The sequence below is a fragment of the Pseudomonas sp. genome, assembly GCF_035512415.1.
Taxonomy (GTDB): domain Bacteria; phylum Pseudomonadota; class Gammaproteobacteria; order Pseudomonadales; family Pseudomonadaceae; genus Aquipseudomonas.
Map to the genome: position 1 here is coordinate 1 of NZ_DATKDZ010000047.1, position 57,671 is coordinate 57,671.

Sequence of the window (57,671 nt, forward strand, 5' to 3'; positions counted from 1 at the left end):
TGGTGGATGAGGCGGTGCAGATCTACAACATGGAACGGCCCCACATGGCCCTGAAAAACAAAACGCCCGATGCTGTGCATCGGGCGTTTTGAGGTCTGTCGAGCTATCTGGAAAGGTGTAAACCTATTTCAGGACTAGACAGCGTGTTTTATTGCAAGTGGACCTTAGTTGCGCGCCTGTTCCCAGGATTTGAGCAGTTCGTTGTAGTTGATGGTTTCGCCTTTAGGCTTCTCGTTAGCCAGTTTCGGCTTGGGTGCCCCCGGCTGATCCAGCCAGTATTGCGGGTCTTTCGCCTCATTCAGCTTGGGACCGCACTCGCCGAGTACACCGGAACGCTCCAGACGCCCGAGCATGGTGTCCTGAGCTGCCGCCAGGCCATCCAGCGCCTCTTGCGGGGTTTTGTCGCCACTGGCCGCTTCAGCAATAAACTGCCACCACAGCTGGGCCAGACGCGGGTAGTCCGGCACGTTGGTGCCGGTGGGCGTCCACTGCACCCGTGCCGGGCTGCGGTAGAACTCCACCAGACCGCCGAGCTTCGGCGCGGCGTCGGTCATGGCCTGCGAGTTGATATCCGACTCGCGAATCGGCGTCAGGCCAACCAGGGTCTTCTTCAGCGACACGGTCTTGGATGTAACGAACTGGGCGTACAGCCAGGCCGCCAGGCGCTGCTTGTCCGGGGTGGACTTGAGGAAGGTCCAGGAACCGGCGTCCTGATAACCCAGCTTCATGCCCTCCTCCCAGTACGGGCCCTTGGGCGACGGTGCCATGCGCCACTTCGGTGTGCCGTCTTCATTAACCACCGGCAGGCCCGGCTTGGTCATGTCTGCGGTAAAGGCGGTGTACCAGAATATCTGCTGAGCGATGCTGCCCTGAGCCGGCACCGGGCCGGATTCGGAGAAGGTCATGCCCTGAGCTTCCGGCGGCGCGTATTGGCGCATCCAGTCGACGTACTTGGTGGTGGCATAGACCGCCGCCGGGCCATTGGTGTCGCCGCCGCGGGCAACGCTGGAACCCACTGGGCGGCAACCGTCGACGCGAATGCCCCACTCGTCCACCGGCAGGCCGTTGGGCAGGCCCTTGTCGCCACCGCCCGCCATGGAGAACCAGGCATCGGTGAAGCGCCAGCCCAGGGACGGGTCTTTCTTGCCGTAGTCCATATGGCCATAGACGCGCTGACCGTCGATTTCCTTGACCTTCTCGGAGAAGAATTCGGCGATGTCTTCATAGGCCGACCAGTTGACCGGCACGCCCAGCTCGTAACCGTAGATTTCCTTGAACTTGGCCTTCAGCTCCGGACGTTCGAACCAGTCGGCGCGGAACCAGTAAAGGTTGGCGAACTGCTGGTCGGGCAGCTGATAGAGCTTGCCGTCCGGTCCAGTGGTAAAGGACAGGCCGATAAAGTCGTCCAAGTCCAGGGTCGGCGAGGTGAAGTCCTTGCCGTCGCCAGCCATCATGTCGGTCAGCGACACAGCCTTGCCGTAACGAAAGTGGGTGCCGATCAGGTCAGAGTCGTTGATATAGCCGTCGTAGATGTTTTTGTCCGACTGCATCTGAGTCTGCAGTTTCTCCACCACATCGCCTTCCTGCATCAGGTCATGCTTGAGCTTGATCCCGGTGATTTCGCTGAAGGCTTTGGCCAGTACCTTGGACTCGTATTCGTGGGTGGCGATGGTTTCCGAGGCAACGCTGATACTCATGCCACGGAAGGGTTCTGCAGCCTTGATAAACCACTGCAGCTCGGCGAGTTGTTGCTCGGCGGTCAGGGTCGAGGGGCTGAACTCGTCGGCAATCCACTTCTTGGCGGCCTCCTCGTAGGCATCGGCCCAGGCTGCGCCGCTTAATCCAGACAATGTCAGCAGGGCAGCCAACGCCATGCTATGTCGCGTTTTGTTGTTATTGTCGAACATAGAGACCTCCATCTCAGGGTTTGGGATGAGGCAAGCGGGTCTTGGTCGCGCCCAACCAGCGGGCGCGCCCAGGGCAGCCCGGCTTAACCCCAACGCATCACTGCAAACAGCCAGAACAGGGACAGCGACGTGGCTATCCAGATACTCCAATCGGTCGTGCCCACCACCAGCAGGTGCAGGTAAGCGCTTCCCAGCAGACCGATAAACAACCGATCACCACGGGTGGTGCTGATCGGCAAGAAGCCTTTGCGCTCGACACAGGGCGAACGCAGTTCCCACACCGTCATGCCCGCGAGAATCGCGGCGATGCCGCCGAAAAACAGCGCAGTGGGCAGAGTCCAGGCCATCCAATCCATCGTTTTTCTCCTTATACCCGGCCCAGGGCAAAGCCCTTGGCCACGTGGTTGCGGACAAACCAGATCACCAGCATGCCCGGCAGGATGGTCAACACCCCCGCCGCCGCCAGCACACCCCAGTCGATACCCGAGGCCGAGACGGTGCGCGTCATCACCGCGGCGATGGGCTTGGCGTCCACCGAGGTCAGGGTGCGCGCCAGGAGCAGCTCGACCCAGGAAAACATAAAGCAGAAGAACGCCGTGACGCCGATGCCCGAACCGATCAGCGGGATAAAGATCTTCACGAAGAATTTCGGAAAGCTGTAGCCGTCGATATAGGCCGTTTCGTCGATTTCCTTCGGCACCCCGGACATAAAGCCTTCGAGAATCCACACCGCCAGCGGCACGTTGAACAGGCAGTGGGCCAGGGCCACGGCGATATGGGTGTCGAACAGGCCGATAGACGAATACAGCTGGAAGAACGGCAGCAGAAACACCGCTGGCGGAGCCATGCGGTTGGTCAGCAACCAGAAGAACAGGTGCTTGTCGCCGAGAAAGCGGTAGCGCGAGAAGGCGTAAGCCGCCGGCAGCGCCACGCTCAGGGAGATCACCGTATTGAGGCTGACGTAGTACAGCGAGTTGAGGTAGCCCTCGTACCAGCTGGGGTCGGTGAAGATCACCTTGTAGTTGGCCAGGGTGAAGTCATGGGGCCAGAGGCTCAGGCCGCCGAGGATTTCGCTGTTGCTCTTGAACGACATGTTCAGCAGCCAGTAGATCGGCACCAGCAGGAACAGGATATAGAGCCCCAGCACCACTTGTTTGCGTAGGTTCATGGTCGGCCTCAGCGGTTCTTATCGTTGTGGGTCATGGCGGTGTAGAACAGCCAGGACACCAGCAGGATGATCAGGAAATACACCAGGGAGAACGCCGCCGCCGGGCCCAGGTCGAACTGGCCGATGGCCATCTGAGTCAGGGTCTGACTGAGGAAGGTGGTGGCGTTACCCGGCCCGCCGCCGGTCAGCACAAAGGGTTCGGTGTAGATCATGAAGCTGTCCATAAAGCGCAGCATCACCGCGATCAGCAGCACGCTTTTCAGCTTGGGCAGCTGAATATGGCGGAACACCGCCCAGCTTGACGCACGGTCGATACGCGCCGCCTGGTAATACACGTCGGGAATTGCCCGCAGCCCGGAATAACACAGCAGCGCCACCAGTGAGGTCCAGTGCCAGACGTCCATGATCAGCACCGTGACCCAGGCGTCGCTGGTGTTGGAGGCGTAGTTGTAGCTGATACCCAGGCTGTTCAGGCTCCAGCCGAGCAAACCGATGTCGGCGCGGCCGAAGATCTGCCAGATGGTGCCCACCACGTTCCATGGGATCAGCAGCGGAATCGCCAGCACGATCAGCACCAGCGAAGCCATGCGCCCCTTGGTCGGCATGCACAGGGCGATGGCGATGCCTAAGGGAATCTCGATCAGCAGCACGCAGCCGGAGAAGATGAACTGGCGCAGCAGCGAATCATGCAGGCGGGTGTCCTGCAGCACCTGTTTGTACCAGTCGACACCGACGAAATAGCGCGTGGAGTGGTCGAAGATGTCCTGCACCGAGTAGTTGACCACCGTCATCATCGGCACGATGGCGCTGAACGCCACCAGCAGAAACACCGGCAGCACCAGCCACCAGGCCTTGTTGTTCTGCACCTTCATGGCTGCACCTCCAGCGCTTGGGTCTCGACCAGAAAGTCGTCGGCGTAGAGCATCAGCCACTGTGCCGGAAAGCTCAGGTAGACGCGCTGCTGCGGCACCGGCTGGTCCTCCTGCAGGCGCACCTTAAGCAGCTGGCCATCGAGTTTCAGGCTGAGAATCTTGTAGGTACCCAGATCCTCCAGGTGCACCACCTCGCCGCACAGGGCGTCGTCGTTGGGGCCGTCCCAGATATGCACGAACTCCGGCCGGATGCCGACTTTCAGGCTTTGCCCGCCCAGTTCGGCAATTCGCCGATTAAGCGCCGGCGACAGCGGCAGCACGGTGTTATTGAAGCGCACCCCATCCGCGCAGGGCTGCACGTCGATCAGGTTCATCCCCGGGCTGCCAATAAAGTAGCCGACGAAGGTGTGGCTGGGCCGCTCGAACAGTTCGCGCGGGGTGCCAAACTGGACGATCTGGCCGCCGTACATCACCGCGATCTTGTCGGCGAAGGTCGAGGCCTCCAGTTGGTCGTGGGTGACGTAGACCATGGTGATATTGAACTGCTCGTGGATCTGCTTGAGCTTGCGCCGCAGCTTCCATTTCAGGTGCGGGTCGATCACCGTCAGCGGCTCGTCGAAGAGGATCGCCGACACGTCATCACGCACCAGGCCACGGCCCATGGAGACCTTCTGCTTCTCGTCGGCGGTCAGGTTGCGCGCCCGCTTGTGCAGCAGCGGGTGCAGTTCCAGCACCTCGGCGATTTCGTTGACCTTGGCCAGAACCTTCGCTTCGTTCATGCCCTGGTTGCGCAGCGGAAAGGCCAGGTTGTCGAACACCGTCATGGTGTCGTAGACCACCGGAAACTGGAAAACCTGGGCGATATTGCGCTGCTCCGGGTGCAGCTGGTTGACCACCTTGCCGTCGAACTGCACCTCGCCATGGGAGGGGCTAAGCAGCCCGGAGATAATGTTCAACAGGGTCGACTTGCCGCAGCCGGACGGCCCCAGCAGCGCATAGGCACCGCCCTGCTGCCAGACGTGGTTCATCTCGCGGATGGCGTAATCGGCCGGGTCCTTGGGGTCGCGGCTGTAGCTGTGGGCCAGGTTGTGCAGACGGATCTCGGCCATCAGGCGGTCCTCCCTAAACGGCGGCTGGGGGCCTGAATCAGCTGCCCGTCGGCAGCGAAGACAAACAGCTTGTGGGTGGGGATATAGATGAGGATCGGCGTATCCACGTCGTACTCATGCACCCCGGGCAGGTGCAGCACCAGCACGAACTGCTCGTTGCGCACATGCAGAAAGGTTTCCGAGCCGCTGATTTCGGCCAGTTCGACGGTCACCGCCAGTTCCAGATCATCATCGTTGGAGGGCACCAGGCCGATATGGCTGGGGCGCACGCCGAAGCGGTATTCGCCCTCGGCGATGTCTTGCAGATCCGGGTTGAGGGGGAAATGCACGGTATCGGCGAAACTCACTTCGGTACCGCTGATGCGCCCCGGCATCAGGTTGATCGCCGGCTCCGAGAACAGCTCGGCGGCCAGCACCTGCTGCGGGCGGTGATAGACCTCGGCGGTCTTGCCGCTCTGCACCACCCGACCTTCGTGCAGGATGGTGGTGGTACCGCCCAGGGCCAGGGCCTCATTGGGTTCGGTGGTGGCGTAGATGGCGATGGTATGGCGGGCTTCGAACAGCTCGCGCATCTCCTGGCGCAGCTCTTCGCGCAGCTTGTAGTCGAGGTTGACCAGGGGCTCGTCGAACAGAATCAGCGAGGCATCCTTGACCAGGGCGCGAGCCATGGCCGTGCGCTGCTGCTGGCCGCCGGACAGCTCCAGCGGATGACGCTGGAGCAAGGCCTCGATGCGCAGCATCTTCGCCGTGGCGTGCACCTTGTCGAGAATCTCGGCCTTGCTCACCCCGGCCTGACGCAGCGGCGAGGCGATGTTCTCGAACACCGTCAGGGTCGGGTAATTGATGAACTGCTGGTAAACCATCGACACGTTGCGCTGGCGCACCGAGACATCGGTCATATCCGCGCCATTCATCAGGATGCGCCCGCTGCTGGGTTTGTCCAGTCCGGCCATCAAGCGCATCAGGCTGGTCTTGCCGGACAGAGTGCGGCCCAGCAACACGTTGAAGGAACCGGGTTCGAAGCTCAGGCAGGCATCGTCGATATGCAGCTGGTTATCGACGATCCGCGTGACATGCTCCAGGGTAAGTGACATGGGCCGTCCTTTTTCTTGTTATCTCCATCTAACAAGGCGAGTTCCGTGCCAAACCCTGAAATAAAACTTCAAGCCATTGATTTACAAGAAACTAATGCAGAAGCCTGAATCCCCACGGCAGATTATTTGAACAACGTTGAACAGTGCACAGTGAACACTTGAACAGTCGCGGCGTTGACATTGAACAGTCATAAGCGACACTGAGTCGACTTCGGCGCAGACCGAAACCCATAACAACAAGAACCACCCCGAGGCCCTTGTGATGGCTGAAGCTACTGCTGCCCTGCCCCACGACCGCATCATCCAGGACTCCTGGTCGCGCTGCCGCGACTTCGGCCTGACCCATCAGAGCACGCCCATTTTCAGCCGGCCCAGCCCCGGCGAGGTGTCGGCCCTGCTCGACAGCCAGCATGCCCTGGTGCAGACCACCCATAAGGAAGTGCTGCCCTACTACGGCAATATCCTGGCCAATTCCAACTGCCTGATCATGCTCGCCGACCATCAGGGCCAGGTGCTGCAGTCCTGGGGCGACCAGCGCTTTATCGAACCCAGCCGCGCCCCCGGTTTCGTCGCCGGGGCCAGCTGGCTGGAACGCTACACCGGCACCAACGCCATCGGCACCGCCCTGAGCTGCGGCCAGGCGGTGCATATCCAGCACGACGAACACTTCCTCAAGGCCAACCGCTTTATGACCGGCTCGGCCTCGCCGATCTTCGACGAGCAGCGGCAGATGATCGCGGTGCTGGATGTCTCCAGCGACAGCTACCTGCCGCCGGCCCACACCCTGGGCATGGTCAAGATGATGAGCCAGTCGGTGGAGAACCGGCTGATTCTCAACCTGTTCCAGCAGCGCTACTTTCAGCTCAGCTTCAACACCAGCCTGGACAACCTCGACAGCCCCTGGGCCGGGCTCCTGATCTTCGACGACCAGGGCCAGGTGGTATCGGCCAACCGCCGCGCCGACAGCCTGCTGGGCGTGGGCCTGGCCCGAGTGAATATCGAGAGCCTGTTCGATGTGCCGCTGCGCCAGCTGCTCAACCAGCCCGAAGGTCAGCCGTTCAACCTGCGCGCCGGCGGCCGTTTTCGCTTCCACGCCCAGGTCAAACGCCCACAGCAGCCCGCCCCCATCCAGGCCCGCGATTTCCGCCCAGCCGCCGAAGCTGAGCCGCTGCCCCAGGGCAACGGTTTTACCCTGGCCTCGATCAACCTCGGCGACCCGCGAGTGGACAAGGCCGTACGCCAAGCCGAACGCCTGCTGGAAAAGGACATCCCGATTCTGGTACACGGCGAAACCGGGGTAGGCAAAGAGGTGTTCGTCAAGGCCCTGCACCAATCCAGCTCGCGCGCCAAACAGGCGCTGATCGCGGTCAACTGCGCGGCTATCCCCGCCGAACTGGTGGAGTCCGAACTGTTCGGCTACGAGAAAGGTGCCTTTACCGGGGCCAGCCAGAAAGGCAGCATCGGCCTGATCCGCAAGGCCCATAAAGGCACCCTGTTTCTCGATGAAGTCGGCGATATGCCCCTGCGCGTACAGGCGCGCCTGCTGCGTGTGCTGCAGGAGCGCTGCGTACAGCCCCTGGGCAGCAGCGAACTGTACCCGGTGGATATCCGCCTGGTATCCGCCACCAATCGTCCGCTGCGCCAGGATGTGGAAGCCGGGTTATTTCGCCAGGACCTGTACTACCGCATCAGCGGTCTCAACCTGGAACTGCCGCCGCTGCGCCAGCGCACGGACAAGGCCGCCCTGGTCCAGCGTATCTGGGACTATCACCGCGAACCACAACAATGGGCCGGGCTAAGCCCAGAAGTCATGGCCCTGTTCAAGCGCCACCCCTGGCCGGGCAACCTGCGCCAGTTAAGCAGCGTGCTGCAGATCGCCCTGGCCATGGCTGACGAACAGCCGATCCGCCCTGAGCATCTGCCGGATGATTTCTTTGCCGATCTGCAGGAAAAGGATGAGGGAGAAACAGCGAGTGAACAGCCAGTGATATCGGTGGTCGCTGACAATGACCTGGCCCGCCAACTGCACGCCTGCGGCGGCAATATTTCGCACCTGGCCAAGCGTCTGGGGCTGAGCCGCAATACCCTTTATAAGCGGTTAAGGGAGCAAGGCCTGAGGCTGTAGCGGGTAGCCCATCGTTACCATGAGGCCGGCGGCACCGGCCTTTCGAGGGTTTTGACCCGGTTGCGGCCCTGGTTCTTGGCGCAATAGAGGCCCTGGTCAGCCAGCTGGATCAGCAACTGCGGGGACTCGCCGGGCAGCGGCACCAGGGTCGCCCCGCCGAGACTCAAGGTCATGAGGGAGCCGTGGGTGGGATAACTGTGGGTAATCCGCCGCGCCAGCATGGCTTCACGAATCTTCTCGGCTACTACCCGCGCCCCGGCGGCCGGGGTGCTAGGCAGCAGCATGACAAATTCATCGCCACCGTAGCGGGCGGCCATATCGGCCGGCCGGGTGCAGTTCTCGCGCAGGGAATTGGCCACCTGGCACAGCAGATCGTCACCAGCCAGGTGGCCCAGCTCGTCGTTGTAAGCCTTGAAAGAGTCGACATCGATAAATAGCAGCGATATCTGCGCCTGTTCGCGCTGAGCACGCAGCCACTCCACGGCGAGGAACTCATCGAAATGCCGGCGATTGGACAGGCCAGTCAGGCCGTCGGCGTTCATCAGGCGCTGCAGCACCAGGTTGGTGTCCATCAGGTGCTGCTGGCTCTCGCGCAGCGCCCGGTAGGCCTCGTCGCGCTGCAACAGGGTCAGGTAGGAACGCGAGTGATAGCGGATCCGCGCAACCAGTTCGATGGCATCCGGCAGCTTGACCAGGTAATCGTTGGCACCGGCAGAAAAGGCGGCGCTCTTGACCCCGGGGTCGTCCTTGGTCGACAGGACGATAATGGGAATATCGCGAGTCGCCGGGTTGGCGCGGTACTGGCTGACCAACGTCAGGCCATCCACCCCGGGCATGACCAGATCCTGCAGGATCACCGTGGGCCTGATCTGCACGGCCTGAGCGATGGCCTTTTGCGGATCGGCACAGAAGTGAAAATCGATGTTCTCCTGGTCGGCCAGGCTGCGCCGCACGGCTTCGCCTATCATCGCCTGGTCATCGACCAGAAGGACCATGGCGGCGTTTTCATCGACTTTCAGCACGGATTTATCAAGTGAAACGCTCATACGTGAAGCTCCCAATGACCGTTGGCTGTACGACCTTCATCGCTCAGGCAAAAAGCTCAGCAAGCGCGGCGCAATCTCCTGCAAGGGCCGAATTTCGACAGCGGCGTCGAGTTCCGCGGCCGCCTTGGGCATGCCGTAAACGGCGCTGCTCTGTTGATCCTGCGCGATGGTCAAAAAGCCCCGCTCGCGCATTTGTTTAAGCCCCGCAGCACCGTCACGGCCCATACCGGTCAGCAGCACGCCGACCGCCTGACCATGCCAGTGCGCGGCCACGCTCTCGAAGAACAGATCGATAGACGGTCGATAAGCAGAATAGCCGCTGGGCTCGGCCGTGTAGGCCAGCTGACCACTTGCCAACAGCCGCAGGTGCTGGTCGGTGCCTGCCAACAGTGCCGTGCCCCGCTGTGGCGGCTCGCCATCGCGCGCCAGGCGCACGGGCACGCCGGAAACCTGGGCCAGCCAATCGGCCATGCCGGCGGCAAACACCTTATCGACATGCTGAACCAGCACGATGGCCGCGGGGAAACCGTCCGGAATACCGTGCAGCAGCTCCGCCAGCGCCGCCGGACCACCCGCCGAGGCACCGATGGCGACCAGTTGCTGCGCCGCGACGCCGCTGGTTTGACTTGGCGCGGCGTAACGGGCCTGCTTATCGGCATGGCCGATCAGCCAGCCGATATTCTGAATCTTGCGTAACAGCGATGCGCCGGCCTCGCCGCCCAGGGTCGGGGTGTTGACCACATCCAGCGCGCCGTGGCCCATGGCATCGAAGACCTGGCGCAGGTTCTGCTTGCTGTCGCCGGTCACCAGCAAAATCGCACAGGGACTCTGCGCCATGATTCGACGGGTCGCCTCAACGCCATCCATCACCGGCATAACCAAATCCATCAACAGCAGATCCGGCGTCTGCGCCGCGCAGCGTCGTACCGCCTCGGCACCATCGCCGGCAACCCAGACGATCTGGTGTTCGGGGGCGAAGGCCAGCGCCCGGCGCAGCGCCTCCACGGCCATCGGCATATCGTTGACGATGGCGATCTTCATAACGACCTGCCGATCAGCATCGCCACCGCGTCGAGCAACTCTTCGTCGTGGAAACTGGCTTTGCCCAGGTAGTAATCGGCACCGGCCTCCAGGCCGCGCCGGCGGTCTTCTTCGCGGTCCTTGTAGGACACCACCATCACCGGCAGCGACTGCATCCGGTGATCGCGACGCAGCAAGGTCACCAGCTCAATACCGTCCATACGCGGCATGTCGATATCGGTAATCAACAGGTCGAAAGACTCGGCGCGCAGCGCATTCCAGCCGTCCATGCCATCCACCGCGACCGCCACCTCGTAGCCACTGTTGAGCAACAGCTTACGCTGCAGCTCGCGCACGGTGAGCGAATCGTCGACCACCAGCACGCGCTTGCGCGCCACACCCGGTTCCTGCCCGCTGCGGTCGATGCGCTCCAGGCGACCGTTGCTGCGCAGACGCTCCAGCGAGCGCTGCAAATCCTCGACATTGAGGATCAGCACCGGCGCACCATCGTCGAGTACGGCACCGGCGAGGACGTTTTGCACATTGCCCAGGCGCGCATCGAGCGGCAGGACCACCAGGGTGCGTTCGCCGATAATGCGCTCGACGGCAATTCCGTAAAGGGCCTCGCCCACACCGACCAGCACCACCGGGATCGTGGCCCGCGCTGTTCGCTCGACAGGCCGCTGGAGCAATTGACCGGCCGCCACCAGGCCGACCGAACGGCCCTCGTAGGTGAAATGTTGCTGCCCTTCCAGCTGCACAATGGCGGCCGGTTCCAGTTCGCACATGCGCTCGATATGGGCCAAGGGAAAGGCATAGGCCTCGCCGCCGACTTCGACCACCAAGCTGCGTACCACCGAGAGCGTCAGCGGCACTTCGAGCAAGAAGCGCATGCCGCGGCCACTCTGTTGCTGCAACTGAATGCCGCCGCGCAGCTGGCGCAACATATGCTGCACCGCGTCCAACCCGACGCCGCGTCCAGACACCTCGGTCACCTGTTCGCGCAGGCTGAAACCAGGCAGAAACAGGAAGCTCAGCAACTCCTCCTCACTCAATTGCGCGGCGGTTTCCTCGCTGGCCAGCTGGCGCTGAACGATACTCCCGCGCAACCGCGACAAGTCCACCCCGGCACCATCGTCGGCAATTTCCAGAAGCAAGGAGCCCGCCTGCTGGCGAGCCTTGATGCTGATCACGCCTTCGGCGGGCTTGCCTGCGGCCAGCCGCTCGGCCGGGGCCTCGATACCGTGGTCGAGGGCATTGCGCAGCAGATGGATCAGGGGCGCATCGAGCCGTTCCAGCACGTCGCGGTCCACTTGGGTGGCGTCTCCCTCAACCTGCAAGCGCACCTGCTTGTCGAGGCTGCGGGCGAGGTCACGGATCATCCGCGCCTGGCCGCGCAACACATCGGCCAGCGGCCGCATGCGGCACGCCAGCGCGGTGTCGTAGAGCTGTTGGGCGCGCTGCGCGGCTTGCCAGGCGAACTCGTCCAATGCAGCAGCCTGCTGTTCGAACAACTGCCGACAGTCGCCGAGCACACGTCGGGCCTCAGTCAGGGGCGCCAGTGCAGAGGTGTCGGTAGCGCCCTCGGTCAAGGCCTGCTGAGTGTTTTCGAGCATCCGCCCCAACTGCATCTGCATGCGCTTGCCGCGTTGCAGGGCCAGCAGTTGCGGCTTTAGCCGCTGGGCCTCGACCAAGGCCTTGCTGGACAGATCAAGCAAATGGTCGAGGCGCTCGGCGGTCACCCGCAGCACCCGTTCGCCGCCTTCAAGCGGGCGATTCTCCGCGGGGAGCGGTTCGGCTATATCGGCTGGCGCATCGACTGCTAGGGCGCTGGTAGGCGCTGCAGCTGGCGGCGCAAGCAGCGGTGCGCCGACCTGACCGGCCAACTGGGCGATCATGGCATCGATTTCCGCCGGTGCGACCAGCGCCTCGGGGGTGGCGATACGCAGCAGCAGGTCGCTGCCCAGCAGCAGTGCATCGATATGCGCGGGACTCAGTTGCAAGCGCCCTTCCTGGGCCTCGACCAGGCAGTCTTCCATGGCATGGGCGACCTGCACACCGGCCTCGACCCCGACGATCCGCGCCGCGCCCTTGAGCGAATGGGCCGCGCGCATGCAGGCCTCCAGCTGGTCACTCAGGGTCGGATTGCGCTCGAGCAGCAGCAACCCGGCCGCGAGCACCTGGGTTTGCGCCTCGGCCTCCAGGCGGAACAGCTCCAGCATGGGCGCGTCGCGCATCTCCTCAGGCGTCATGCCAGGCTCCGGATCATGGTTTGCAGCAGTTGCTCCTCGTCCAGCAGGCGCAGGCTGCGTCCGCGCCACTGCAGCACGCCACGGCTGCATTTGGCGGGGTCCAGGGTGTTGTCCCGTTCAGCTTCGGCAAGTAGATCGAGGGCGAAGCCATGGATGCCGTCCACTTCATCCACCGCGGCCAGCAGATGGCCGCCGGGGGCCCCCAGCACCAGCATGCGCGGTGCCACCCGTACGCCCGCGGCCGGGGCTGGCGCACCGCTGACATCGAGGCCGAGCAGCTCGACCAGCGACAGGCAGGTCAGCAGCGCGCCGCGCACATTGGCAACCCCGAGCAAGGCGCGGCCGCGCGGGTGTGGCAAGGTGTGGACCGGCACCGGCGCGGCTACCTCCACCAGAATGCGGGTGGCCAGGGCCAGCCACTCCTCGCCGAGGCGAAACACCAGTAACGAGCGCGTCGCCTGCACGGTGGCCGGAGCCTGTGCGTGCTCCGTATCCGCTTCGTCCTGCTGCAGCACGTAACGGTCGAGCAAGCGAATGGCAGCTGCGGCATACAGCGCACAGTTGCGGCAATGAATATGCTCGACCAGCAGTGGGCAGGATTTATCGCCGCGTACGCCGATGCGGTTCCAGCAGTCGTCGAGTGCTTGTGCATCATCGGCCAGCGAGGTTGCCAGGATCGGCTCAGGCATTCTTGTCCCCTCCCTGTGCGGCACGGACCCGCAGACGGCCGGCGGCGGCCAGATCGCCCTGGGCGGCGAGCAAGGCGGCCAGGTGGCTCAAGGCTTCGAGGTGCTGCGGCTGCAAATACAGCGCCTTGCGGTAAAAGCCCTGGGCCTGGGCTGGCTTGCCACTGGCATCACTAAGCAAACCCAGCCAGTAGAACACTTCCGCACTCGGTCCCTGCTCAGTGAGCAAACGCTCGCAGGCCTGCTGCGCCTCGGCGATATGGCCCTGGTTGGCCAGGGTGACGATGGCCTGCAGCTGCGCGCTGCTGTTCTCTGCGGGGGGCGCTGCCGAAAGCCTTGCCGCTACCGGGCGCGCCTCATGTTGCAGCGCCGTGTGGGGGCGGCCATCACCACTGCGTGTGGGCTGCGGGCGCAGGGCCTTGGGTTGCGGCGCGCGGTCGATTGCTACCGCTGCATCGGGGTAGTGGAAGGCGAATGCCTGGGGAATCCCCAGCGTTTGCAGGCCAAGACGAGACGCCAGATTGGCCTCTGCCGGCCCGACAAAGATCACCCCGTCCTGCCGCGTCAGACGCTTGAACCCCGCCAGCACGGCTTCCTGGGTGGCTTGGTCGAAGTAGATCAGCAGGTTGCGGCACAGCACCAGATCATAGGGCGGCTGATTGGCGAGCAGTGCCGGGTCGAGCAGATTGCCGCACTGGAAGCGCACCTGCTGGCGAACGCTTTTATCCAGCGCGTAGCCATCCTCAACCGCGCTGAAATAACGGTCGCGATACCCCAGTTGCGCGCCACGAAAGGAATTATTGCCGTAGCGCGCCTGTTGCGCCCGCTCGATCAGGCGCGGGCTGACGTCCAGCGCGTCGACCTGGAACTGCGCCGCGGCAATCCCGGTATCGAACAACGCCATCACGATCGTGTAAGGCTCCTCGCCCGTCGCACAGGGCAGACTGAGGATGCGTAGTGGACGGCTACCGGCCAGGCTTAGCAAGCGCTGGCTGGCCAACTGAGCGAGCAAGACGAAGGACTCGGGATAGCGAAAGAAGCTGGTTTCAGGAACGATCACCGCCTCGATCAAGGCCTGGCGCTCCTGGGCCGAGTGCTGCAGCACCTGCCAGTAGGCGTCAGCATCTGCGACGCACGCGCTGGCAATGCGCTGGCGCACGGCCCGCTCGATAACCGAAATACCGACCGAGCCGACCTCAAGACCGATCTGGGTCTTGAGGAAGTCGACGAAGCGCTGCGAGTCGCTCATGTCGAAGCCTCTTGCGCAGCGGCGTCGGGCTCGTCCGGGAACAACAAGGCATGGGCTTCGGCAGGCAACAGCGCCTGCACCCCTACCCACTGCACCAGGCCTTGTGGCCCCTGATACACCGGCCCGAGATAGGCGGCGTGCGGATTATCCAGGCCGTAGTCGTGGAACTCGCTCGGCGCGCAGCGCAGGGTTTCCCCGGCCCGCTCGACCAGCAAGCCGAGCAGATGGCTTGGCCCACCGTCGGCGCGGCGGTAGTGAACCAATACGATACGCGTGCTGGTGCGCCGCGCCGCTGGCTGGCCGGCCAGCAGCGCGCTGAGGTCGAGAACCGGCACCAGGCTGCCGCGATAACTGAAGATTCCGGCCACCCAGACCGGGGCCTGGGCAACCGGCTGCAAGCGCCGCTGCGCCAGTACCTCGGCCACCTCGCCGACATCCAGGCCATAGCGGACGCCGGCGCAGCTGAACAGCAGAAAAAGCCTGTCCGCTTCGGCTGTGGTATCAATCTGTGGGTGATGTACTGCAAGCACTGCGCAGCTCCCTTATTCAGGTCTGGAAGCGGGAAACCCCGCTACGCAGGCCGCTGGCCACCTGGCTCAACTCATCGATGGCGTTACTGGTCTGGCGTAGCGCTTCCACTGTCTGCCCGGTGGTCTCGGCCAGTTGCTGCAGCGCCTGGTTGATCTGTTCGGCGCCGCTGGCCTGGGCCTGCATACCCTCGTTGACCATGGACAGGCGCGGAGCCAGGGCTTGGGTCTGCTGGATGATCTGCGTCAGTTGCTCGCCGACCTGCTGCACCTCGGCCATGCCGCGGCGCACTTCTTCGGAGAATTTGTCCATGCCCATAACCCCGGCCGATACCGCGGACTGGATCTCGCGCACCATCTGCTCGATATCGTAGGTGGCCACCGCGGTCTGATCGGCCAGGCGGCGGACTTCGCTGGCCACCACGGAGAAGCCGCGACCATATTCACCGGCCTTCTCAGCCTCGATAGCGGCATTCAGCGAGAGCAGGTTGGTTTGGTCGGCGACCTTGACGATGGTGGTGACTACCTGGGTGATATTGCCGGCCTTCTCGTTGAGGGTCGCCAGCTTGCTGTTGATCTGCTCGGCGGCCCCTATCACCTGGTGCATAGTGTCTTCCATCCGCATCAGGCCCGTTTGCCCCGAGCCCGCCAAAGCCGCGGCCTGTTCGGCGGCGGACGCAACCTCGTTCATGGTGCGCAGCAGATCGCGCGAGGTGGCGACGATCTCCCGCGAGGTGGCCCCAATCTCGGTGGTGGTGGCCGCTGTCTCGGTGGCGCTGGCCTGCTGCTGCTTGGAGGTGGCGGCGATCTCGGTAACCGAAGTGGTGACCGCAATCGAGGAGCGCTGCGACTGCGTCACCAGTTCAAGCAGCGAGGCGGCCATGGCGTTGAAGCCAGTCTCGATCACCCCGAACTCGTCCTGGCGCGCCAGCACCAGGTGCGTATTCAGGTTGCCGTCACGCATCGCGGCAAGGGCCTCGACGATGCTTTGTACCGGCCCGAGGATCGCCCGCAGCAGCAGATAGCCACAGATACTCGCGGCGATCACGACCAACAGCAGGGCTATCAGCAGATTGTTTTCGGCCTCAGTCACGGCATCCAGCATACCGGCGGCACCGTCGGTTACGGCCTGACTGTTCAGCTGCCCTATCGCGTCCAGCAGCGTCTCGCCCTGCGTCCAGCTTGGGTAGAGTTTTCCCTGCAGCAGCTGGCTCGCCTGTTGCGGCTGCTGTTGCAGGTAGAGTTGCAACACTTCGCCCTGCAGCCGCTTGTGTTCCTGCTGGTGCGCCTGGTAGGCGGTAAAAGCGGCCCGGTCGCGCTCGCTGAAGATGGTTTGCTCGTATTGCGCCATCAACGTGCCGATCCGCTCATCGTACTCGTGCAGTTGTTCGAGCTCTTGCGGGCTGGCGACCAGAGCCTGGTCCAATACCAGTCGCTGCAACAATACGAAATCCTGCAACGCGGCGTTGCGCAGCAACGCGCTGTGATACAGGCCAGGCAAAGAATCTTTCTGCAGGTGCTGTTCGCGCAGCTCGATATCGCGCAGATCCTCGTAGGTCAGCCCCACCATTGCCAACATGATGGCGATGATCACGGCAAAGCTGGCAAGGAGACGACGGCGAAGAGTCCAATTCATAGGCTATTGCTCCAAGGCTGATCGTGCGGCTGGCCCTGTTCAGGTATAGCAGCAAACCTTCTATGCAGCAGTCGAGAGCATCGCCCTGCTCCGCCAGGCTCGCGATGTTTGACAACAGCGCTGGCGGCGAAAGGCCGGTTCGGCCATCAAGACAGCGCGCCGAGAAGGATCTATGCGCGTTCCGCGCTGTCAAAAGGCCACTCCTGCTGGTCTGCATGTACAGCTCGGCACAGCCTGTGTGCCTTTAGTGCACCTGGCAGGCCCGCTGCTGTACTCTTCGCCCCCGTCTACACGAGTCAAAACCAACCGATGAGTTTTCCACTGCGCCCCGTCGCGACCGCTGCTCAAATATGGGGAATGTTCCCTCTTCCCCTTCGCACGCTACACAGGTGGAGCTGGGCGATAACAACTGTGGCCCTGTTGAGCGCCTGCACCAGCGCACCGTCGCCGCAGCCGCGGCCCGAGGTTGAGCCGATACGCTTTCTCCTGAGCTTCGATGACGGCCCCAGCGCGAGCCTGGGGCTCAATCCCACCCAGCAGATTCTCGATGCTCTGGACGACAACCCGATCCAGCCGGGGATCAAGGCACTGTTCTTTGTCCAGACCCGCGCCATGGCCGCCGGCGGCAGCCTCCAGGGCCAGGCACTGTTGCGCCGCCAACAGCGCGATGGTCACCTGCTGGGCTTTCACACCGCCACTCCCGGGCATGCCAACCACCGCTTTCTCAGCCCCGCCGAGCTGGAGCAATCGCTGAAAGATGGCGTAGCCGACCTCTCCGCCATCAGCGGTGCCGCGCCGCGTCTGGTGCGGCCACCCTTCTGGAACTACGACGAACGCACCTTTGCGGCCTACCAGGCCCACGGCCTGCGCTTGCTGCTGACCGATCTGAGCGCCAACGATGGCAAGACCTGGGGTATCAACGGCAGCCTGCGTCGGCGCAGCAACCTGCGCGAACAACTGGCGCGGGCCGCCGAACAGATCCATGCCGGGGCTCTACCCGTGGTAGACGGGGTGATTCCTCTGGTGGTGACCTTCCACGACCTCAATCCCTACACCGCACGGCATATGCGCGAATACCTGCAGATCCTGCTGGATGTCGCCGAGGATGTCGGCCTGGCCACAGACGCCAAGCCCTTCTACGACCAGCGTGCACCCCTCGAACGCGCCGCCCTCAAGCGCGCCCTGGGCGACCCGCTGCAATACGCGCGCCTGCCGGGGGTATGGAACTGGTTATGGAACTGAGCCCGGGCACAACCCGCTCTTGATCAGGCGCAGATACTCCGGGCGCTGCGACAGGTCGTTGTGCCCCGCCGCCGGAATAACCGCGAGCCTCGCCACCCCAGGCTGAAAGTGGCCGTACAGGGCATCGCTACTGGCGCGAGGAATCACCTTATCCTCGGCGGCCACGATCAGCAGTGTGGGCACCTCGATCTGCCGGGCGTACTTCCAGGACTCGAATTTGTCCTTAAGCAGCCACTGCACCGGGACATAGGGAAACTGCTGCCGGGCCAGCGCCTCGATACTCTCATAGGGCGTGATCAGCACCAGACCCGCGGCCGGACGCTGGCTGGCAAGGCGTACTGCCACGCCCGAGCCCAAACTGCGCCCCACCACCACAATGCAGGGATGCTGGGCATAAACCAGGTCAAACAAGGCGATCGCATCGGCCTGAATAGCCTCTTCTGAGGGCGAGCCGCTGCTACCGCCGTAGCCTCGGTAATGCAGCAGGTAGAGCGCATGGTCGCTGAAGGCCTGGGAAAACTCCGGCAGATTGAGGGAAACATCCTCGCCGTTGCCGCCGAAATAGATCAGGGCATTGCGCCCCTCGAGTGGCCGGGTGGAAACCAGCACCTCGGCATCCTCTATAGGCAGCTTGAGCAGCGTGGTGGGATTATCGATAGCGCGGGGCTGCGGGAAGTAGATAAGCGAACGCTGGAACACCAGCAAAGCAAGGCAGAGCAGCACATACAAGGCCGCCGCCCAGAGCAGAAACGCAAGCAAGGTTCGCGATAGACGACTGACGTGCATTGAGTCTTCCTCTGTCTCTATAGCCGCAAATAAACAAGCCGCTCGAAAGCGGCCTGTTTAATCCTACGCCTGCGTTACTCAGCCAAACGCCAGGTAGTGCCGCCCTTGCCGTCTTCCAGTACCACGCCCATGGCGGTGATCTGGTCGCGGATGCGATCACTTTCTGCCCAGTTCTTCTCGGCACGCGCTTGCAGGCGCGCGGCGATCAAGGCTTCAACCTCGGCAGCATCGACCTTGCCGGCAGCACCGGCCTGGAGGAAAGCCTCAGGCTCAAGCTGCAAAACACCGAGCACCCCAGCCAGTTCCTTCAACCGCGCCGCCAGACCGGCAGCAGCCTGCAGATCGCTGTCACGCAGGCGATTGATCTCACGGGCCAGCTCGAACAGCACGGCGCAGGCTTCCGGCGAGTTGAAGTCGTCGTCCATGGCCGCGGCAAAACGCTCGACAAAGGCTTCACCACCCGCCGGAGCCGCTGCGGGCAGGCCCTTGAGCGCGTTATAAAAACGCTCCAGCGCACCCTTGGCTTCACGCAGGCTGTCTTCGGAGTAGTTGATCGGGCTGCGGTAGTGGCTGGACACCAGCAGGTAGCGCACCACTTCCGGGTGATATTTCTCCAGCACCTCACGAATGGTGAAGAAGTTGCCCAGGCTCTTGGACATCTTCTCGCCATCCACACGCACCGCGCCGGCGTGCATCCAGGCATTGGCGTAGAGCTTGCCGGTGGCGGCCTCGCTCTGGGCGATTTCGTTTTCGTGGTGCGGGAACACCAGGTCCGGGCCGCCGCCATGGATATCGAAAGTCTCACCCAGGCAGCAGGTCGACATCACCGAGCACTCGATATGCCAGCCCGGACGGCCCGCGCCCCAGGGCGACGCCCAGCTCGGCTCGCCCGGTTTGACGCCTTTCCACAGGACGAAGTCCAGCGGATCCTGCTTGGCTTCATCAACCTCGATACGCGCGCCGATCTTCAGGTCTTCGATCTTCTTGCGCGACAGCTTGCCGTAACCGACAAACTTGCCGACGCGGTAATACACGTCACCATTACCGGGCGCGTAGGCAAAGCCCTTGTCGATCAGGGTCTGGATCATCTGATGCATACCGGCGATATGCCCGGTGGCACGGGGCTCCTGATCCGGGCGCAGCACGTTAAGGCGCGCCTCGTCTTCGTGCATGGCCGCAATCATGCGCTCGACCAGCGCTTCAAACGGCTCGCCGTTGTCATTGGCGCGTTTGATGATCTTGTCGTCGATGTCGGTGATATTGCGCACGTAGGTCACCTCATAGCCACGATGGCGCAACCAGCGAGTCACCACATCGAACGCCACCATCACCCGCGCATGACCGATATGACAGAAGTCGTAAACCGTCATGCCGCACACATACATGCGCACCTGGTTACCCACCAGCGGTTTGAAGACGTCTTTGCTTTTGGTCAGCGTGTTGTAGATCGAGAGCATTGCAGTTCCTTGGAAACCGCGGACCAGCGTACCGGCCCGGTTCTAATCAGAGCGACTGGGCCTTAGGCCCAGGAGTCACGCAGCGTTACGGTACGGTTAAACACTGGCGCACCCGGCTTGCTGTCCTTCATGTCCGCGCAGAAGTAGCCTTCGCGCTCGAACTGGAAGCGTTCTTCCGGTGCGGCTTCGCCCAGCGATGGTTCGGCGCGACAACCCTTAAGCACCACCAACGAATCCGGGTTGATATTGTCGAGGAAGCTGCCGCCGTCCTCGTCCTTCTCCGGGTTGGCGGAGCGGAACAGGCGGTCGTACAGGCGCACTTCGCACTCGACGCTTTCAGCCGCCGGCACCCAGTGGATCACGCCCTTGACCTTGCGGCCTTCGGGGTTCTTGCCCAGGGTGTTTTCGTCGTAGCTGCAGCGCAGTTCGACGATATTGCCGTCGGCATCCTTGATCGCTTCGTCGGCGCGAATCACGTAGCTGCCGCGCAGGCGCGCTTCGCCACCGGGAATCAGGCGCTTGAAGCCGTCCGGCGGAGTTTCTTCGAAGTCGCCAGCGTCGATATAGATCTCGCGGCTGAACGGCAGCACACGCACGCCCATGTCCTGCTTGGGATGGCGCGGCAGTTCGAGGTTCTCGACCTTGCCTTCCGGGTAGTTGGTGATGACCACCTTGAGCGGTTTGAGCACGCACATGGCGCGGCCCGCGTTGGCATCCAGGTCATCACGGATGGCGAACTCGAGCATGCCCACATCGACCACGCCGCCGGCGCGGTTGACGCCGATCATGTCGCAGAAGGTACGGATCGAAGCCGGCGTGTAGCCACGACGGCGGAAGCCGGACAGGGTCGACATGCGCGGGTCGTCCCAACCATTGACGTGGTTTTCGTCAACCAACTGCTTGAGCTTGCGCTTGCTGGTAATGGTGTAGTTGAGATTCAGACGGGCGAATTCGTACTGACGCGGCTGCGCCGGCACCGGCAGTTGCGCGAGGAACCACTCGTACAGCGGGCGGTGGTCCTCGAACTCCAGGGTGCAGATCGAGTGGGTGATGCCTTCGATGGCGTCCGACTGACCGTGGGTAAAGTCATAGCTCGGGTAGATGCACCACTTATCGCCCGTCTGGTGGTGATGGGCGTGGCGAATGCGGTAGAGGATCGGGTCGCGCAGGTTGATGTTCGGCGAGGCCATGTCGATCTTCGCGCGCAGGGCACGGGCACCATCGGCGAACTCGCCGGCCTTCATACGGGCGAACAGGTCGAGGTTCTCTTCAACCGAGCGCTCGCGGAACGGGCTGTTCTTGCCCGGTTCGGTCAGGTTGCCGCGATAGGCACGCATTTCCTCTGCATTGAGGTCACAGACAAAGGCCTTGCCGGCCTTGATCAGCTCAACGGCCCAGGCATGCAGCTGGTCGAAATAGTTGGAGGCGTAGCGCTCCTCGCCGGCCCACTGGAAACCCAGCCACTGCACGTCGCTCTTGATCGCGTCGATATATTCCTGGTCTTCCTTGGCCGGGTTGGTGTCGTCGAAGCGCAGGTTGCACTCGCCACCAAACTCCTGGGCCAGGCCGAAGTTCAGGCAGATCGACTTGGCGTGGCCGATATGCAGGTAGCCATTGGGTTCCGGCGGGAAACGGGTAACGATCTTGGCGTGCTTGCCGCCGTCCAGATCGGCCTGGACGATGGGGCGCAGAAAGTTGGCGGCTTTTTCGACGGTAGGCTTGCTCATGGTGTCCTTAACGGTTGCGTGACGCGGCTTGGCAGGCCGTTGATGAGCCGCTGGGCCGAAGCTCAGCGGATCGGAACAGGCGCTCAGGGTAGGCCGACTAAAACAAAGCGCTTATCATAGCCGAAGCTGTCAACCCCCTGACAGGCCCAAGAACCGCTTCAGTGCCCTTTGCGTGCTGCTAATGCAGCGTAAACAAAGGAAATTGAGCCGGCTCACGGTTTTATCGACAGAGCGACTACCTACATGATCAAGCTGCACACCAACCACGGCGTTATCACCCTGAATCTGTTCGAAGACAAAGCCCCGGAAACCGTGGCCAACTTCAAGCAGTACGTCCAGGAAGGCCATTACGACAACACGGTGTTCCACCGCGTGATCAGCAACTTCATGATCCAGGGCGGCGGTTTCGAGCCGGGCATGAAGCAAAAAACCACCCGTGCCACCATCAAGAACGAAGCCAACAACGGCGTCGCCAACAAGATCGGCACCGTGGCCATGGCCCGCACCATGGAGCCGCATTCGGCTTCCGCCCAGTTCTTTATCAACGTTGGCGACAACAGCTTCCTCAACCACAGCGCGCCGACCGTACAAGGCTGGGGCTACGCGGTGTTCGGTGAAGTGGTTGAAGGCATGGACGTGGTCGAGAAGATCAAGGCGGTGGCCACCACCAGCAAATCCGGCCACCAGGATGTACCGGTTGATGACGTGATCATCGAGCGTGCCGAGATCGTTGAGTGATACTACTGATTTCCGATCTGCATCTTGAACAGGAGCGCCCGGACATCAGCCGGGCGTTTCTGCATTTCCTCGAAACCCGCGCAGTTGAGGCCCAGGCGCTGTATATCCTCGGCGACTTCTTCGAAGTGTGGATCGGCGACGACGCCATCAGCCCCTTTCAACGCTCGATTGCCCAAGCCCTGCGCCAACTCAGCGAGCGCGGCACACGCATTTACCTGATGCATGGCAATCGCGACTTTCTGCTCGGCAAAGCTTTCTGCCAGGAAGCCGGTTGCCGGCTGCTACCCGACCCCAGCGTCATCGAACTTAACGGCGAGCGAGTGCTGCTGATGCACGGCGACAGCCTGTGCACGCGGGATACGAGCTATATGAAGCTGCGTCGCTGGCTGCGCAACCCGGTTTCGCTGTTTATCCTGCGCAACCTGCCGCTGAGTACACGGCAAAAACTGGCGCGCAAGCTGCGCAATGAAAGCAGCGCGCAGACGCGCATGAAAGCCAGCGATATAGTCGACGTTACCCCAGACGAAGTGCTGCGCATCATGGCCGCCCATGGCGTGCGTACGCTAATTCATGGACATACCCACCGGCCAGCCACTCACCAGTTGCACGTTAACGGCCAGGCGGCGCAACGCATTGTGCTGGGCGACTGGGACAAGCAGGGTTGGGCCCTGCAGGTAGACAAAAAGGGCTTTAACCAGCTGCCCTTTAACCTATAAACGAGCAGAGGCTCAAAGCGGCGGTACACCGCTGTGAAAGCGAAACTCCGTGTCCGGCGATTCGATCAATTCGCGCTCCACCGCCCTCACCCGCTCGATGGCCTGGTTGACGTCCTGTTCGTCGCCGTACTGATAGGCCAGTTTCAGATAATGCTGAAAGTGCCGCGCCTCGCTTTTCAGCAGGCCGAAGTAGAACTTGCCCAGTTCTTCATCCAGATGCGGCACCAAGGCCTCAAAACGCTCGCAACTGCGCGCCTCGATAAAGGCCCCGATCACCAGGGTATCCACCAGTTTGAGTGGCTCATGGGTGCGTACGATCTTGCGCAGGCCCGAGGCGTAGCGCGCCGCCGACACCGGACGCAGACCGATCTTGCGCCGTTTCATGATGCGCAGCACCTGCTCGTGATGCACCAGCTCCTCACGGGCCAGACGCGACATGGCGTTGAGCAGATCGACATAGGTGCTGTACTTGGCCATCAGGCTCAGAGCTGTACTGGCGGCCTTGAACTCGCAGTTCTTGTGATCGATCAGCAGGGTCTGCTGGTCAGCCAAAGCGGCGGCGATCCAGGCATCCGGCGTGCGGCAGCCAAGAAACTCGTGGATTTCCGGCAGACTCATGACCTCCCCCCTATAGCCAGGCAACGATGGGCAATCAGGCAAGGCCTGGGTACGCAGGCAAAACGCTGCGGCAGAGAATCGATTTCGGCTAACAGATACATAAATTCACAAAATCAGACGGGCGGGAGTGATACAGCTAGAAGGCCGCCATTATACGAGTGAGCGCGCGAACCACCACTCGATTGACACCGATCAAGTACCAACTGAGCGACAGCGATCTATAGTGATAAACAGCACAACTGACTGCACATGGAGATGATCATGCAAGCTATTCGCAGCATTCTGGTGGTAGTGGAACCCGACCGGCCAGAAGGGCTGGCCCTGAAACGCGCCAAGCTGATTGCCGGCGTTACCCAGTCACACCTGCACTTGCTGGTATGCGACAAGAAAAATGATCACACCGCCTACCTGCAGGACCTGACCGGCCAACTCGGCAGCGAAGGCTTTAGCGCCTCCAGTCAGCAGTCATGGCATGAGAATCTGCACCAGACCATCATCAGCGTGCAGCAGGCTGAGGGCTGCGGCCTGGTGATCAAGCAGCACTACCCGGACAACCCGCTGAAAAAGGCCCTGCTCACCCCGGATGACTGGAAGCTGCTGCGCTACTGCCCAGGCCCGGTGTTGATGGTGAAAACCGACAAACCCTGGGCGGGCAGCGTGATCCTGGCGGCGGTCGACGTGGGTAATGCCGACGGCGAGCACCGCACCCTGCACACCAGCATCGTCAGCCACGGTTTCGATATCGCCGCTCTGGCCAAGGCCGAGCTGCATGTGATCAGCGCCCACCCCGCGCCCATGCTTTCGGCTGCCGACCCGACCTTCCAACTCAAGGAAACCATCGAGGCGCGCTATCGCGACCAGTGCAAGGCCTTCCAGGCCGAGTACGAGATCAGCGATGAACGCCTGCATATCGCCGAAGGTCCGGCCGATGTATTGATTCCGCAGATGGCCCACCGGCTCAATGCCGGCGTCACGGTAATCGGCACCGTAGCGCGCACCGGGATTTCCGGTGCCTTGATCGGCAATACTGCCGAGGTGATTCTCGACTCGCTGGAAAGCGATGTGCTGGTGCTCAAGCCCGATGAAATCATCGCCCACCTGGAAGAGCTGGTCGCTCAGCACTGATCCAGCACTTAATGGGTAACCGCAACAGCATAAAGCCGCCCAATGGAGCGGCTTTATCGTATTCGCGGCTGTAATCCGGGTGGTGTGCCCCCGGATTGCGCCAAGGCTTATCCGGGCTACGAGGCGCGCCGTTGGCCGGAACGGCCCTGGCTGCATTTCGCGCTGAAGGCAAAACCGCTTGAGCGAGGCGCCTTAACCCCGCACTTCCAGCCCTTCGAGGAGAAATCGCGGCGCGATATAGCGCTCGTAATGAGCCTCGGACAACAGAAAGAACTCCCGGTCGATGGCATCACGCAACTCGGGCAAGCCCCAGTCGCGGAACTCCGGCAGCAGCACCATGCCGTAGGCATCCAGCTGGCTGATTACCCGCGCACCACGGGCAATCAGCTGATAAGCCCAGCAGTAAGGCGACTGGTGTGGCACGAAGCGGATCTTGCGTTGCTCCAGCTGAGTACGCAGGCGCTGCGTATCGAAAACTTCCAGTTTGGCCGCCATCACCTGCACCAGCAGCACTTCCAGACGCAGCCATACCGCATATTTTTCCTCGTCGCTGTAGCCGTTCCAGTGGATCACCTCATGGTGGAAGCGCTTGCAGCCACGGCACACCAGATCGCCGTAAACAGTGGAGCACAGGCCGACACAAGGGGTTTTAATACGCTGATTGGACATGACAAGGGGTATTGATACTGGCGGAAAGGCTGGCATCTTAGCCCTTTGTCTAAGGCAGATCACCCCCAGATAAGCGGGGCCTTTGGCTTAACTTTATAAAAGCTTTCCAGTAGAATCGGCCCGCCTTTAATAGGCAGCAATGTCCGTTGGAAGCTGTTTTCAAAGCGTCACGAGCACAGTCAATCCTGCAGGTTCGATGTTGATGCCGGCCTTGAGTTCCATTTCAAGCGTCGGCATCAGCCCTCATCCAGCCCGTCCTGCCGGCGTAAAACTTTGAAAACAGCTTCTGCAAGAAAGCAGCAAAACCTCGGCTGAGCGGCCCATAAAGCCACGAAGCGCCTGGTTTGTTGTTTTCTGGATCGCGTCCCGGACAACCCTTTGGGACCACTGATGAGGGTAATAACTGTGCTTGAAGCCTATCGCAAACATGTAGCAGAGCGTGCCGCTCAGGGTATCGTGCCCCAGCCGCTGAACGCCGAACAAACCGCAGGCCTGATCGAGCTGCTGAAAAACCCGCCAGCCGGCGAAGAAGCTTTTCTTCTCGACCTGATCACCAACCGCGTACCGCCAGGCGTCGATGAAGCCGCCTACGTCAAAGCCGGTTTCCTCTCTGCCCTTGCCAAAGGCGAAGTCACTTCCCCACTGATCAGCAAGCACCACGCTGTTGAACTGCTGGGCACCATGCAGGGCGGTTACAACATCGCCACTATGGTTGAGCTGCTCGACGACAGCGAACTGGCTGCCGTGACTGCCGAGCAACTGAAGCACACCCTGCTGATGTTCGACGCCTTCCACGATGTCGCGGAAAAAGCCAAGAACGGCAACGTTCACGCCAAAGGCGTGCTGCAATCCTGGGCTGACGGCGAGTGGTTCAAGAACCGCCCGACCCTGGCCGACAAGATCAGCCTGCGCGTATTCAAGGTCACCGGCGAAACCAATACCGACGACCTGTCCCCTGCTCCTGATGCCTGGTCGCGCCCAGATATCCCGCTGCACGCCCTGGCCATGCTGAAAATGGCCCGCGAAGGCATCGTGCCTGACGTGCAAGGTGCCATCGGCCCGATGAAGCAGATCGAAACCATGCGCGGCCAAGGCTTCCCGATCGCCTACGTCGGTGACGTAGTCGGTACCGGCTCCTCGCGTAAATCCGCCACCAACTCGGTGCTGTGGTTCTTCGGTGACGACATCCCCAACGTGCCGAACAAGCGCGCTGGTGGCTTCTGCTTCGGTAGCAAAATTGCTCCGATCTTCTACAACACCATGGAAGATGCCGGCGCTCTGCCAATCGAATTCGACGTTTCCAACATGCACATGGGCGACGTGATCGACCTGTACCCGCATGCTGGCAAAGTCTGCAAGCACGGCACCGACGAAGTACTGACCACCTTCGAAATGAAGACCCCAGTACTGCTCGACGAAGTCCGCGCTGGCGGCCGTATCCCGCTGATCATCGGTCGCGGTCTGACCGACAAGGCCCGTGCCGAACTGGGCCTTGGCCCAACCGACCTGTTCAAGCTGCCTGAGCCGCCTGCTGCCAGCACCAAGGGTTTCACCCTGGCGCAGAAGATGGTCGGTAAAGCGTGCGGCCTGCCAGAAGGCAAAGGCGTGCGCCCTGGCACCTACTGCGAACCGAAGATGACTACCGTCGGCTCCCAGGACACCACTGGCCCGATGACCCGCGACGAGCTGAAAGACCTGGCTTGCCTGGGCTTCTCCGCTGACCTGGTCATGCAGTCGTTCTGCCACACCGCTGCCTATCCGAAGCCAATCGACGTCACCACCCACCACACCCTGCCGGATTTCATCCGCACCCGTGGCGGCGTGTCCCTGCGTCCTGGCGACGGCATCATCCACAGCTGGCTGAACCGCATGCTGCTGCCGGACACCGTCGGCACCGGTGGTGACTCGCACACCCGCTTCCCGATCGGTATTTCCTTCCCGGCCGGTTCCGGTCTGGTTGCCTTCGCCGCTGCCACTGGCGTAATGCCGCTGGACATGCCGGAGTCGGTACTGGTGCGCTTCAAGGGCAAACTGCAACCAGGCATCACCCTGCGTGACCTGGTGCATGCCATCCCTTACGTGGCCATCCAGAAAGGCCTGCTGACCGTCGAGAAGAAAGGCAAGAAGAACATCTTCTCCGGCCGCATCCTCGAAATCGAAGGTCTGGACGAGCTGACCGTTGAGCAGGCTTTCGAGCTGTCCGACGCCTCTGCCGAGCGTTCCGCTGCGGGTTGCACCATCAAGCTGCCGGAAAAGGCCATCGCCGAGTACCTGCGGTCGAACATCACCCTGCTGCGCTGGATGATCAGCGAAGGCTACGGCGATGCGCGCACCATGGAGCGTCGCGCTCAAGCGATGGAAGCCTGGTTGGCCGATCCGAAGCTGATGGAAGCTGACAAGGACGCTGAGTACGCCGAAGTCATCGAAATCGACCTGGCCGACATCAACGAGCCGGTTCTCTGCGCACCGAACGACCCGGACGACGCTCGTCTGCTGTCCAGTGTTCAGGGCGAGAAGATCGACGAAGTGTTTATCGGTTCGTGCATGACCAACATCGGTCACTTCCGCGCTGCCGGTAAGTTGCTGGAAAAAGTCGAAGGTACCCTGCCGACTCGTCTGTGGCTGTCGCCGCCGACCAAGATGGACCAGCATCAGCTCACCGAAGAAGGCTACTACGGCATCTACGGCAAAGCTGGCGCGCGCATGGAAATGCCGGGCTGCTCGCTGTGTATGGGTAACCAGGCACGCGTTGAAGCGAACTCCACCGTGGTGTCGACTTCGACCCGTAACTTCCCCAACCGTCTGGGCGATGGTGCCAACGTCTACCTGGCCTCGGCCGAGTTGGCGGCTGTTGCAGCAATCACCGGCAAACTGCCGACTGTTGAGGAATACATGGTCTACGCGAAGAAAATCGACACCATGGCAGCGGACGTATACCGCTACCTGAGTTTCGACCAGATCGCCGAGTTCCGTGAAGCTGCTGCGAACGCCAATATCCCGGTCGTTCAAGCCTAACGAAGCAACGCATCGCGCTACACCGGTAAAGAGAAGCCCCGCCTTGTGCGGGGCTTTTTCTTTTCAGGCTTATCGACACCATCCAGGCAAATGGCATATGCCTTGCTTTGCCATAGCCAGACAAGTCTTTCCAACGGCGGAAACGACTTGATAGACAATGGTGTCGTCCCAGTCGCTGACAAGCTCAGCCATTGGCACGGCACTTTTTTGCGTGGACCAAGGAAAAGCACCATGAGCGAGCACGACATCAGCCGCAGTGAAGTACCGGAAAAGCGCGTACTGAATATCGGCTTTATGGCCCTGACCGACGCGGCATCGGTGATCGTCGCCGCCACCCAGGGCTTTGCCGAGAAGCACGGTCTGACCCTCAACCTGCAGCGCCAGGCCTCTTGGGCCACCTTGCGCGACAAGTTGCTGAGCGGTGAGCTGGATGCGGCGCATAGCCTCTACGGCATGATTTACGGCGTACAACTGGGGCTCGGCGGCGCACCCGCCACCGACATGGCGATATTGATGGGGCTGAACCACAATGGTCAGAGCATCAACCTGTCGCCGGCCCTGCAGGCCGCGGGCGTGTGCAGCGGCGACGCACTGGCGTCACGGGCGCACCAGGGCGGTGCAAAACTGACCTTCGCCCAGACCTTCCCCACAGGGACCCACGCCATGTGGCTCTATTACTGGCTGGCGAGCCAAGGCATTCACCCGCTTGCCGATGTCGACAGCGTGGTGGTGCCACCGCCGCAGATGCTGGCGCACCTGAAAGCACAGCGCATCGACGGCTTCTGTGTCGGCGAACCCTGGAGCGCCCAGGCGGTGGACGAGCAAATGGGCTGCACCCTGGCCACCAGCCAGTCGATCTGGCCGGACCACCCGGAAAAAGTCCTGGGCTGCACCCGCAGCTTTGTCGAACAGCACCCCAACAGCGCCCGCGCTCTGGTTATGGCCGTCCTGGAGGCCAGCCGCTTTATCGACGAGAACGAGGAAAACAAGCGCAGCACCGCCCAATTGCTCAGCGGCAGTGATTATGTCGATGCGCCGCTTTCGGCGATCCAACCGCGCTTTCTCGGCCAGTACCAGGACGGTCTCGGCCATGCCTGGCTGGACCCGCATCCGCTACGCTTCCATGCCGACGGGCGGGTGAATATGCCCTACCTGTCGGACGGCATCTGGTTTATGACCCAGTTCCGCCGCTGGGGCCTGCTGCGCGACGACCCCGATTACCTCGCGCTGGCACGCCAGGTACAGCAGCTTGAGCTGTACCGCCAGGCCGCCGCGGCCCTGGATATCCAGGTGCCGGATGAGATGCGCAGCAGCCGGCTGCTCGATGGCAAGACCTGGGACGGCAGCGACCCGGCCGGTTATGCCCGCAGTTTTGCCCTCAATGCCCTGGCCGAAAGCGCCGTGGCTGCCCTAGAAGAGAGCCACTGAGATGCTGCGTATCCTGCTGATCAACGACACACCGAAAAAGGTCGGCCGGCTGAAAACCGCCCTGATCGAGGCCGGCTTCGAGGTTATCGACGAGTCCGGCCTGACCATCGACCTGCCGGAGCGAGTCGAGGCGGTACGCCCCGATGTGATCCTGATCGACACCGAATCCCCCAGCCGCGATGTGATGGAGCAGGTGGTGCTGGTCAGCCGCGACCAGCCGCGCCCCATCGTCATGTTCACCGACGAACACGACCCAGGCGTAATGCGTCAGGCCATCCAGAGTGGGGTCAGCGCCTATATCGTCGAGGGCATCCATGCCCAGCGCCTGCAACCCATCCTTGATGTGGCCATGGCCCGCTTCGAGAGCGACCAGGCCCTGCGCGCCCAGTTGCAGGCCCGCGATGCCCAGCTGGCCGAACGCAAGCGCATCGAACTGGCCAAGGGCCTGTTGATGAAAATGAAGAGCTGCAACGAAGAAGAGGCCTACACCCTGATGCGCCGTCAGGCCATGAGCCGCCAGCAGAAACTGGTGCAGGTGGCCGAGCAGATCATCGCCATGCACGACATGCTGGGTAATTGAGCCGTGGATAAACGCCGGGCCGCCTAGCGCCCGGCTGAGCGCTTTGTCCTGCTCGGCAGGCCATCTCCCGTAAAAGAACTGCGCAGCTGCGACGCGCACCTTCCCATCCATCGGTGTCGCCTGATTGATGCCAAGCGACGCTTCTGAGCACAACACACAGGTTTATCCGGCTATCGGCGAACCTTTCCGGCACCGCTCTGTCACTGAACAGGTAGCTCGCCGGTGCGTCTAGCATCGGCATCCGCACGCTGTGACCCCCACACCCCATCGCAAGGTCGCGATAAGAGCGGCTCCACCTCTCAGCTATACGAATCAGGACGATCCCGTAATGCTTAAAAACCCAGCTACCCGCAGCTTATTGCTGCCATCGGCCTTAATCGGCCTGTTTAGCGGTCAAGTTCTTGCCGAACTGAATCCCGCCCTGCCCCCCGGTGGCAACTTCGCCTTGGAAAACTGGAACATCACTATTCCAGTGGATGCCAACAACGGCGTAAAGGGCAAACCACTGACTATTCTGCCTTCAGCCCTGAGCGGGCCCAACGGCTATAGCAACCCACCATCGCTTTATACCGACACGGACGGCGCGATGACCATGTGGGCCCCCCTCAACGGCGCAACCAGCGGCGGGTCCAAACATCCGCGCTCGGAATTGCGCGAAATGATCGATCCGTCCAGTAATCACATTAACTGGGACAGCAATGGCACCGCGCTACTCGATGCACAGCTTCGCGTGATGCAGGTGCCGAGTGAGGATGGCACTGTGATTGTTGGCCAGGTTCACGGCCATGGCTCGGCACCCCTGGTGCTGGTGTATTACAGATACGACGCGCAGACCCAGACTGGTGTGGTCATGGCCAAGTTGCAAGGTACGCCGATTCAGGGCCCGCCGTTCTGGCAGTATCAGGTTGCAAGCGGCATCAAACTGGGCCAGGTCTTTACCTACCAGATCCGCGTCGAGCGCCAGAGCGGTAGCCTGGCGGTGGCATCGGTATCGGCGAACAACGGCACACCCGCCACCATGGTCATGGACCCGTCCTGGGATAGCGAAACCTTCTACTTCAAAGCCGGCGCATACCTGCACACCTACGGCACCAGCAGCACCGATGGTGCCTTGGTGAAGTTTTACCGCCTGGCCACCAGCCATCCAAAAAATGACATGCCGATCACCAGCAAGGCCGCATTGCCCAACGCCAAAGTCGGCAGGGCTTATACAGCTCGGCTGAAATTTCGCGGCGGTACCGGTGCTGGCAGCTGGTCGCTGGTCAGCGGCTTTCCACCTCAGGGCTTGCTGCTGGAGCGCAACGGCACCATCAGCGGCACACCGGCTGCCGGCGCGGGCACTAATCGGCCCAATGCCTTTATGGTGCGCGTGACCGACGCCAACGGCAGTACCTATTCGAAGAAGTTCTCGATCTTGGTCAAGCCCTAGGGTCTGTTGTCGTTGAGCGAGCGAGGAAGGATCCACAGAGATTTTTCGTCGCCCGCTCGACAGGCTGAGGTGCCGCGTATTATCGTCGCCGCCTGGCCACCGCAGTGGCCAACGTCGCTCGGACGGTTCCGGGCGCTTACGTTTCCGAGGAAAGCATGGCTGACCAAGCTTCGCGCCGCTTTGCGCGCATCGATCGACTCCCCCCCTACGTTTTCAATATCACCGCCGAGCTGAAGATGGCCGCGCGTCGCCGTGGCGAAGACATCATCGACTTCAGCATGGGCAACCCGGACGGCCCCACGCCGCCGCATATAGTCGAGAAGCTGGTGCAGGTCGCCCAGCGTGAAGACACCCACGGCTATTCCACCTCCCGCGGCATTCCGCGCCTGCGCCGGGCCATTTCGCGTTGGTACAAAGACCGCTACGCGGTGGAGATCGACCCGGAAAGCGAAGCCATCGTCACCATCGGCTCCAAGGAAGGCCTGGCGCATCTGATGCTGGCCACCCTGGACCATGGCGACACGGTGCTGGTGCCCAACCCCAGCTACCCCATCCATATCTACGGCGCGGTGATCGCCGGGGCCCAGGTACGTTCGGTACCGCTGATTCCCGGCGTGGACTTCTTCGCCGAGCTGGAGCGGGCAATTCGCGAGTCGATTCCCAAGCCAAAGATGATGATCCTCGGCTTTCCCTCCAACCCCACCGCGCAGTGCGTGGAGCTGGACTTCTTCGAGCGGGTGGTGGCCCTGGCCAAGCAGTACGACGTGCTGGTGATCCACGACCTGGCCTACGCCGACATCGTCTACGACGGCTGGAAGGCCCCGTCGATCATGCAGGTGCCAGGTGCCAAGGACATTGCCGTGGAGTTCTTCACCCTGTCCAAGAGCTACAACATGGCCGGCTGGCGCATCGGCTTTATGGTAGGCAATAAAGAATTGGTCAACGCCCTGGCGCGGATCAAGAGCTACCACGACTACGGCACCTTTACCCCACTGCAGGTGGCGGCCATCGCCGCCCTGGAAGGTGATCAGCAGTGCGTGCGCGATATCGCCGAGCAGTACCGCCAGCGCCGCAACGTGCTGGTCAAGGGCCTGCGCGAGATCGGCTGGATGGTGGAAAACCCCAAAGCCTCGATGTACGTCTGGGCGAAGATTCCCGAGCAGTACGCCCATCTCGGTTCGCTGGAGTTCGCCAAGAAGCTGCTGCTGGAGGCCAAGGTCTGCGTTTCACCCGGCATCGGCTTCGGCGACTACGGCGACGACCATGTGCGCTTTGCCATGATCGAGAATCAGGACCGTAGCCGTCAGGCCATTCGCGGCATCAAGGCGATGTTCCGCGCCGATGGCCTGGTTCAGCCCCCGGCCGCAGGCAAGCCGCGCAAGGCTGCCGATAGCTAGTGGCCTGCCAGGGTCTGCCGGCCCTGGCGTCTGAAAAGTCCCGCTCTCTGCCCGTACGTGTCTCGCGCTGGCAGGGCTGCGGGGCGGTCAGCTCGAATAATCCAGCACCGTCCATACCCGGCTGAGACCGTCGCCAATCACGCAACCGCTCTGGCTTAGCTGGCTGCGGCTGCTATTGCTGTGCAGCGACATCAGTGTGGTGCTGCCATCGGCGGCATCCGAGCGCTCGCTCAGCCATTGCACCCGGCCGCAGTTGGCCGTTTCGATCACATAACTGGCGGCAACGCGAGCATCCTTGCTCGGCAGTCTGATCGTATCCACCACCCGGCCCTGTTCCTGCACCCGCTTGCCATCGGACACCAGCACGGCCCAGGCCTGGCCGTCCTCGATCACCAGATAGGTGCCATTGGCCCTGGGTTGTTCCAGCTGCGGCTGGGCGCAACCACTCAGCAGGCCCAGCAGCACAATTGTCATCAGCATCTGTTGCATTGTCAGTTACTCCGGCAGCGGCTTTCAGGGGGTACGGGCAGGCGGTAAATCTGGGGTACGGCCTTACTATTATCGAATACTGTTTATTTGTACAGTACTTTTCGATTACCCTGAGTCCCGCTCATTGCGCCAGGCCTGCAACGCTGCACGCCCGGCCCAACCCAGACATCAACCAGGAGAACAAGGATGCTGGACGTACTGCAGTTAAAGCACACGGTAAACCGCATGCCGCTGGAAAAGGTCCGTGCCACGGTCGCCGAATTGCACTTGGAAGGGATCGTCACCGAAGGCAAGACGCCGTTCTCCCGGGTGCACTTCAATACCTGCTTTGCCGAAATCGAGGCCCTGTTGCAGCGTGCCGGCTACCACAAGCAGCTCGATGTGGTCGGTTACCAGGGGCTGGCCTATGCCATGTTCGACCCCGCTCGCTGGGAGGCGGTGCAGGTACTGCGCTGGCTCAAGGAGTTCGTCGAGGAGGCGCAGCCCCGATCCATACCCCAGCGCCAGGAGTACAGGGCCTGAGGCGCTAACACCCCAGGGCCGGCAGACGAACCAAAAGCGCTCAGCACCGCTCGCACATGCACGCCAATGGCCCATACGCCCTGTTATGGAGGCCAGTGGGCCAGTGGCATGAGCATTTGCACGCAGACCACACAACCTCGATTAAAGATCATATATAAACATTAACTATATGATTTATATCACTATATAAATCTATTCTAGATTACCTCTCACGCCTCCAAACCCATCCCCAAGGGCGTCATTGCCATCCCCGATGTAAACCTGGCAAGCCCTTTGCTTATACCTCCTCAAGACACTTACACACGTCTTCAGATCGCCAACGGCGGTGATCGGGACGAAATTGACAAAGACGTCAACGACACTCGGCCAACTACTGGCAGGGCTGTCCGCGACGTCTTTTTTCGTTTCTGGGACCTGAGGAACCACTATGCGTAACTCCACCGCTCGCCGTTCGCTACTGAAGAAAACCCTGGCCGGACTCGGCTGTGCCGCCGTCATGCTGCTGTCGCCACTAAGTGTGCAGATCGCCCTCGCCGCCGAGGCGGAAAAGGACGAACTGAAATTCGGCTTTATCAAACTGACCGATATGGCCCCGCTGGCCATCGCCTATGAAAAAGGCTTCTTCGAGGATGAAGGGCTGTACGTCACCCTGGAGGCCCAGGCCAACTGGAAAGTGCTGCTGGATCGGGTAATCGACGGCGAACTGGACGGCGCGCATATGCTCTCCGGCCAACCGATCGGTGCCACCATCGGTTTCGGCACCAAGGCCGACGTGGTCACCGCCTTCACCATGGACCTCAACGGCAACGCCATCACCGTCTCCAATGCGGTCTGGGAGGAGATGAAGAAGCATGTGCCGATGGAAGGCGGCAAGCCGGTGCACCCGATCAAGGCCGACGCTCTGAAGCCGGTGATCGACAAGTTCAACGCCAGCGGCAAGTCGTTCAACCTGGGCATGGTGTTCCCGGTGTCCACCCATAACTACGAACTGCGCTACTGGCTCGCCGCCGGCGGCATCCACCCTGGCTACTACGCCCCGCACAAGGGCGACACCAGCGGCCAGATCGACGCCAAGGCCCTGCTCTCGGTAACCCCGCCGCCGCAGATGCCAGCCACCATGGAAGCCGGCACCATCCACGGCTACAGCGTCGGCGAGCCATGGAACCAGGCCGCCGTGTTCAAGGGTATTGGCGTGCCGGTAGTGGCCGACTACGCGATCCGCAAGAACATGTCGGAGAAAGTCTTCGGCGTGTCCAAGAGCTGGGCCGAAGCCAACCCGGAAACCCACAAGCGCGTAGTCAAGGCGCTGATTCGCGCCGGCCAGTGGCTGGACGCGGACAACAACGCCAACCGTCAGGAAGCGGTGGAGATCCTTTCCCGTCCCGAGTACGTGGGGGCCGATGCCAAGGTGATCGCCAACTCGATGACCGGCACCTTCGAGTTCGAGAAGGGTGACAAGCGCGAGGTGCCGGACTTCAACGTGTTCTTCCGCTACCACGCCACCTACCCCTACTACTCCGATGCCGTGTGGTACCTGACGCAGATGCGCCGCTGGGGCCAGATCGCCGAAGCCAAGCCGGACAACTGGTACCTGGAGATGGCCAAGAAAGTCTACCTGCCGGAGATCTACCGCGAAGCCGCTGCCGAACTGGTGGCAGAAGGCAAGTTCAGCGCCAGCGACTTCCCGCCGGTCGGTGACGACGGCTTCCGCGCGCCATTGACCGACACCATCGACGGTGTGCCTTACGACGGTCGCAAGCCCAATGCCTACCTCGAGCAGTTCGAGATCGGTTTGAAGGGCGACACGCAGCTCTAACAGGCTGTTGAAAAACTACCTGCGTTGCCGATGCGTCGTTAAAAACAGGCTCAGAATGCTCATTTACAACACGTAAACTCCGCTTCTTCGCCTGTTTTTGCCTCGCCTCGACTGCCTCGCCTACGTTTTTCAACGGACTGCTACACAGGCACTCCCGGAGCCGGTACGCCGGCTCCCTCCTAACAAAGAGGACAGGACGATGAGCAACCCGAGCGTCGCCACCCCGATAACTGCAACACTCAAGTCGGCGCGCAGCAGTGCGCTCCTCAAGCGCTGGGCACCGGCGTTGATCTTGCCCATGCTGGGCATCATCGGTTTTCTGCTGTGCTGGCAACTGCTGGCCAACAATATTCAGACCAGCCTCGGCCAGTTCCCCGGCCCGGTACAGGTCTCCGAACAGTTTTCCGGCCTGGTCGGTGCGCACCTCAAGGAGCGTGAAAAGGCCCGGGTCTTCTACGAGCGCCAGGACACACGCAACGCCGCCCTGCTGGCGAAAAACCCCGACGCCGAGATCAAGGTGCGGCCCTATACCGGCAAGCCGACCTTTATTCAGCAGATCTTCACCAGCCTCTACACCGTGATGGCCGGCTTTGCCATCGCCTCGCTGATCGCCATTCCGCTAGGTATCGTCTGCGGCCTGAGCAAGAGCATCTACACCGCCATCAACCCGCTGATCCAGGTGTTCAAGCCGGTGTCGCCGCTGGCCTGGCTGCCGCTGGTAACCATGCTGGTCAGTGCCCTGTACGTCAGCGACGATCCGCTGTTCGCCAAGTCCTTCCTCACCTCGGCGATCACCGTGGCGCTGTGCTGCCTGTGGCCGACGGTGATCAACACCACGGTGGGCGTGGCCGGCATCGACCAGGACCTGAACAACGTCAGCAAGGTGCTCAGCCTGTCGCCCATGTCGCATGTGCGGCGCATCGTTCTGCCGGCCGCCGTGCCGATGATCTTCACCGGCCTGCGCCTGTCCCTGGGTACCGGCTGGATGGTACTGATCGCCGCCGAGATGCTGGCGCAGAACCCGGGTTTGGGTAAGTTCATCTGGGACGAATTCCAGAACGGCAGCTCCAACTCCCTCGGGCGGATCATGGTGGCGGTAATCGTCATCGGCCTGATCGGCTTCGCCCTCGACCGCCTTATGCTCCTGCTGCAACGTCAGTTCAGCTGGGACAAGAATGCCGTACTGCGCTAATCAGGAGACTTCCCATGAGCCATTCACACCTCGAACTGACCGGCGTCGGCATCGACTTTCCCACCGACAAGGGCCTGTACCGCGCACTGCAGAACGTCAACCTGCGTATCGACAAGGGCGAATTCGTTTCCCTGATCGGCCACTCCGGCTGCGGTAAATCCACCGTACTGAACATAGTTGCTGGGCTGTACAAGGCCACCACCGGCGGGGTCATCCTCGACGGCCGTGAGGTCGACGAGCCGGGCCCCGAGCGCGCCGTGGTATTCCAGAACCACAGCCTGCTGCCCTGGTTAAGCTGCTACCAGAACGTCGAGCTGGCGGTGCGCCAGGTGTTCCAGGGCAAGAAATCGCGCAGTGAAATGCGCGAATGGATCGAGCACAATCTCGAACTGGTGCATATGAGCCACGCCACGCACAAGCGCCCCAGCGAGATCTCCGGCGGCATGAAACAGCGCATCGGCATCGCCCGCGCCCTGGCCATGCAACCCAAGGTGTTGCTGATGGACGAACCCTTCGGCGCGCTGGACGCCCTGACCCGTGCCCACCTGCAGGACTCGCTGATGGAGATCCACGCCGAACTGGGCAACACGGTGATCATGATCACCCACGACGTCGACGAGGCGGTGCTGCTGTCCGACCGCATCGTGATGATGAGCAACGGCCCGGCAGCCACCGTGGGCGATATTCTCAAGGTCGAGCTGGCGCGCCCCCGTGAACGCCTGGCTCTGGCCAACGACCCGCAGTACCACGCCTACCGGGCGGCGGTGATGGAATTCCTCTACCAGCGCCAGCAACGCCCGGCAGCCTGATGGCCGCTCCCGCAATCCGCCTGTCACGGCGGATTGCGGACCGCTTGGCCCCGTCGATCGGCCCCCAGGGAACTTACCGCGCCTGCAGCCACCGAAAGGAGTCCCCTCACCCACACAACCTACTAAGGAACAGCCGTGCTCGACCTCACGACCTGGAACCTCAGCATCCCCACCAACGACTCCGCCCCCCTTATCACCACCGAACGGCTCAACAATGGCTATGAAAGCCAGTACTTTCGCCGTAACGCCGACGGCAGCGTGACCTTCTGGGTCCCGGTCAACGGTACCCATACCGACAACAGCCGTTACCCACGCAGCGAGCTGCGCGAAACCCAGGCCGACGGCACGCTGAGCAACTGGCACCACGCCAATTCCGACAACTATCTGAGCGCGGTACTGACAGTCAATCAGGTGCCAAGCAAGAACAAGGTTGTTCTCGGCCAGATCCATAGCAAGGATGAACCCGGCAGCTACGCCGACCCGCTGATCAAGCTGCAGTATCACTACCTGAACGACGTCGGCCGCCTGGAACTGCTGCTGCGCAAGCGTCCGGGCGACAACAAGGTGGTCAATATCCTGCTCGCGGAGAACATCCAGTTGGACGAGCGCTTCAGCTATGAGCTGCGCCTGACCCCAAGCGGCAATCTCGGCGTCAGGGTCAGCAGCAGCGACGGCGATCAGGGTTCGTACTACCAGGAATTGAGCGCTTATTGGAGCAAGCAGTTGCTGTATTTCAAAGCTGGGGCCTATGTACAGGATAACTACGGCCCAAGCACCGAAGGCGGTCGGGTGACCTTCTACCACCTTAATTCCCAGCACCTCTGAACGGACTGTCAGCATGTGGCGCAGCCAGGCTTTGGTCTGGCTGCGCACAAGCGCGCAAGCCGCCGTACAATCGCGTCTTATCACAGCGCATGAGACCCGCCCATGGCCCGCCTTAAACTCGAGTTTCCCGAAGACCAGTTCTGCTACAGCACTCACCTGACGGTACGGGTGACCGATATCAACGCGGCCAACCACCTGGGCAACGACTCGATGATCTCGATGATTTCCGAGGCGCGGGCGCGTTTTCTGTTCGAGTTCGGCATCGAGGAAACCCGCGAGGACGGCCTCGGTATCATCGTCACCGACCTGGCCACCACCTACCGCGCCGAAGCCCATGCCCGCGACCAGCTGTTGTTCGAGGTCGGGGTGATGGACTTCAACCGCTATGGTGGCGACATCAGCTTTCGCATCAGCCGCCCAGCCGACGGTGCGCTGGTGGCGATGGCCAAATCCGGCTTTGTGTTCTTCAACTACCGCCTGGGCAAAGTGGTAGAGATGCCTGCCGCCTTCAGCGCCAAATTCGCCAAGGTCAACTGGCTGGATTAGTGGCCTCGCGGACTTAAGCATCCATAGCGAGGGAAAGACGCGGGTTCGGTATCAATATCCCCAGTCGATAAACGACCCTGAACCCGGCACTCAGGCGTGTTTTTTGCCTTATTTAAGGTCATACGTCGCTTAGCAGGCTATCGACATGACAGATCGCGATTCGCCTGCTACGCCTTAGGCATAACGCCAACAGGGGAACCGCCATGCCAACCACGCACAGCCACGTCCGCCAGGCCGGGCTGGCGAGCAACCTGCTCGCCATCGCCCTGCTGACCCTGCCCATACCGACTCAGGCCATGACCCAAGACGCTACCGAGCCCGAGCGCCGCTGCGCCTACAACGCCCAGGCAGCAAACCCAGAGGCTACAGCCCTGCTGCGTTAGACGCCGGCCCGCGTCCCGTCCATAACCACCCGCCTGGATCGCCAGGTACGCCCTATCCGCCCCATCCGAGTGCACCCGCGAGCGCCACGCCTCTTTTTGCAGCGCATTCATGTCGCCTTGTTGTGCGCAGCCCTGTTAAACCCTGGTGCTGGTGTGTTGGCTCAGCTTTTGCTTAGTCATACATACAGGCAGCCAACGGTGGCTGCTCGACAAACGACAAAGACGTCGCATAGACCACGCCCTAGGGCGACCGGTAGATGCGGCGTTTTTCGTTTTTAAGCTCCAGTGTTCGGGGCGGGTGCAGACGCTGTGATCCAGGGTCTGCGCTTGTAACTCTCTCAACCCAGCTGTGGCTTCGGCCTCAGGGTGCCGCATCACAAGTACGGCACCTCCCCGGTGGGTTGCGGCCGCCGTGTCCACGACCATGGCGCGACGTGCCCGCCGGGACCCTTTTTCTGCCGATGAGGTTTGCGATGAATACAAGTTTCTGGAAATCCGGCCACACACCGACGCTGTTTGCCGCGTTTCTCTATTTCGACCTGAGCTTTATGGTCTGGTATGTACTCGGCCCCCTGGCCGTACAGATCGCCACCGCCCTGGACCTTACTGCCCAGCAACGCGGCCTGATGGTGGCCACGCCGATCCTTGCCGGTGCCGTGCTGCGCCTGTTGATGGGTTTTCTGGCCGACCGCCTGTCGCCCAAGACCGCCGGCCTGATCGGCCAGGTCATCGTTATAGTGGCGCTGTTCTGCGCCTGGCAGATCGGTATCAATAGCTACGAACAGGCCCTGCTGCTCGGCCTGTTCCTCGGCTTTGCCGGTGCCGCCTTCGCCGTGGCTCTGCCCCTGGCCTCGCAGTGGTATCCGCCGCAGCACCAGGGCAAGGCCATGGGCATTGCCGGTGCGGGTAACTCCGGCACCGTATTGGCTGCCCTGTTCGCCCCCGGCCTGGCCGCCCTGTTCGGCTGGCAGAACGTGTTCGGCTGGGCGCTGATTCCGCTGCTGGCCACCCTGCTGATCTTCGCCTTTTTGGCCAAGAACGCCCCCGAGCGGCCCAAGCCGAAAGCCGCCGCCGATTACCTGAAAGCCCTGGGTGACCGCGACAGCTGGTGGTTTATGTTCTTCTACAGCGTCACCTTCGGCGGCTTTATCGGCCTGGCCAGCGCCCTGCCCGGCTACTTCAACGACCAGTACGGCTTGAACCCGGTGACCGCCGGTTACTACACCGCCGCCTGCGTTTGCGCCGGCAGCCTGATGCGCCCGCTCGGTGGTGCCCTGGCCGACCGTATCGGCGGTATCCGCTCGCTGCTGATGATGTACACCCTGTCCTCGCTGAGCATTGCCGCCGTGGGTTTCAACCTGGAAAGCTCGGCTGCCGCCCTGGCCCTGTTCGTTACCGCCATGCTTGGTCTGGGTGCCGGTAACGGCGCGGTATTCCAGCTGGTGCCACAGCGTTTTCGCAAGGAAATCGGCGTAATGACCGGCCTGATCGGCATGGCCGGCGGCATCGGTGGCTTCCTCCTGGCCGCAGGCCTGGGCACTATCAAGCAGCAGACCGGCGACTACCAGATGGGCCTGTGGCTGTTTGCCAGCCTCGGCGTGCTGGCCTGGTTCGGCCTGTACAGCGTCAAGCGCCGCTGGCGCACCACCTGGGGTAGCGCTGCGGTCACCGCCGCCCGCGTGTAATTGCACAGACGTAGGGTGGATGACGCCTTTTTCATCCACCATGGAGCAACGGTGGATCGGTAAAGCGCGATCCACCCTACGCTCAACCATTGAAGCGTTGAGGCAAAGGCGGGGCTGACTGGCAGCGCTTATTGCACTGGTCAGGAAAGGCGGGAGAAGTCGGCAGCGGCTCTCCTTTGCTGCCTCACCAGCCTCGCCTTTGCCTCAGCGCTTCTTCAGCAACAGCCCCAGGAACTTCAGCATGGCCCTGCAACTGACCTTCGGCGAAGCCAGCGCGATCGGCCCCAGGGCCGAGAACCAGGACGCCATTCGCGTGGTGACCCCGGCCCCGGCCCTGGCCGCGAGCAAGGGCTATCTGTTCGCCCTGGCCGATGGCGTCAGCCAGTGCGCCGACGGCGGCCTGGCCGCCCGCGCCACCTTGCAGGCCCTGGCCCTGGACTATTACTCCACTCCTGAAACCTGGGCCGTGACCCAGTCCCTGGACCGCTTGCTGGTAGCCCATAACCGCTGGCTGCAAGCCAATGGCGGCGGCCAGCCGCTGCTGACCACCCTCACTGCTCTGGTGTTGCGCGGCCGGCGCTTTACCCTGGCGCATGTCGGCGACTGCCGTGCCTATCGCTGGCACCAGGGCCTGCTCGAACGCATCAGCGAAGACCATGTATGGGAACAGCCGGGCATGCAACATGTGCTCAAACGCGCCATGGGCCTGGATCAGCATCTGGTGGTGGACTACCTGGACGGCGAATTGTGCGAGGGCGAGTGCTTTGTACTGGTCAGCGATGGCGTCTGGGCCACCTTGGGCGACAACGGCATCCAGCAGATTATCCACGACGAACAGGATCTCGCCGCCGCCAGCCGCGCCTTGGTCAACGCCGCGCATCTGGCCGGCAGCCAGGACAATGCCAGCGCCCTGCTGCTAAGGGTCGAGGCCCTGCCGGAAAGCGACCTGGCCGATACCCTGGCGCAGCTGGAGCACTGGCCCATACCGCCGCGCTTGCGCGAAGGGCATGATTTCGAGGGCTGGCAGGTTGAACGGCTGCTCGCCGAGTCACGCCAGTCGATGATTTACCGGGTGCGCGATGCCCAGGCGCGGCGCTGGCTGCTCAAGACCCTGCCGCCCAGCCGCGCCGATGAAGCACAGGCCGGCCCCGCACTGCTGCTCGAGGAATGGTTTCTGCGCCGGGTCGCGGGGCGCTTCTTCGCCGATGTGCACCCGCTGCCGCAACGTCAGCACCTTTATTACGTGCAGCGCGAATACAGCGGCCAGACCCTGGCCGAACATCTACGCCTGAATGGCCCGCTGGGCCTGCCAGAGTGGCTGGACATCGCCCCGCGGCTGATCAAGGCCCTGGGCATGCTGCACCGGCGCAATATCCTCCATCGCGATATCAAGCCGGAAAACCTGCTGTGGGGCGATGATGGCGAATTGCGCGTGCTGGATTTCGGCCTGGCCTACTGCCCGGGGCTGTCCCGCGACGAGGCCCATGAGCTGCCCGGCACCCCCAGCTATATCGCCCCCGAAGCCTTTGCCGGCACAGCCCCCACGGCCCAGCAGGATCTCTACAGCGCCGGCGTGACCCTCTATCACCTGCTGACCGGGCACTATCCCTACGGCGAGATCGAAGCCTTCCAGCATCCGCGCTTTGGCCAGCCGACCCCAGCCAGCCGCTATCGCCCGGACCTGCCAGGCTGGATCGACGACAGCCTCAATCGCGCCCTGACCGCCGAGCCCAAGGCACGCTATGAGACCGCCGAGGAGTGGTTGCTGGCCCTGGAACAGGGCGAACGCAAATCTCTCAGCAGCCGGCCAAGACCGCTGCTCGAACGCGAGCCCCTGCTGGTCTGGCGCAGTGTCGCGCTGTTTTCCCTGGCGCTGAACCTGGCACTGCTGTTTCTGCTGCTCTGACTCAAAGCGCACCAATACAGCGCAAGACGCCTTTAAGTAGTGCAATAACAGCGCCGAACAAAGCCTGCAAGTGGCTGAAAAGCCATGGAAAACGCCACTTGCAGAAGTTGGCACAAGCCCTGCATTACGTTTACTAGCAGAATTTATAAAGCACAGCCTTCAACGTTGAGGGCTGTACTTCCCGAGAGAACGGGACTTGGACAAAGGCGTCCTCGCTAGGTGACTAGCGGGACGCCTTTTTTGTTTTCCGTGTTTTTTATTCAGGAGATGGCCGGCATGAAAAAACTCAAGCTGGTGATGATTGGCAACGGCATGGCCGGTGTCCGCACCCTCGAAGAGCTGATCAAGCTCGCCCCCGACCTCTACGACATTACGGTGTTCGGTGCCGAGCCGCACCCCAACTACAACCGCATCCTGCTCTCGCCAGTACTGGCCGGCGAGCAGACCTTTGAGGAAATCGTGCTCAACGACCTCAACTGGTATGCGGACAACGGCATCAAGCTGCTGCTCGGCCGTAAAGTAGTGAAGATCGACCGTAAAGCCCGTGTGGTCGTCGCCGATGACGGCAGCGAGGCCGAGTACGATCGTCTGCTTATCGCCACCGGTTCCAACCCCTTTATCCTGCCGATTCCGGGCAAGGACCTGGCCGGGGTGATCGGCTATCGCGATATCGCCGACACCCAGATGATGATGGAAACCGCCAAGACCCATAAGCATGCGGTGGTTATCGGCGGCGGCCTGCTCGGTCTGGAAGCGGCCAACGGCCTCAAGCTGCGCGGCATGGACGTGACCGTGGTGCACCTGGGCGACTGGCTGCTGGAGCGTCAGCTCGACGCTACCGCCGGCCGTCTGCTGCAGCAATCCCTGGAAGACCGCGGCCTGAAGTTCCTCCTGCCCAAGCTCACCGCCGAGCTGCTGGACAACGGCGAAGGCCGGGTCTGTGCGGTGAAGTTCAAGGACGGTGAAGTGATCCCCGCCGACCTGGTGGTGATGGCCGCCGGTATCCGCCCCAACAGCGACCTGGCGGAACAGTCCGGGATTGCCTGCAACCGCGGCATCCTGGTCAACGACACCATGCAGACCTTCGACCCGCGGGTTTACGCCATCGGCGAATGCGCCAGCCACCGTGGCATCGCCTACGGCCTGGTCGCGCCATTGTTTGAACAGGCCAAGGTGTGCGCCAACCACCTGGCCCAGCTCGGTTTCGCCCGCTACCAGGGCTCGGTGACCTCGACCAAACTGAAAGTCACCGGCATCGACCTGTTCTCCGCCGGCGAATTTATGGGCGCAGATGGCACCGAAACCATCACCCTCTCCGACCCCATCGGCGGCGTGTACAAGAAGCTGGTAATCAAGGACGACGTGCTGGTCGGTGCCTGCCTGTATGGCGACACTGCCGACGGCGGCTGGTACTTCCGCCAGATCCGCGAAAACCACAACGTCAGCGAGATCCGTGATCATCTGATGTTCGGCGAAAACGCCATCGGTGACACCGGCCATCAGGGCCAGAGCAAGGCCATGTCGATGCCCGATGACATGGAAGTGTGCGGCTGTAACGGCGTGTGCAAAGGCACCATCGTCAAGGCCATCCAGGAGCACGGCCTGTTCAGCGTCGACGACGTGAAAAAGCACACCAAAGCCGCCAGTTCCTGCGGTTCCTGCGCCGGCCTGGTCGAACAGATCCTGATCAACACCGTGGGCGGCGCGGCGGACGTCAAGCCGAAGAGCGAAAAAGCCATCTGCGGCTGCAGCGATCTCAACCACGGGCAGATCCGCAAGGCCATCCGCGACGAGCACCTGACCAGCATCCCGGCGGCCATGGCCTTCCTCAACTGGAGCACGCCGAACGGCTGCGCCACCTGCCGCCCGGCGCTGAACTACTACCTGATTTCCACCTGGCCGGGCGAGGCCAAGGACGACCCACAGTCGCGCTTTATCAACGAACGCGCCCACGCCAATATCCAGAAAGACGGCACCTACTCGGTGATTCCGCGGATGTGGGGCGGCGTCACCAATGCCTCGGAGCTGCGCCGCATCGCCGACGTGGCCGACAAGTACAACGTGCCCATGGTCAAGGTCACCGGCGGTCAGCGCATCGACCTGCTGGGGATCAAGAAGGACGACCTGCCGGGCGTGTGGAAAGACCTCGATATGCCGTCCGGCCACGCCTACGGCAAATCCATCCGCACCGTGAAGACCTGCGTCGGCAGCGAGTTCTGCCGCTTCGGCACGCAGAACAGCACGCAGATGGGCATCGACCTGGAACACGCGCTGTTCAATATGTGGTCGCCGCACAAGGTCAAGCTGGCGGTCTCCGGTTGCCCACGCAACTGCGCCGAATCCGGGATCAAGGACGTTGGCATCATCGGCGTCGACTCCGGCTGGGAGCTGTATATCGGTGGCAACGGCGGCATCAAAACCGAGGCCGGCGAGTTCTTCGTCAAGCTCAAGACTGCCGAAGAAGTCATGGAATACAGCCTGGCCTTCCTCCAGCTCTACCGCGAGGAAGCCTTCTACCTCGAGCGCACCGTGCATTACATGCAGCGCGTAGGCATGGAGCACATCAAGCAAGGCGTGCTGGAAGATGCCGAGCGGCGCAAGGCCCTGCATGAGCGCCTGCTGTTCTCCCTGTCGTTCGAGCAGGACCCGTGGAAGGAACAACTGGCCAAACCGCAGTTGAAGAAAGAATTCGACCGCATCGCACTGCAGCAACTGGAGGCGCACGTATGAACTGGCTGGATATCTGCGACCTGGATGAAATCAACCCACTGGGTGCCCGCATCGTCGCAGGGCCCAAGGGCGATATCGCAATCTTTCGCACCTCGACCGATGAGGTGTTCGCCCTCGACGACCGCTGCCCGCACAAGGGCGGCCCGCTGTCGCAAGGCATCATCTACGGCAAGCGCGTGGCCTGCCCGCTGCACAACTGGCAGATCGAGCTGGACAGCGGCGAGGCCGTGGCCCCGGACCAGGGTTGCGCTCACCGGCACCAGGCCAAGGTAGAGAACGGCCGGGTGCTGCTGGCCCTGAACAGCGCTAGCGAATGTGCCTGATAGGTCATTGGTAGGCCGCGCACTTTGCGCCGTGGCCTACCCGATTACCGCAGAGAGATGACGCCCATGACCCATTCCCATCAGATCACCGCCTCCACCTGCTGCTATTGCGGCGTGGGTTGTGGCGTGCTGATCGAACACGATGACGAGAAGATCCTCGGCGTCCAGGGCGATCCCGCGCATCCGGCCAATTTCGGCAAGCTGTGCAGCAAGGGCTCGACCCTGCACCTGACCGGCGATCTCGACGCCCGTGCGCTGTATCCCGAACTGCGTCTGGGCAAAGGCCTGGCCCGTGCCCGCACCGACTGGGACAGCGCCCTGGATCATGCCGCCAACGTGTTCGCCGAAACCATCCGCGAGCACGGTCCGGACAGCGTCGCCTTCTATATCTCCGGCCAATTGCTGACCGAGGACTACTACGCCTTTAACAAGCTGGCGAGAGCGTTGGTGGGAACCAACAATATCGACAGTAACTCGCGCCTGTGCATGTCCTCGGCCGTGGTCGGCTACAAGCGCAGCCTCGGTGCCGATGCGCCGCCGTGCAACTACGAAGACATCGAGCAGAGCGACTGCCTGCTGATCGCTGGCAGCAATATGGCCTACGCCCACCCGGTGTTGTTTCGCCGTCTGGAAGAAGCCAAGGCAAAGCGCCCGGACATGCAGATCATCGTCGTCGACCCACGGCGCACCGATACCTGTGACCTGGCCGACCTGCACCTGCCGATCATCCCGGGCAGCGATGTCGCCCTGTTTCACGGCATCCTGCATATCCTCATGTGGGAAGGCTGGATCGACCGCGCCTATATCGACGCCCACACCGAAGGTTTCGACGCCCTCAAAACCCTGGTGCGCGATTACAGCCCGCAGATGGTCAGCGAGATATGCGGCATTAGTCAGGACAGCCTGCAGCAATGCGCGCGGATGATTGGCAGCGCGCCGAGCTTCCTGTCGCTGTGGTGCATGGGCCTCAACCAGTCGAGCAGCGGCAGCGCCAAAAACAGCGCGCTGATCAACCTGCACCTGGCCACCGGGCAGATCGGCAAACCCGGTGCTGGCCCCTTTTCCCTTACCGGTCAACCGAACGCCATGGGCGGTCGCGAAACCGGTAGCCTGAGCAACCTGCTGCCCGGCCATCGCGAGGCCGGCAATGCCGAGCACCGCGCCGAAGTGGCGCAGTACTGGGGCGTCGACGCGCTGCCGGCCAGTGCCGGGCTGAGCGCCATTGAACTGTTCGAAGCAGTGCGCGTCGGCAAGGTCAAGGCCCTGTGGATCGCCTGCACCAACCCGGCGCAGTCCATGCCGGATCAGAACAAAGTGCATGAAGCCCTGGCCGCCTGCCCGTTCGTGGTGGTGCAGGAAGCTTTTTTCACCACCGAGACCTGCCACTACGCCGACCTGCTGCTGCCCGCCGCCAGCTGGGGCGAGAAGGAAGGTACGGTGACCAATTCCGAACGCCGCGTCAGTCATGTACGCAGCGCCGTGCCAGCGCCCAAAGAGGCGCGGTCGGATTGGGCGATCACCACCGATTTCGCCCGTCGTTTAGAAAAACTGCTCCGCCCCGGCCTGCCCAGCCTGTTCGACTTCGACCACCCGCAAGGGCTGTTCGAGGAGTACAAACACCTGACCGCCCAGCGTGACCTCGACCTGTCGGGGCTCAGCTACGCGATTCTGGATAACCAAGGTCCCCAGCAATGGCCGTTCCCGGCCGGCGCAACCCAGGGTACGCCGCGCCTCTACGGCGACGCGCGTTACCCCACTGCCAATGGTCGCGCGCAGTTTCATGCCGACCCTTACCGTGCACCCAAGGAAAAACGTGAGGCGCGCTTTAGCCTGACCCTCAACACCGGTCGTCTGCGCGACCAGTGGCACGGCATGAGCCGCACCGGTACCGCCGCGCGCCTGTTCGGCCATGTCGAAGAGGCCGTGCTCAGCCTGCACCCGGACGAGATGCGCCGCCGCCGTCTAGAAAGCGGCGACCTGATCAAGGTACGCAGCCGTCGCGGCAGCCTGATTCTGCCGGTGCAGGCCGACGACAGCATACGTGCCGGCCAGGCCTACCTGCCGATGCACTGGGGCAACCGTTTTCTCAAGGGCCTGGGCACCAATGTGCTGACCCAACCGGCATTTGACCCACTGTCCAAGCAGCCCGAACTCAAGCACGCCGGGGTCGAGGTGGAAAAGGTCGAGTTGCCCTGGACCTTCTTTGCCCTGGTCGAAGGCCAGGTGCAGACGCGTTTCGAGGCCCTGCGCCCGCTGTTCGAAGGTTTTGCCTACGCCAACCTCAACCTGACCGGGCGCGAGCGCCCTGCTCTGCTGATCCGCGCCGCCTGCGCCGTGGCTCCCGAGCCCGAATTGCTGGCGCAGATCGACCAACTGCTCGGCCTGCACGAAGGCCCGGTGCTGGCCTATGACGACCCGCGTAAAGCGGTCGGCAAGCGCGTGCGCATCGAGGACGGCCGCATCACCGCCATCCGCCTGGCCGGGGAAACTGCCGCCCGCGACTGGCTGAAAAGCCTGTGGAGCGAAGGTCAGGCCGATGCCGACCTACGCCGCTGGCTGCTCGCACCGCTGTCCACCCCGCCGGGTGCGGCCAGCGGCAGAAAACCCAGCAAGACCCTGTGCAACTGCCTGAACGTCAGCCAGGACGCGGTATGCGCAGGGATCGCCCGCGGCCTCAACCTCGACGGCCTCAAGCAGGAACTTAAGTGCGGCACCAGTTGCGGCTCCTGTGTCCCGGAAATCAAGCGGCTGTTGGCCACTGCACCAATAGCAATCAATGCATAACCGTAGGGTGCGCGGGGCCGCCTAGGCCATGCGTACCAACCCGAACAATTTGGTGCGCACAGCGCACCCTACGCGAGGAATGCCGTATGAGCGCAAAAGTCTGGCTGGTAGGCGCAGGGCCCGGTGATCCGGAACTGCTGACTCTCAAGGCGGTAAAAGCCCTCAATCGGGCCGATATCGTGATGATCGACGACCTGGTCAACCCGGCCGTGCTGGAGCACTGTCCGAATGCCCGGGTGGTGCCGGTGGGCAAGCGCGGAGGCTGCCGTTCCACGCCTCAGGCCTTTATCCATCGCCTGATGCTGCGCTACGCCCGCCAGGGCAAATGCGTGGTGCGCCTGAAAGGCGGCGACCCCTGTATCTTTGGCCGCGGCAGTGAAGAAGTCGACTGGCTCAGCGCCCATGGCATCGAAGTGGAAATGGTCAACGGCATTACCGCAGGATTAGCCGGCGCTACCCAGTGCGGCATCCCCCTGACCCTGCGCGGCGTGGCCCGCGGCGTGACCCTGGTCACCGCCCACACCCAAGACGACAGCACGCTCAACTGGCAGGCCCTGGCTCAAGGCGGCACCACTCTGGTGGTGTATATGGGCGTGGCAAAACTGGCGGAAATCCGCGAAAGCCTGCTGGCCGGCGGTATGCGCGCCGATATGCCGGTGGCGCTGATCGAGAACGCCTCCCTGCCACAGCAACGCGAATGCCGCAGCTCCCTGCACGCGATGCAGCAGGACGCCCTGGACTTCCAACTGAAAAGCCCTGCAATCCTGGTCATCGGCGAGGTCGCAAGCCAGCAGCAACACGCGGCCATTGCCATCAGTGCCTAACTGCTTCGCGCTCCTGCGGAGTTGTGATCTTGCCCGCTGCCCCCTCAGCGGGCTTTTTTTCGCCTGGAGAATACGGGTGCTGGGTGCACGGCGGCGCAGGCCTGGGGCACACCGCAGAAGCGCCCCGGACAGCGGATAAGAAGCCAGCGCAGGCCGAAAAAAAGTCGTAAAAAACCCCGCCGAAGCGGGGTTTTCTACAGCGTCAGATCAATTACTGCTGGATCTGAGCTTCTACTTCAGCTTCTACGCGGCGGTTAACAGCGCGGCCGGAGTCGGTAGCGTTGTCGGCAACCGGACGGGCTTCGCCGTAGCCAGCAGCGTTAACGCGCTGAGCTTCTACGCCGTACTGGTTAACCAGGACGTCACGAACGGCGTTGGCACGACGCTCAGACAGGTTCTGGTTGTAGGCATCGGAACCCTTGGAGTCAGTGTGACCTTCAACCACGGTGGTGGTCTGCGGGTACTGCTTCATGAAGTCGGCCAGGTTCTTGATGTCGCCGTAGCTTTCTTCTTTGACACTGGCTTTGTCGAAGTCGAACTTGACGTCCAGCTCAACACGAACCAGTTCCATCGGCTCTTCAGCAGCAACTGGCTCAGGCATCGGCTCAGGAGCAGCTTCAACAACCTCGGCAGGCTTGGTGCTGCCGCCGAAGTTCAGACCGACGCCAACGCCTGCCTGCCACTCGGTGTTTTCGGTATCCAGGCTGTGCAGTACATCTACACCAGCTTTGGCGAAGAACATTTCGGTGAAGTAGTACTTGGCACCGGCACCGACCATCGCGAAGGTGGTTTTGTCATCACCGCGAGTGTAGGTGTTGTCCAGGTCCTGATGGCCGAAACCGGCGGACACATAAGGACGCAGGCTCTGGGCAGCTGGAGTACCGAAGTGGTACAGGGCTTCTACAGTGCTCAGGTGACCGTCGAGTTGCTCACGGCCATGGGTGGAGCCCGGCAGAGTGTCCTGGGAACGCATGCTGCGGTACACACCGTGCGTCAGGTTCAGGGAAACGTCATCTGTCAGGAAGTAACCAATGCCGCCGCCGAACAGATTGCCGTTGGTAGCGTCACGATTGCTTTCGGTAAAGGTACGCTTACCGAAAACGTCCACTTCGACAGCGCCCTGACCCTGAGCAAGCGCGCTGAGCGAGGAGGAAGCCAGCAGCGAGCCAATGACAACGCCTAAAGTGTTTTTCAATTTCATTGTTAAATCCCTATTCTTGGTGGTCAGTAAGTTGTCTGACAAACTCATGACAACTCAATCGGCAAATCCTAACAGAATTAACCAAGTACTTCGACGTTTATAATTTAATTAAGTTTCAGGACTGTCAGAAAACTTTTCACGCAGGCGGTCAAGGGCCCGTTTGTAGCGCATTTTCGTCGCGCTCAGGCCCATGTGCATGATGTCGGCGATCTCCTGGAACTCCAGCTCTGCGACAAAACGTAGCACCAGGATTTCCCTATCAATAGGATTGACATGCACCAACCAGCGATCCAGACCATTGCGTTCTTCAACTTTCTGAGTTTTATCCTCCGCTGCTTCTTCGAGCGGATCCAGGCTCAGCGCATCAATAAGACGGCGTTTACGCCGTTCTTTGCGATATTGAGTAATACATTCGTTATAGGTAATGCTGTACAACCAGGTTTTAAACTTGGATTTACCTTCAAAGTTCTTTAAACCGTAAAGAACTTTAAGCATGACCTCTTGACAAACATCATCGGCGTCCCGCTCGCTGCCCAAATAACGCGCGCAGACATTGAACAACGTGCGCTGGTAACGACGCATCAGTTCTTCGTAGGCACGGGTGATGTGGAACAACTCGTCGTGGGCACGCGCCACCAGCTCTTCATCCGAGAGCTCGCGGGGGTCGTAACGCAGAGACACAGATTGGGCTTTATTCAAAACGAGTCGGGCCGACAGTCAGGACAAAAGCCGCCGCAGTCCGCACAAACGGGCGACTGGGTCGGCGGCATACAATAACAGGGATTGACGCCTTAGCGGCTGCTTACGCGCTGCTCAAGCAAGGTGCGATTGGCCACGGAGACCAGTTCGCCCGCGTCGGTCAACAGGATGGTCTTGACCGTACCAATCTCCTCGATCTGCCCTTCGACCTCACCAACCTGAACTTGTTGCCCAACCTCATACAACTCGCGCACATAAATGCCCGCCAGTATCTGGCTGGCAATATCCCGGCTACCCAGACCAAGCGCCAGGGCCACGGCCAGACCAACGGAAATCAGCACGATGGCGATCACATTGTTGAGCAGGTCGGTTTTGACTTCGAGTTGGCCGATGGCCACCGAAATACTGATGATAATCACCAGGCCCTGGGCCACTCGCGACAGGCCATGGGCATACTCGAGCCCCACGCCCTCGGCCGCGCCGCGCACCAGACCGCTGACCAGTTGCGCCAACAGCACACCGGCGAGCAACACCAATGCCGCACCGAACACCTTGGGCAGGTACAGCGCCAGGGTATCCAGGGTTGAAGAAACCCGCTCCAGGCCCAGGGACTCGGCGGCCGTCACCAGGAAGATCAACAGCACGAACCAGTAGATGATCTTGCCAATCAGGGTCGATACCGGCACCTGGATGCCGGCACGGCTGAGCAACTTGGTCAGGCCGGTGCCTGCCATCAGGCGATCCAGACCGATCTTGCCGAGCAGCTTGGATAGCAGGGTGTCGAGGAACTTGGCCACCACGAAACCCAGCAGCACCACCACCATGGCCCCGAACAGGCGTGGAATAAACGCGGCAATTGGGGTCCATACGCTGGCCATCGCATCAACCAGGACTTGAGTAAATTCCATGCTTAATCAGCCTTATCAAGAGAGGGATCGGAAGGTTTGCGCCGGGTGACGGGCGAGATATGCGCCGCGCCGCTATTGATCGCGATCATCAGTGCACCCAGGCAGTGGCCCATCAGGGCAAACAGATCGCCCGCGCCCACTTGGCGGTTGGCGGTCTTCAGGACGCGATGCAGGCAGGCATCATCGTCGTGACTCGACGCGGATGACTTGAGCAGATCGCGCAGCGATTCTTCAAAAGGGTCGTGCATTGCACACCTCACAGGACGTGACGGCTAGACGAGCGGACGGCCTGGATAGTCACATCAAGCCAGGCGCACCCGCCGTAACAACCACCATTGGCCAAGGGCCACAGCCACCATCAGCACACAGATGATGGCAAAGCCATAAGGACTGTCCGCCCCCGGAATACCGCCGACATTGATGCCCAGCAGCCCGGTAAGGAAGGTCAAAGGCAGAAACACGCCGGCGATGATACCGAAACGGTACATGGTGCGATTCATGCGCTGGTCCATGCGCCGATTCTCCGCCTCGAGAACCAGGCTGACACGCTCACGGCTCAGTTCCAGTTCCTCCAGATAGCGGGTCAGGCGGTTGTTCAGCTCGTTCCAGTAGTCGGTGTCGTCGGCCAGAAACCAGGGGAGTTGATGGCGCGTCAGCAACGCATAGATGTCCCGCTGCGGGGCGAGAAAACGTCGCAGGCTGGCCGCGCGTCGGCGCATCTGCAGAAGTCGGCCGTGATCGGGCACCAGGCGCTGCTCAGCATCGACCATCTCCTCCTGCTCATCGACCTGTTCGGACAACTCCGTCACCAGGTTCTCGACCTTGTCGGTCAGATAGTGGGCCAGGCTCAAGATCACTTCCGAGGCGGATTTTGGCCCGTTACCAGCGGCCAGATCCGCGATCAGCGCCTCTGTCGCTCGCACAGGTCGCAAGCGCAGGGAGATCACCCGGCGCGCATCGGCAAAGATGCGCAGCGAGACCATATCCTCCGGCTCGGCCCCCGGATTGAGGTTGACCCCGCGCAGGAACAGCAACAACTCATGCTCCGGCAACGGCAGCATCCGCGGCCGGGTGTTCTCTTCGAGCAACAGGTCGCAGGCAAACCCGCTCAACCCGCTCTCGCGGCGCAGCCAGTCCTGGGTCTGCGAGTGGCTGCGATCCCAATGTACCCAGAGGCTTTCCTGCTCGGCCAGTTGCAGCTCCTGCAACTGGCGACGATCCACGGCCCGCGCCCCACCCAGCCCATCGAGGACAAAGGCATGGACCAGACCGCGCTCTTCACGCGGCATTGTGGCGTCTAACAAATTCAGCTTACTCCGGCATCTGCAACGCGGACGGCGAGACAATCACGCCATTGTTGTCGGCGTACAGGTATTCGCCCGGGCGGAACGTCACGCCGCCAAAGGTCACCGCCACGTTGAGATCGCCGATACCGCGCTTGTCGGTCTTCATCGGGTGACTGGCCAAGGCCTGGATACCCAGTTCGGTCTGCGCCAGCACATCAACATCACGCACGCAGCCATACACCACGATGCCTTCCCAGCCATTGTGCGCAGCCTTTTCCGCCAGCATGTCACCAAGCAGCGCACGGCGCATGGAGGCACCGCCGTCGACCACCATGACCTTACCCTTACCTGGCTGCTCGACCTGCTCCTTGACCAGCGAGTTGTCCTCGAAGCACTTGATGGTGACGATCTCGCCGCCAAAGGAGTCGCGGCCGCCGAAATTGCTGAACATCGGCTCGACCACCTGAACCAGTTCCGGATAGGCGTCGCACAGATCGGGGGTAATGTAGTGCATGGCAAAACTCCTGTTATCTATAGATGTGGCTTACAGCTCTATACCGACACGATCGGCCGCATAGGCCAGAGGCAGATGGACAAGGCCGGGGCACTGGGCATTCAAGGCGCGGCCACTGAGCAGTTCAAACTCGATCCCGTGCCGGGCACAACGCAAGACACCGGCGACCAGAGTCGCATCGTGTAAAGGAGCGCCCTGGTGTGGGCAACGGTTCTCCAGCAACAGGGTACGACCTTCGACCACCATCAGCAGCAAACTGCGTCCCTGCAGCGGAAAAACCCGACGATAGCCCTCCTTGAGGTTAAGCAAGTGCTCAAGAGCAACAAACATTGCACCTCCGCCGCCCGCACAGAGTGACCAGAATTCACGCGAAAGTCAGATAATAGCCGCAAGGCTACTCGGCTGAAACGGATTTGTTCCCCTCAGACGCCCCACTCTCGACCTGCGCACTCCTGTGCAACCACTGCTCCACCAGCGGCCATACCTCGCGCTGAGCCTCTTTGCTGACCAGCATTTCGACATGGCCGAAGTCGCTGTGGAAACCATGCTTTTTGCCCAGGCAGAGAAATTCGCTCACAGGCGAGCCAAACTGCTCAAGCAGCTTGCGGCAGGCCCATGCCGGGTCCTGGCTATCGCCCACCGCCGCCACGGCCATGACCGGAACCCGCACCTTGGCAAGGCCAGCCCACCAGTCCCGCTCGGCATCGCCAAAGCGGCCGAACAAGCCGTGCCAGCGCAGGCTTTCGATGGCCAGACTGGCCGGCTCATCCTCGGGACCGCGCTTGAGCCTGGAGCCGGATATCACCGAGAAGCCCTTGAGCAACAGACGACTGCCCCACTCCACTGGCGGCACCTTGAGCGGCCAGTAGACGCGGCTGATCTGGCTGCCAAACAACGCCGCCGAAGCCATTTTCGACTCGTCCAGATAACCACCGCCCAGTGCCCCAGCCAGGGTGATACCGCCCAGGGAATGGCCCAGCCAATGGGCTTTCTGCGGGTTCTGTTCGTAAATAAAATCGGCAATTGCCGGCAGGTCATAACGCACATAGTCGCTGACCTTGTTGTGCTTGTACTGGCGATTGCGCGGCGACAGGCCATGACCACGCATCTCGGCAATCCACACATCAAAACCCGCACGCGCCAACTGCGGGCCGAGGCCGATGCATTTGGGCGAATACCAGAAGCGTCGGTTGGAAAAACTGCCGGGAATCAGGATCACCGGCACGCCACGATCCTGCTGATGATCGGCGCGGCCCAGGCGCGTCAGAGCCAGTTGAACACTGTTATCCGGGCTGTTGCCGGGCTTGAGGCGATAGACATCCTCGCTCAGATCGCCACGAAACTCCGCACTGATCAAGGTGACGGGGAAAAGCTCACTGCTGCTTTGCATCTTCTGCGCTCTGGTACAAAGAGTTGCTGGGATCAATCTTTCACGCTGCCCGACGGGTGACCGCCAACGACGGCCGACAACAAGAATTGTCGGGAACAATTTTTCACATCGCTCGCGACGTGCCCCGCAGGGGGTGAAGCATACGAACGTGCTGAACACAAAAAATTGCCAGGAGCAATTTTTAACGTCGCTAGCGACGGCCCGAAGGGTGGTCGCCAGGGATGGCAGACCATAAAAAAGGGCAGGATAAACCCGCCCTTGTACCGCGATTTAACCGCGCGATCAGACCGGCGCTTGAGCTTCCGCGAGGAAGAACCAGGTATCGAGCACCGAATCCGGGTTCAGCGAAACGCTTTCAATACCCTGATCCATCAGCCAGCGCGCCAGATCCGGGTGGTCCGAAGGGCCCTGACCGCAGATGCCGATGTACTTGCCGGCCTTGTTGCAGGCCTGAATGGCGTTGCTTAGCAGCTTCTTCACCGCAGGGTTACGCTCATCGAACAGGTGCGCAACGATGCCGGAGTCACGGTCCAGGCCAAGGGTCAGCTGGGTCAGGTCGTTGGAGCCGATGGAGAAACCGTCGAAGAACTCCAGGAACTCTTCGGCCAGGATGGCATTGGACGGCAGCTCGCACATCATGATGATCTTCAGACCATCCTGACCGCGGGCCAAACCGTTGGCGGCGAGCAGATCGACCACCTGGCTGGCTTCACCGAGGGTACGCACGAACGGCACCATGATCTCGACGTTGGTCAGGCCCATTTCGTTGCGTACTTTCTTCAGCGCGCGACATTCCAGCTCGAAACAGTCGCGGAACGATTCGCTGATGTAACGCGAAGCGCCACGGAAGCCCAGCATCGGGTTTTCTTCTTCCGGCTCGTAGAGTTTGCCGCCGATCAGGTTGGCGTATTCGTTGGACTTGAAGTCCGACAGGCGCACGATGACCTTCTTCGGCCAGAATGCCGCGGCCAGGGTGCTGATGCCCTCGACCAGCTTCTCGACGTAGAAGCCGACCGGATCATCGTAACCGGCGATGCGCTTCTCGACACTGTCCTTGATCTCCGGCGGCAGGCCGGCGAAGTTCAGCAGCGCCTTGGGGTGCACGCCGATCATGCGGTTGATGATAAATTCCAGACGGGCCAGGCCCACGCCTTCGTTGGGCAGCTGGGCGAAGTCGAAGGCGCGGTCCGGGTTGCCGACGTTCATCATGATCTTGAACGG

At 61.8% G+C, this 57,671-nt stretch carries 52 protein-coding genes (1 of these 52 running past the window's edge); 24 read left to right on the forward strand and 28 right to left on the reverse strand.

The genetic code is table 11. The features are described 5' to 3' along the window. On the forward strand, positions 1–92 hold a 92-nt coding region (locus VMP31_RS23005; protein ID WP_325507584.1), incomplete at its 5' end, for an integrase core domain-containing protein. A gap of 72 nt (positions 93–164) precedes the next feature. Here VMP31_RS23005 and VMP31_RS23010 read toward each other — a convergent pair. From VMP31_RS23010 to VMP31_RS23035, 6 genes are all read right to left on the reverse strand, one after another. Then, positions 165–1,907, reverse strand: a complete 1,743-nt coding sequence (locus tag VMP31_RS23010) for an ABC transporter substrate-binding protein (RefSeq protein ID WP_325510122.1) — start codon at positions 1,905–1,907, stop codon at positions 165–167. Positions 1,908–1,990: 83 nt separating this feature from the next. Beyond that, the gene (locus tag VMP31_RS23015; protein WP_325510124.1) at positions 1,991–2,263 is read right to left on the reverse strand and encodes a DUF2160 domain-containing protein; all 273 of its coding nucleotides are present in this window, start codon (positions 2,261–2,263) and stop codon (positions 1,991–1,993) included. 11 nt (positions 2,264–2,274) lie between these two features. After that, entirely contained in the window at positions 2,275–3,075 is an 801-nt protein-coding gene (locus tag VMP31_RS23020; protein ID WP_325510126.1) for a carbohydrate ABC transporter permease, read from the reverse strand. Positions 3,076–3,083: 8 nt separating this feature from the next. Beyond that, a complete protein-coding gene (locus VMP31_RS23025) occupies positions 3,084–3,947 on the reverse strand; it encodes a sugar ABC transporter permease (protein ID WP_325510128.1) in 864 nt (287 codons plus the stop codon). Beyond that, positions 3,944–5,056, reverse strand: a complete 1,113-nt coding sequence (locus tag VMP31_RS23030) for an ABC transporter ATP-binding protein (protein WP_325510130.1) — start codon at positions 5,054–5,056, stop codon at positions 3,944–3,946. Before VMP31_RS23030 ends, VMP31_RS23025 begins: the two co-directional genes overlap by 4 nt. Beyond that, the gene (locus tag VMP31_RS23035; protein ID WP_325510132.1) at positions 5,056–6,150 is read right to left on the reverse strand and encodes an ABC transporter ATP-binding protein; all 1,095 of its coding nucleotides are present in this window, start codon (positions 6,148–6,150) and stop codon (positions 5,056–5,058) included. Before VMP31_RS23035 ends, VMP31_RS23030 begins: the two co-directional genes overlap by 1 nt. A 262-nt stretch (positions 6,151–6,412) precedes the next feature. Between VMP31_RS23035 and VMP31_RS23040 the strand changes: the two genes are divergently transcribed. Next, positions 6,413–8,275, forward strand: coding sequence for a sigma-54-dependent Fis family transcriptional regulator (locus tag VMP31_RS23040; RefSeq protein ID WP_325510134.1), 1,863 nt, complete (start codon positions 6,413–6,415; stop codon positions 8,273–8,275). Between the two features lie 14 nt (positions 8,276–8,289). Here the strand turns inward: VMP31_RS23040 and VMP31_RS23045 are convergent, their stop codons facing one another. The 7 genes from VMP31_RS23045 to VMP31_RS23075 are packed head-to-tail and all read right to left on the reverse strand — an operon-like array spanning position 8,290 to position 16,691. Next, on the reverse strand, positions 8,290–9,321 hold the full coding sequence (locus tag VMP31_RS23045) for a diguanylate cyclase domain-containing protein (protein ID WP_325510136.1): 1,032 nt from the start codon (positions 9,319–9,321) through the stop codon (positions 8,290–8,292). A gap of 36 nt (positions 9,322–9,357) precedes the next feature. Further along, positions 9,358–10,362: a chemotaxis response regulator protein-glutamate methylesterase gene (locus VMP31_RS23050; RefSeq protein ID WP_325510137.1), complete on the reverse strand. Its 1,005-nt coding sequence runs from the start codon at positions 10,360–10,362 to the stop codon at positions 9,358–9,360. Then, complete coding sequence (locus VMP31_RS23055) at positions 10,359–12,593, reverse strand: hybrid sensor histidine kinase/response regulator (protein WP_325510139.1); 2,235 nt, start codon at positions 12,591–12,593, stop codon at positions 10,359–10,361. The genes VMP31_RS23050 and VMP31_RS23055 overlap by 4 nt, the downstream gene beginning before the upstream one ends. Continuing rightward, positions 12,590–13,282 carry a chemotaxis protein CheW gene (locus VMP31_RS23060; protein WP_325510141.1) on the reverse strand — a complete coding sequence of 231 codons (693 nt, stop codon included), beginning with the start codon at positions 13,280–13,282 and terminating at the stop codon, positions 12,590–12,592. Before VMP31_RS23060 ends, VMP31_RS23055 begins: the two co-directional genes overlap by 4 nt. Beyond that, positions 13,275–14,528: a CheR family methyltransferase gene (locus tag VMP31_RS23065; protein ID WP_325510143.1), complete on the reverse strand. Its 1,254-nt coding sequence runs from the start codon at positions 14,526–14,528 to the stop codon at positions 13,275–13,277. Before VMP31_RS23065 ends, VMP31_RS23060 begins: the two co-directional genes overlap by 8 nt. Continuing rightward, positions 14,525–15,058 carry a chemotaxis protein CheW gene (locus VMP31_RS23070; RefSeq protein WP_325510145.1) on the reverse strand — a complete coding sequence of 178 codons (534 nt, stop codon included), beginning with the start codon at positions 15,056–15,058 and terminating at the stop codon, positions 14,525–14,527. The genes VMP31_RS23065 and VMP31_RS23070 overlap by 4 nt, the downstream gene beginning before the upstream one ends. 16 nt (positions 15,059–15,074) lie before the next feature. Then, on the reverse strand, positions 15,075–16,691 hold the full coding sequence (locus tag VMP31_RS23075) for a methyl-accepting chemotaxis protein (protein WP_325510147.1): 1,617 nt from the start codon (positions 16,689–16,691) through the stop codon (positions 15,075–15,077). 357 nt (positions 16,692–17,048) lie between these two features. On the opposite strand from VMP31_RS23075, the gene VMP31_RS23080 reads away from it, so the two are divergent. Continuing rightward, positions 17,049–17,933: a polysaccharide deacetylase family protein gene (locus tag VMP31_RS23080; RefSeq protein ID WP_414705487.1), complete on the forward strand. Its 885-nt coding sequence runs from the start codon at positions 17,049–17,051 to the stop codon at positions 17,931–17,933. Here the strand turns inward: VMP31_RS23080 and VMP31_RS23085 are convergent. The 3 genes from VMP31_RS23085 to VMP31_RS23095 all read right to left on the reverse strand — a co-directional run bounded on the left by VMP31_RS23085 (position 17,922) and on the right by VMP31_RS23095 (position 21,903). Further along, complete coding sequence (locus VMP31_RS23085; protein WP_325510151.1) at positions 17,922–18,719, reverse strand: serine aminopeptidase domain-containing protein; 798 nt, start codon at positions 18,717–18,719, stop codon at positions 17,922–17,924. The two genes, VMP31_RS23080 and VMP31_RS23085, sit on opposite strands and share 12 nt — an antisense overlap. A 74-nt stretch (positions 18,720–18,793) precedes the next feature. Then, positions 18,794–20,176 (reverse strand): cysteine--tRNA ligase, encoded by a 1,383-nt coding sequence (gene cysS / locus VMP31_RS23090; RefSeq protein WP_325510153.1) that lies wholly within the window; start codon positions 20,174–20,176, stop codon positions 18,794–18,796. A 62-nt stretch (positions 20,177–20,238) separates the two neighbouring features. Next, the gene (locus VMP31_RS23095; protein WP_325510155.1) at positions 20,239–21,903 is read right to left on the reverse strand and encodes a glutamine--tRNA ligase/YqeY domain fusion protein; all 1,665 of its coding nucleotides are present in this window, start codon (positions 21,901–21,903) and stop codon (positions 20,239–20,241) included. Positions 21,904–22,146: 243 nt separating this feature from the next. On the opposite strand from VMP31_RS23095, the gene VMP31_RS23100 reads away from it, so the two are divergent. Next, a complete protein-coding gene (locus VMP31_RS23100; RefSeq protein ID WP_325510157.1) occupies positions 22,147–22,641 on the forward strand; it encodes a peptidylprolyl isomerase in 495 nt (164 codons plus the stop codon). After that, on the forward strand, positions 22,638–23,357 hold the full coding sequence (lpxH, locus tag VMP31_RS23105) for a UDP-2,3-diacylglucosamine diphosphatase (RefSeq protein WP_325510159.1): 720 nt from the start codon (positions 22,638–22,640) through the stop codon (positions 23,355–23,357). The genes VMP31_RS23100 and lpxH overlap by 4 nt, the downstream gene beginning before the upstream one ends. A gap of 12 nt (positions 23,358–23,369) precedes the next feature. Here the strand turns inward: lpxH and VMP31_RS23110 are convergent, their stop codons facing one another. Continuing rightward, the gene (locus VMP31_RS23110) at positions 23,370–23,975 is read right to left on the reverse strand and encodes a tRNA-(ms[2]io[6]A)-hydroxylase (RefSeq protein ID WP_325510161.1); all 606 of its coding nucleotides are present in this window, start codon (positions 23,973–23,975) and stop codon (positions 23,370–23,372) included. 261 nt (positions 23,976–24,236) lie between these two features. On the opposite strand from VMP31_RS23110, the gene VMP31_RS23115 reads away from it, so the two are divergent. Further along, positions 24,237–25,100 carry a universal stress protein gene (locus VMP31_RS23115; protein ID WP_325510163.1) on the forward strand — a complete coding sequence of 288 codons (864 nt, stop codon included), beginning with the start codon at positions 24,237–24,239 and terminating at the stop codon, positions 25,098–25,100. A 192-nt stretch (positions 25,101–25,292) separates the two neighbouring features. Here VMP31_RS23115 and VMP31_RS23120 read toward each other — a convergent pair whose 3' ends face one another. Continuing rightward, a complete protein-coding gene (locus VMP31_RS23120) occupies positions 25,293–25,769 on the reverse strand; it encodes a DUF1289 domain-containing protein (RefSeq protein WP_325510165.1) in 477 nt (158 codons plus the stop codon). Between the two features lie 405 nt (positions 25,770–26,174). On the opposite strand from VMP31_RS23120, the gene acnB reads away from it, so the two are divergent. From acnB to alaC, 5 genes are all read left to right on the forward strand, one after another. After that, a complete protein-coding gene (acnB, locus tag VMP31_RS23125) occupies positions 26,175–28,784 on the forward strand; it encodes a bifunctional aconitate hydratase 2/2-methylisocitrate dehydratase (RefSeq protein ID WP_325510223.1) in 2,610 nt (869 codons plus the stop codon). Positions 28,785–29,015: 231 nt separating this feature from the next. After that, the gene (locus tag VMP31_RS23130; RefSeq protein WP_325510167.1) at positions 29,016–30,212 is read left to right on the forward strand and encodes a CmpA/NrtA family ABC transporter substrate-binding protein; all 1,197 of its coding nucleotides are present in this window, start codon (positions 29,016–29,018) and stop codon (positions 30,210–30,212) included. Between the two features lies 1 nt (position 30,213). After that, positions 30,214–30,792 (forward strand): ANTAR domain-containing response regulator, encoded by a 579-nt coding sequence (locus VMP31_RS23135; RefSeq protein WP_325510169.1) that lies wholly within the window; start codon positions 30,214–30,216, stop codon positions 30,790–30,792. 250 nt (positions 30,793–31,042) lie between these two features. After that, positions 31,043–32,221, forward strand: coding sequence for a polysaccharide lyase family 7 protein (locus tag VMP31_RS23140; RefSeq protein WP_325510170.1), 1,179 nt, complete (start codon positions 31,043–31,045; stop codon positions 32,219–32,221). Positions 32,222–32,376: 155 nt separating this feature from the next. Continuing rightward, the gene (gene alaC / locus VMP31_RS23145; RefSeq protein ID WP_325510171.1) at positions 32,377–33,618 is read left to right on the forward strand and encodes an alanine transaminase; all 1,242 of its coding nucleotides are present in this window, start codon (positions 32,377–32,379) and stop codon (positions 33,616–33,618) included. An 87-nt stretch (positions 33,619–33,705) separates the two neighbouring features. Here alaC and VMP31_RS23150 read toward each other — a convergent pair whose 3' ends face one another. Beyond that, on the reverse strand, positions 33,706–34,107 hold the full coding sequence (locus VMP31_RS23150) for a hypothetical protein (protein ID WP_325510172.1): 402 nt from the start codon (positions 34,105–34,107) through the stop codon (positions 33,706–33,708). A gap of 186 nt (positions 34,108–34,293) precedes the next feature. Between VMP31_RS23150 and VMP31_RS23155 the strand changes: the two genes are divergently transcribed. From VMP31_RS23155 to cobA, 13 genes are all read left to right on the forward strand, one after another. After that, the gene (locus tag VMP31_RS23155; protein WP_325510174.1) at positions 34,294–34,629 is read left to right on the forward strand and encodes a transcriptional regulator; all 336 of its coding nucleotides are present in this window, start codon (positions 34,294–34,296) and stop codon (positions 34,627–34,629) included. A 427-nt stretch (positions 34,630–35,056) separates the two neighbouring features. Next, positions 35,057–36,445, forward strand: coding sequence for a CmpA/NrtA family ABC transporter substrate-binding protein (locus tag VMP31_RS23160; RefSeq protein WP_325510176.1), 1,389 nt, complete (start codon positions 35,057–35,059; stop codon positions 36,443–36,445). 199 nt (positions 36,446–36,644) lie between these two features. After that, positions 36,645–37,637, forward strand: coding sequence for an ABC transporter permease (locus VMP31_RS23165; protein WP_325510178.1), 993 nt, complete (start codon positions 36,645–36,647; stop codon positions 37,635–37,637). Between the two features lie 14 nt (positions 37,638–37,651). Beyond that, positions 37,652–38,446 carry an ABC transporter ATP-binding protein gene (locus VMP31_RS23170; protein ID WP_325510180.1) on the forward strand — a complete coding sequence of 265 codons (795 nt, stop codon included), beginning with the start codon at positions 37,652–37,654 and terminating at the stop codon, positions 38,444–38,446. Between the two features lie 135 nt (positions 38,447–38,581). After that, positions 38,582–39,271 carry a polysaccharide lyase family 7 protein gene (locus tag VMP31_RS23175; RefSeq protein ID WP_325510182.1) on the forward strand — a complete coding sequence of 230 codons (690 nt, stop codon included), beginning with the start codon at positions 38,582–38,584 and terminating at the stop codon, positions 39,269–39,271. Positions 39,272–39,373: 102 nt separating this feature from the next. Further along, positions 39,374–39,817, forward strand: a complete 444-nt coding sequence (locus VMP31_RS23180; RefSeq protein WP_325510184.1) for a thioesterase family protein — start codon at positions 39,374–39,376, stop codon at positions 39,815–39,817. A gap of 203 nt (positions 39,818–40,020) precedes the next feature. Beyond that, positions 40,021–40,200, forward strand: a complete 180-nt coding sequence (locus VMP31_RS23185) for a hypothetical protein (protein ID WP_325510186.1) — start codon at positions 40,021–40,023, stop codon at positions 40,198–40,200. 473 nt (positions 40,201–40,673) lie between these two features. Beyond that, entirely contained in the window at positions 40,674–41,885 is a 1,212-nt protein-coding gene (locus tag VMP31_RS23190; RefSeq protein ID WP_325510188.1) for a nitrate/nitrite transporter, read from the forward strand. Between the two features lie 241 nt (positions 41,886–42,126). Then, entirely contained in the window at positions 42,127–43,791 is a 1,665-nt protein-coding gene (locus VMP31_RS23195; RefSeq protein WP_325510190.1) for a bifunctional protein-serine/threonine kinase/phosphatase, read from the forward strand. A 276-nt stretch (positions 43,792–44,067) separates the two neighbouring features. Beyond that, a complete protein-coding gene (gene nirB, locus VMP31_RS23200) occupies positions 44,068–46,521 on the forward strand; it encodes a nitrite reductase large subunit NirB (RefSeq protein WP_325510192.1) in 2,454 nt (817 codons plus the stop codon). Next, the gene (gene nirD, locus VMP31_RS23205) at positions 46,518–46,844 is read left to right on the forward strand and encodes a nitrite reductase small subunit NirD (RefSeq protein ID WP_325510194.1); all 327 of its coding nucleotides are present in this window, start codon (positions 46,518–46,520) and stop codon (positions 46,842–46,844) included. The genes nirB and nirD overlap by 4 nt, the downstream gene beginning before the upstream one ends. A 66-nt stretch (positions 46,845–46,910) precedes the next feature. Further along, the gene (locus tag VMP31_RS23210) at positions 46,911–49,628 is read left to right on the forward strand and encodes a molybdopterin-dependent oxidoreductase (protein WP_325510196.1); all 2,718 of its coding nucleotides are present in this window, start codon (positions 46,911–46,913) and stop codon (positions 49,626–49,628) included. An 86-nt stretch (positions 49,629–49,714) separates the two neighbouring features. Beyond that, the gene (cobA, locus tag VMP31_RS23215; protein ID WP_325510198.1) at positions 49,715–50,452 is read left to right on the forward strand and encodes a uroporphyrinogen-III C-methyltransferase; all 738 of its coding nucleotides are present in this window, start codon (positions 49,715–49,717) and stop codon (positions 50,450–50,452) included. Between the two features lie 211 nt (positions 50,453–50,663). Here the strand turns inward: cobA and VMP31_RS23220 are convergent, their stop codons facing one another. The 9 genes from VMP31_RS23220 to ppsA form a co-directional block, all read right to left on the reverse strand. Beyond that, a complete protein-coding gene (locus tag VMP31_RS23220; RefSeq protein WP_325510200.1) occupies positions 50,664–51,653 on the reverse strand; it encodes an OmpA family protein in 990 nt (329 codons plus the stop codon). 108 nt (positions 51,654–51,761) lie between these two features. After that, complete coding sequence (gene sigX / locus VMP31_RS23225) at positions 51,762–52,352, reverse strand: RNA polymerase sigma factor SigX (RefSeq protein ID WP_325510202.1); 591 nt, start codon at positions 52,350–52,352, stop codon at positions 51,762–51,764. Between the two features lie 92 nt (positions 52,353–52,444). Continuing rightward, positions 52,445–53,260 (reverse strand): mechanosensitive ion channel family protein, encoded by an 816-nt coding sequence (locus VMP31_RS23230; protein WP_325510204.1) that lies wholly within the window; start codon positions 53,258–53,260, stop codon positions 52,445–52,447. A gap of 2 nt (positions 53,261–53,262) precedes the next feature. Further along, positions 53,263–53,508: a CrfX protein gene (locus tag VMP31_RS23235; RefSeq protein WP_325510206.1), complete on the reverse strand. Its 246-nt coding sequence runs from the start codon at positions 53,506–53,508 to the stop codon at positions 53,263–53,265. Between the two features lie 54 nt (positions 53,509–53,562). Continuing rightward, positions 53,563–54,549, reverse strand: coding sequence for a zinc transporter ZntB (locus VMP31_RS23240; RefSeq protein WP_325510208.1), 987 nt, complete (start codon positions 54,547–54,549; stop codon positions 53,563–53,565). 22 nt (positions 54,550–54,571) lie between these two features. Then, positions 54,572–55,060: a ribonuclease E activity regulator RraA gene (rraA, locus tag VMP31_RS23245; RefSeq protein ID WP_325510210.1), complete on the reverse strand. Its 489-nt coding sequence runs from the start codon at positions 55,058–55,060 to the stop codon at positions 54,572–54,574. A 30-nt stretch (positions 55,061–55,090) separates the two neighbouring features. After that, positions 55,091–55,390, reverse strand: a complete 300-nt coding sequence (locus VMP31_RS23250; protein WP_325510212.1) for a Rieske (2Fe-2S) protein — start codon at positions 55,388–55,390, stop codon at positions 55,091–55,093. 64 nt (positions 55,391–55,454) lie between these two features. Further along, a complete protein-coding gene (locus VMP31_RS23255; RefSeq protein WP_325510214.1) occupies positions 55,455–56,450 on the reverse strand; it encodes an alpha/beta fold hydrolase in 996 nt (331 codons plus the stop codon). Between the two features lie 282 nt (positions 56,451–56,732). Beyond that, positions 56,733–57,671, reverse strand: partial view of a phosphoenolpyruvate synthase gene (gene ppsA / locus VMP31_RS23260; protein WP_325510215.1) — the 3' end only. 1,437 nt of this gene lie beyond the right edge of the window; only the last 939 of its 2,376 coding nucleotides appear in the window; its start codon lies beyond the right edge, outside the window; it ends in the stop codon at positions 56,733–56,735.

Excerpts from the sequence above, each read along its gene's own strand:
- VMP31_RS23010 (WP_325510122.1), bottom strand. The coding sequence starts at position 1,907 with ATGTTCGACAATAACAACAAAACGCGACATAGCATGGCGTTGGCTGCC.
- VMP31_RS23015 (WP_325510124.1), bottom strand. The coding sequence starts at position 2,263 with ATGGATTGGATGGCCTGGACTCTGCCCACTGCGCTGTTTTTCGGCGGC.
- VMP31_RS23020 (WP_325510126.1), bottom strand. The coding sequence starts at position 3,075 with ATGAACCTACGCAAACAAGTGGTGCTGGGGCTCTATATCCTGTTCCTG.
- VMP31_RS23025 (WP_325510128.1), bottom strand. The coding sequence starts at position 3,947 with ATGAAGGTGCAGAACAACAAGGCCTGGTGGCTGGTGCTGCCGGTGTTT.
- VMP31_RS23030 (WP_325510130.1), bottom strand. The coding sequence starts at position 5,056 with ATGGCCGAGATCCGTCTGCACAACCTGGCCCACAGCTACAGCCGCGAC.
- VMP31_RS23035 (WP_325510132.1), bottom strand. The coding sequence starts at position 6,150 with ATGTCACTTACCCTGGAGCATGTCACGCGGATCGTCGATAACCAGCTG.
- VMP31_RS23040 (WP_325510134.1), top strand. The coding sequence starts at position 6,413 with ATGGCTGAAGCTACTGCTGCCCTGCCCCACGACCGCATCATCCAGGAC.
- VMP31_RS23045 (WP_325510136.1), bottom strand. The coding sequence starts at position 9,321 with ATGAGCGTTTCACTTGATAAATCCGTGCTGAAAGTCGATGAAAACGCC.
- VMP31_RS23050 (WP_325510137.1), bottom strand. The coding sequence starts at position 10,362 with ATGAAGATCGCCATCGTCAACGATATGCCGATGGCCGTGGAGGCGCTG.
- VMP31_RS23055 (WP_325510139.1), bottom strand. The coding sequence starts at position 12,593 with ATGACGCCTGAGGAGATGCGCGACGCGCCCATGCTGGAGCTGTTCCGC.
- VMP31_RS23060 (WP_325510141.1), bottom strand. The coding sequence starts at position 13,282 with ATGCCTGAGCCGATCCTGGCAACCTCGCTGGCCGATGATGCACAAGCA.
- VMP31_RS23065 (WP_325510143.1), bottom strand. The coding sequence starts at position 14,528 with ATGAGCGACTCGCAGCGCTTCGTCGACTTCCTCAAGACCCAGATCGGT.
- VMP31_RS23075 (WP_325510147.1), bottom strand. The coding sequence starts at position 16,691 with ATGAATTGGACTCTTCGCCGTCGTCTCCTTGCCAGCTTTGCCGTGATC.
- VMP31_RS23080 (WP_414705487.1), top strand. The coding sequence starts at position 17,049 with ATGTTCCCTCTTCCCCTTCGCACGCTACACAGGTGGAGCTGGGCGATA.
- VMP31_RS23085 (WP_325510151.1), bottom strand. The coding sequence starts at position 18,719 with ATGCACGTCAGTCGTCTATCGCGAACCTTGCTTGCGTTTCTGCTCTGG.
- cysS (WP_325510153.1), bottom strand. The coding sequence starts at position 20,176 with ATGCTCTCGATCTACAACACGCTGACCAAAAGCAAAGACGTCTTCAAA.
- VMP31_RS23095 (WP_325510155.1), bottom strand. The coding sequence starts at position 21,903 with ATGAGCAAGCCTACCGTCGAAAAAGCCGCCAACTTTCTGCGCCCCATC.
- VMP31_RS23100 (WP_325510157.1), top strand. The coding sequence starts at position 22,147 with ATGATCAAGCTGCACACCAACCACGGCGTTATCACCCTGAATCTGTTC.
- VMP31_RS23110 (WP_325510161.1), bottom strand. The coding sequence starts at position 23,975 with ATGAGTCTGCCGGAAATCCACGAGTTTCTTGGCTGCCGCACGCCGGAT.
- VMP31_RS23115 (WP_325510163.1), top strand. The coding sequence starts at position 24,237 with ATGCAAGCTATTCGCAGCATTCTGGTGGTAGTGGAACCCGACCGGCCA.
- VMP31_RS23120 (WP_325510165.1), bottom strand. The coding sequence starts at position 25,769 with ATGTCCAATCAGCGTATTAAAACCCCTTGTGTCGGCCTGTGCTCCACT.
- VMP31_RS23130 (WP_325510167.1), top strand. The coding sequence starts at position 29,016 with ATGAGCGAGCACGACATCAGCCGCAGTGAAGTACCGGAAAAGCGCGTA.
- VMP31_RS23135 (WP_325510169.1), top strand. The coding sequence starts at position 30,214 with ATGCTGCGTATCCTGCTGATCAACGACACACCGAAAAAGGTCGGCCGG.
- alaC (WP_325510171.1), top strand. The coding sequence starts at position 32,377 with ATGGCTGACCAAGCTTCGCGCCGCTTTGCGCGCATCGATCGACTCCCC.
- VMP31_RS23150 (WP_325510172.1), bottom strand. The coding sequence starts at position 34,107 with ATGCAACAGATGCTGATGACAATTGTGCTGCTGGGCCTGCTGAGTGGT.
- VMP31_RS23155 (WP_325510174.1), top strand. The coding sequence starts at position 34,294 with ATGCTGGACGTACTGCAGTTAAAGCACACGGTAAACCGCATGCCGCTG.
- VMP31_RS23160 (WP_325510176.1), top strand. The coding sequence starts at position 35,057 with ATGCGTAACTCCACCGCTCGCCGTTCGCTACTGAAGAAAACCCTGGCC.
- VMP31_RS23165 (WP_325510178.1), top strand. The coding sequence starts at position 36,645 with ATGAGCAACCCGAGCGTCGCCACCCCGATAACTGCAACACTCAAGTCG.
- VMP31_RS23170 (WP_325510180.1), top strand. The coding sequence starts at position 37,652 with ATGAGCCATTCACACCTCGAACTGACCGGCGTCGGCATCGACTTTCCC.
- VMP31_RS23180 (WP_325510184.1), top strand. The coding sequence starts at position 39,374 with ATGGCCCGCCTTAAACTCGAGTTTCCCGAAGACCAGTTCTGCTACAGC.
- VMP31_RS23185 (WP_325510186.1), top strand. The coding sequence starts at position 40,021 with ATGCCAACCACGCACAGCCACGTCCGCCAGGCCGGGCTGGCGAGCAAC.
- VMP31_RS23190 (WP_325510188.1), top strand. The coding sequence starts at position 40,674 with ATGAATACAAGTTTCTGGAAATCCGGCCACACACCGACGCTGTTTGCC.
- VMP31_RS23195 (WP_325510190.1), top strand. The coding sequence starts at position 42,127 with ATGGCCCTGCAACTGACCTTCGGCGAAGCCAGCGCGATCGGCCCCAGG.
- nirB (WP_325510192.1), top strand. The coding sequence starts at position 44,068 with ATGAAAAAACTCAAGCTGGTGATGATTGGCAACGGCATGGCCGGTGTC.
- nirD (WP_325510194.1), top strand. The coding sequence starts at position 46,518 with ATGAACTGGCTGGATATCTGCGACCTGGATGAAATCAACCCACTGGGT.
- VMP31_RS23210 (WP_325510196.1), top strand. The coding sequence starts at position 46,911 with ATGACCCATTCCCATCAGATCACCGCCTCCACCTGCTGCTATTGCGGC.
- cobA (WP_325510198.1), top strand. The coding sequence starts at position 49,715 with ATGAGCGCAAAAGTCTGGCTGGTAGGCGCAGGGCCCGGTGATCCGGAA.
- VMP31_RS23220 (WP_325510200.1), bottom strand. The coding sequence starts at position 51,653 with ATGAAATTGAAAAACACTTTAGGCGTTGTCATTGGCTCGCTGCTGGCT.
- VMP31_RS23230 (WP_325510204.1), bottom strand. The coding sequence starts at position 53,260 with ATGGAATTTACTCAAGTCCTGGTTGATGCGATGGCCAGCGTATGGACC.
- VMP31_RS23235 (WP_325510206.1), bottom strand. The coding sequence starts at position 53,508 with ATGCACGACCCTTTTGAAGAATCGCTGCGCGATCTGCTCAAGTCATCC.
- VMP31_RS23240 (WP_325510208.1), bottom strand. The coding sequence starts at position 54,549 with ATGCCGCGTGAAGAGCGCGGTCTGGTCCATGCCTTTGTCCTCGATGGG.
- rraA (WP_325510210.1), bottom strand. The coding sequence starts at position 55,060 with ATGCACTACATTACCCCCGATCTGTGCGACGCCTATCCGGAACTGGTT.
- VMP31_RS23250 (WP_325510212.1), bottom strand. The coding sequence starts at position 55,390 with ATGTTTGTTGCTCTTGAGCACTTGCTTAACCTCAAGGAGGGCTATCGT.
- VMP31_RS23255 (WP_325510214.1), bottom strand. The coding sequence starts at position 56,450 with ATGCAAAGCAGCAGTGAGCTTTTCCCCGTCACCTTGATCAGTGCGGAG.